Raw genomic sequence first — 57,671 nt, forward strand, 5'->3', positions numbered from 1 at the left:
GCCATCTGGCTTTGCTTCTTGGCCTTCAGAGGATTGATTCCATCGATACGCAGTTTCCGTGCCTCTAAAGCCTTCTGGCGTGCTTCCGCTAGGCTTACGGTATGTGTTGGTCCTAGTCCCATGCCGTATGACTTGCCGGCCTCCATGTAACGAAACAGCCAGGATTTCACGCCTGCCGGGGTGACTTGGAGGTAAAGTCCTCCACCATCGGCATAGAGTCCCCGCTTGGTGAGCTTGGTAACCTTCAGTGCGGTAAGTCGGTTCTGTTGGCGCGCCATATAACCTCATCAACTATCAAAATGACTATCAAATAGTAACAGGATTTGTCTGGATTGTATAGGACTGCTGCGGACGACGGTAGGCTGTAACCTATTGTTATTATTGACTTAATAAGACATTGCTGGACTGTATAGGACGTATGCTGGGCGGACTCGCTCTCCGCCATACATATCTGTAAGCAATTGAATAGTAAAAATATATCTACGTTTTCTCTTGTTGGCCCCCCGTTTAGTCCACCAAATATTCTGAATATTTTATCTCCCTGGCTAAGACTCCTGCGCCTGTAAGAATTGCGATATTGAAACATTGCATAGCTCATAGAACTCCAGAACCAATAGATCTCCTAACCGATGCTACGTCCTAATAACAGTCTACAAATTCTGCTACATTCGCACTCCTAAAGCTCTTTGATCTAATAAGTAGGGTTTTTCCTAAACTGCTTCGGTCATCGATTTAGCGAGGTCGGGGGATATGTCGTTAGGGTTCCAGTCGGCTTGTGGTTGTGGGCCTCCCGCACTGGTAACGCTCACAGATTCCCACAGCAGTACCCGTCCCCGTTTCGACCTAAACCCTGCCACCAGCTTGTCCATATCAGTCTGTGGACTTTCGGGGAACGGCAGAACCTGGGAACCCAGCGGCATATATTCGTAAGCCTCACTGCGTGCTCGGGAGAGTGGCACCAGGTGCGATAGGGTAGGGCGGCCTTGTTTCTTCTCTCGAAGATGAGCTAGGATGCTATCGATGACGTCCTGGTCCTCAATACAGGCGATGACCTTATCGATCCACCGCAATGACCGCAAACCTCGATATCGATATTGAATGCGCGCTTGAGTCGCTGGGCCCAGGACATTGCGACTTACCGTTCAGCGGGTGAGCGAACGTCAGTATTGGCGCTTCGTTTCGCGCCTTTGTCGCGTTTGGCCGGGGTGACCTCCCCACGTCATCGGTGGTTCGGTTTTGGCACGAGAGCCGCCAATCGCGCAATGAAATCTACTGGGTCGACTTTAATGTGAACTTTAAGACCCCCAGCGTTGACTAAGTATAGACAGCGACCGACCTCTAAGCATCGGAGAACGTATTTTGAACAGGAGACTCTTTTGCAACGCGCTTGCGCTCTTTGGCGCGGGCGCAACGCTCCCGCTGACGGCCTGCAGCGCCGGCGATAGTAAAAATAAATTTCCATTACAACTGTCTGAAGCGCAGTGGCGCGCGCTACTACCGAATGATCGCTTTCAGGTGTTGCGCAACGATGCAACCGAGCCTTCTGGCTCCAGTCCTCTTAACAAAGAAGAGAGTGCTGGCACGTATACGTGCGCTGGTTGTAACCTCCCGTTGTTTTCGTCTGCAACGAAGTATGACAGCCGTACTGGCTGGCCAAGCTTTTGGAGGCCCTTATACGCCGATAACATTGGCACCAAAAAAGACTTCAAGCTGATATTGCCACGTACAGAGTATCACTGTGCACGTTGCGGAGGCCATCAGGGGCACATTTTCGATGATGGTCCAGCGCCCACTGGGAAGCGCTATTGCAACAACGGCCTCGCACTGAAATTTGTACCAGAGGATCAGCCCCTGCCCGAACTCGTGTGAGCGAAAGCAGCGAGCGGAGTAGGCTGCCCTCGGCTTGCTGTTAGTGTTGGGGTGCCCCGTAGGCACCGTCAGACAGCACACGGTAGGCTGTTGCTTAACTATCTACGTTGATGATCGCTATCGGCTCTATCGGATCGGCCGGATTAAACCTAAAGATCCTGCTATAGAAATAAAGCTCTAGATCCATGCATCGCTTGATGTTCTTGGCGATTCTAAAACCATGTTGCTCGTTTTCAAAGGGCACGTAAGCCACCGGAACGCCTTTTTTGGTTAAGGCTTCGACCATCGTTTCTGCCTGATTTGGCGGGACGACTTTGTCTTCGAGTCCTTGAAAGAAAATACATGGACTAGCCATTTGATCGACATGATGAATGGGTGATCGTGCTTTATAGATTTCAATTTCGTCTGGATAAACTCCGATCATGCTATCAAGGTAGCGCGACTCGAATTTATGGGTGTCTTTTGCTAAAGCTTCTAGATCGCTAACGCCAAAATGGCTTGCGCCCGCCTTAAATGTGTCGGTAAAAGTGAGTGCAGAAAGTGTTGTATAGCCGCCAGCGCTGCCACCCCGAATGGCTAACCTGTCTTTATCTGCTTTACCCCGCTGGACGAGATAATCAGCGCCGTGGACAGCATCTTCAACATCAACGATACCCCATTGTCTGATGAGTTTGTCCCTATATTTTCGACCGTATCCAGTTGAACCGCGGTAGTTGAGATCCAGTACCGCGAAGCCACGACTGGTCCAGAACTGAGTCCGAAGATTTAATGCGCTGTGTGTCGCCCCTGTGGGGCCTCCGTGCATCATTACAACCAATGGCGGAGCGTCGTCCTGGCTGTCTTTGTCTGAAATTACTCCCCTATAATCCTTGCTTGTAGGTGGGTAATAAAAACCGTGTGCTATCTGCTCATTTGCGGTTGGAAATGTAATGGTTTCAGGCACAGAGTAGTAAGCTTCATCAATAGTCAGAGTCGTGGACTGCTTAAATATCTCATGTTTTCCGCTCACAATGTCAACGGTGATTAACTCAGGAAATGTAGTCGGTGACGCAGCACCGGTCGTTAGTAACTGTCCATTCAGTGATATGCCGCCAAGATCTGAATAGGGCAGGTCGATCTTGTTTAAGCGACCGGTTTCGATATCGAGCACAGCTAATTGGCTAACATTAGAGATGCCATAGTTGCAAAGGAGTTGAGTATTGCTCAAGAAGTCATAAGAGTGTAATCCAAAACCCCACTGCGGGCTTCCGAATTCGGCTTCCATTGGGCAGATACTCTGATCACGACTCTGGCGATAAAGGTTCCACCAGCCGGAGATATCTGAGATAAAAAAGAGTTCTCCCACCGGCGAAAATACGGGTTGTTGCACTGAGATTTTTTGCTTGCCATCTTTCCCTCCGGCAACTTTAACTAACGCATCCGGCATGCCAGCTTCGTTTAGATCCGCTAGCCAAATGCTGGTTTCATCCCAGGGCATATTCGGGTGATCCCACGTCATGAACGCAAGCTTTTTACCGTCGGGGCTTATGACCGGTGCAGCATAAAAGTCATGGCCCTTACTCATTTCTGTAATGTCACCAGATTCGATGTCAATAGCGCCAATGAAATTGATAGCTTCGCCGTCGCCTCGATGATCTTCAATGATACTGATGATTCGATTTCTTCTTTCATCGACGCAGCCATTCGCGAACCGCAGCCCTTCATCGTGCGTAATTTGCGTCGGCTCTCCGTCGTGAAGCCCCTGTCGGTAAAGGTGCTGATCAGAGAAGTTAGAGAAAAATACTGCGCCATTGTGTAAGAACCATGCGCCACCGCCATATTCATGTACGCGAGTACGGATATTAAACGGCGCAGGATTAATATCCCGGTCGCTGCCATCTTGCTCACGGATGACCAATACATTGCGCCCGGCCTCCTGTGGTCGCGACTCGATCCATAATAGCTGGCCTCTGTGCCAAGTTGGGGATGCTATGCCTATTGTGCCAGCGACGATTAAGTCGCTGGTAATGGGCGATTTCCAAGAGCCGAAGGGTGCGTTCATAAGGTTGTATCCGTAGAGCTGATAAAATATCGAACAGGCGCAATTCTCGAGCAAAATAGAACAGGATAGAATGCTTTCAAGTCATTCATTCCTATTGATTATCCGTAGCCATGGCACGCGGGTGCGTTAAGCTGTCTTACCGCAGCGGGGCACCTTGCAGTGTACCAAAAATGCCGACTGAACCTAAGACCAAGTGACTTAAAATAGAAGCCAAGGGACGTCGGCCAAAACGATATCTTGGGCGCGGCGCTTTATCTACAGTAGGCTTAATTAACAAGCTCTTCTGATCAAGTTCGATAATGACCTTGTAATACTATACCAACAAGGCTTGGGTGAAACCCCTGAAATACAACGCTCGAATTCGCAAAATAAACCGCGTTATGGCGGCGTTTAGATACACAGAAGAGGGCCGTTCACTGCTGATCACCGGCGATACGGCGAAGTCGGCCAACGTCCAAAAATTTGCCGGAGACGTTGATTTACTGGTGCACGAAGCACTCGCGACCAACCTGGTCGAAATGGCGGAGAAAGTGGCCGAGAAAACCGGTAACAGCAGCGACGCCAAGATGATGCATGACATCCGTGATTACCCTGCAAGCCCGCTAGAGGCAGCCGAGACTGCGCGCGATGCCGGCATAGAACATTTACTTTACTACCACACCGTACCACCCCTTGGTATTCCTCGGACAAAAAATGTTATTCCTGAACGGTGCTGAGTCGTTTTTCCAGATTACACGGTTGGCCAGGATGGTGTGACCTTTTCACTGCGGGCGTATTCGGATGAAATCATTCGCAACAGTGAAGGCTTGTAGTCAGGCATAAATAATGGCGGACACCGCAGGCGCCGCTAACGATTGTAATAACTTACGGTAGAGAGTGTAACGATGAAAAAATGATGATTGGCCTTGTCGCCGTGTTTCTAGTAATTTGTGCGGGTCAAGTCGTCGCTAGTATGACAGCACTTTGATGTCGCCGCACATTCGAAATCCTAGCCGCTAAATACTGTGAAGTATAGGACAAATAAACGGCCTGTTGAGAGTAGGTTTCATCACTGATACGGCCGACTGAACGGGAGAAATTCACGAAATAACCACCGATTGCCCTGAAAAGTTGTTCGCTGAGGTGGTCGCACAATTCATATCCGTCCATTCCTGAACGATAGCATGCAACCGTCCGTGCCACACGTTTTTCAGTAGCATCCTACCTCCATGCGCAGACTTCCTACACATGACACTGGATTCTACACCGATATTATAGTCGGTAATATTATTGCATTAAGCCAAAATATACCGGAGTGTGCGTTAACAATTTAACCGTGTAACCTATTGTCATTCGATCAATCATTGGCATTTGATGGCAGAAATACGTCGCACGAGGCAAATAAAACGCCAGCTTTTTTTCATCAGTTCACTAGTCCGCCTTGCTCTTGCTGCGCCCACTTCCTCAGCAGATCGCCCTTGTCTTTGCCTAGTTTTCTATGCCATATTAACCCCAATCTTAGCCGATCAAGTTATAAAATAGGGCTGCGTTTACTAGGCTCATCTTGGCGCTGGGCCCAGACGCAAGACTGTGTGTCACTGCTGCAGTCAATGCGTCAACATGTTAGCTCAAACGTTAGGCTGCCGCCCATGGTCTCGCGTTTCATTCGATGGGTAAAATTGGAGAACCACATGAAAAGAGCGTCCATTACAACTGCAGCAGTCCTAATGACTGCTATTACCCCTGCTTTGGCTGAGGAGCCTATCAGCGAAGCTGAAGTATTAGCAGCCCAAAAAGGCTGGTGCGAGGCACTGGTTGAAATTAGTGCCACCAATGCCAAAAGTGGCCCGGCAGCTGCCAAAGCTCTTGCCGAGTCAGTAATAGATTCCGCATACGCCTACCAAATGGGCCCTGTTTTGTTCAAACCCACACTCGCCGTTAATCCGCAGACTTTTCGCACCACACGTGCTGGTGCGCTTTCCTACTTTGTTGGCGGTGACCCGGCCTACCCGAATGACAGTGGTTTTGCGCTGAATGACTGGACAAAATGCGAAATCGATAACGCTGCAGTTTTTATCGCAGGCGATAGCGCCAGTACGATGGGTAAGGTGCACTTTACCGACAAAGACGGAAACGTCACAACGGTAGATAAAACTTGGCAGTACGTAAAAGATGACGCTGGGCAACTTCGCATTGTTGTGCATCATTCATCTCTAGAGTACGCGGGGTAGTAACCTTTCCCTGAATTGCCCCGAGTCAGTAGTCCTTACCGTAGTAAACCTAGGGCCACTGACACGGGTTCACATTGGAGGAGGCAGAGTGCCTGAGCCTCCTATATCTTTTCCACGTGATCCCTGTGAAAACGTGTGAGATACGTGTTCCACATTGGCCAGTACTGCGTATGAGGCTTCTGTCACTATTCGGCTATCAGGTGAGAAAAAATGTTCTACCGTAGTGACTGCTTCAGCGCTTGCCGATTCACTGCCCACGACTATCGGTGGCAGAGGGGAAAGCATTGTTAATACCGTGATTGTTTTTTAATGCCTTATCCATGCCCTGGCTCAATATTGCGATGGACCAGCTCCGCACCAGCAAACCGGCGATGGCAATCATCAGGCGATCGTGCAGAAGCCGGTCCTAAGTATAGGACAAATAAACGGCCTGTTGAGAGTAGGTTTCATCACTGATACGGCCGACTGAACGGGAGAAATTCACGAAATAACCACCGATTGCCCTGAAAAGTTGTTCGCTGAGGTGGTCGCACAATGCATATTTGTTCATTCATGAACGGTGGCATGCTATCGTTCATGAATGAACAAATATGCATTGTCCGATCACTCACATCGGCAGACAGTCAGTGAGGCAGACCGACTAGCCTTGATTTTTTTAGGCGCGGCAAGTGGTTTTGATGGGGCTATTTTTTCACAATAGTGCTTTTATTTGTCCTATACTTTATTTGCTGGCTACTATGATGACGAACATTGCCCCGTTTGTACGCCATATGATCCATGAATAATTAGGAAGAAAGAGTAATGTTTGGATGGATGATGTAACGGCCCTTATCGGAATTAACGAGTCAACATTACATGCAAATAAACCCTGAATTGGTCAAAAGCGTGGGCAATTCAGACGAAAACACAGGGGGTTTTTATTGTCATTTAGTTTAGGCTGGCATGTGGGACACAAAAAACTTTGCTTCAGACTTCCCCTGGCGTATTAACAAGTTGAAATAAAATGCAGAGAAAAAGAACCCTACACATACATGCTGGTTATCACAAAACCGGGACTTCAGTCATACAAAACTACCTATTCCATGCCGATTTGGGAGACTCGTACAGATACTTGCATGCGGGCAGCCCCAATTCTTCATTGCTTATGCTCCAAGCCTTTAAGCGCGATTACGGAAATACACCTCAGTACAGCGGGCCAAAACTGTCTATCCAAGAAGCTAGAGAAATTCAAGAGAATGCAAGAGGCCGGATCAACACCATTATTGAAAAGATAAGCTGCCCAAATATGATTCTGTCAGCGGAGTCTATTAGTACATTTCGACAAGAAGAACACGAAGACCTACGTGATTTTTTCGCCCAATATTTTTCTGAACTTAAGATTTATATCTACCTGCGTCCACATAAATCACGTATAGAAAGTGCATTTCAAGAAATATTAAAAACACGATATCGAGGCCTTGAACAGCAATTTATACTCATTTTCGAGAAGGCAATTGCAAAGATAGACGCAGTTTACGGTCGCGATCAGTTGAATATCAGCAAATATTGCCGCAGCAATTTTACAGATAGTGATGTCGTGAGCGATTTCCTGGGGCAATTGGGCTTGACACGAACGGAGCATGTTTCAGAGGGCGAAAACGTGTCGCTTTCATTACCAGCTATTCAGCTTTTATACATTTATCGCAAGCATTTTCCTGGTACGGACAAAAATGACAGTAACCGCGTTAAGAAGCTTTCCAAACTCACAGGTCGGCCGTTTCATCTACATAGCGATCTGTTCCAACGCTTATTGCTAACCAAGGAAGGTGATCTCGAGTGGTTGAAGCGTCGTGCCGGAATTTCACTGCATGAGGACATTGAAGAGCATGATAGCTATAGCATTAGAAATGAAGCCGATTTGATTAATATCTCCAATGAAACACTCGGCTGGCTGAAAAGGCAGCAAAGAGGCTGGTTTAGACCAACTAAGTCTCTAGGCAACTCGACTAGTAGTATTGCCAAGGGCGTAAGAAGCCTTCGCGCCTAGCATTAGATTATAATAGTATGAAATTCCCAGGGTTTGCTAGACACTTTCTAGTCTCGAATAATAGTCTTCTTCAAACTTAACGGGAGACATGGATCCGGCGTGACTATGCCGTTTTACAAGACTGTAAAACAGCTCAATGAAATTAAATATCTCTGTCTTTGCATCTTCTCGGATTGTGTAGATCTTTCGTTGAGTAACGCGCTTCTTGAACGTAGCAAAGAAGCTTTCTGCAACAGCATTATCATGACAGTTTCCACGGCGTCTCATCGAGGGCTCAAGGTTGTTCCCTTTCAGAAACGATAGATAGCCAGCACTACCATATTGGCTGCCTTGGTCGCTATGAACATGAATCCTTTCTTTGTTCTGGCGCTTCCAGACGGCCATCATCAACGCTCTGATAACCAAATGCCGATCCATGTTTTTATCCGTCGACCAGCCTACAATACCCCTTGAAAAAAGATTAAGTACTGTTGCCACATAAAGGAAACCTTCATAGGTGTGAATATAAATAATATCACTCACCCAAGACTTATTTGGTGCATCAGAATCGAATTTTCTATTCAATAAATTGTCAGCAACGCTAGCCAGTTTTCCTCTCTTCATATAACGGCGTTTATAGCCTATTTGTGCCTTTATTCTAATCTGTCGCATTATTTTAGCCACACGATGAACACTGCAAGTTTCGGCTTCTTCACAAAGATCTCGGTGAATCCAGGGACTACCATAAGTGGCTCCGCTGGCAATAGAAAATTTCCTGATCGCCTTCAATAATCGCTGGTATTCATTTGCTCTATTCGACAATGGTTTGGTCAACCATGCGTAAAAGTTACTGCGATTCAATGTGAAAATTCGACACATCGCTTTGACGGAGAACTCACGGCGATTATCACGAATAAATTCGTACTTCACCCGGGGTTGCTGGCAAAGTACACGGCGGCCTTTTTTAGAATGTCGCGCTCCTCTGTCATGCGGCGCAAGTCGGCCTTGAGCTTGGCATTCTCTGCTGAGAGATCAAAACTGTCGGCTTGTCGAGGGCTTGGCTCCTTATACTTCTTTAACCAGGCATACAGGCTGTGTGTTGTGGTGCCGAGTCGCACTGCAACTTCCGCGACTGAATACCCACGATCGGTTACTTGCTTTATCGCTTCAATCTTAAATTCTTCTGTGTATCGTTTGTCTTTCATAGACACCTCTCATAGATTTACACTTTAACGCTATTAGGTGTCTAGCAAGCCCTGGGAATTCCATAGTGCTTTTAAGTATAGAACAAATAAAAGGGCTATCGTGAAAAGATAGCCTCATCAATACGCGTTACCGCGGCTAAAAATATTAAGGCTAGTCGGTCTGCCTCAATGAATGTCTGCCGATGTGAGAGATCGCACAATTCATATTTGTTCATTCCTGAGCGATAGCATGCAACCGTCCGTGCCACGCGTTTTTCAGTAGGGTCCTCGCTGATTTAGTGTTGTGGATTCGCGTCCTGCGAAAAGAAGTAATGGCCCCGGGGAGCTCGGGAGGGGCGCGCCAGGTGCGATAGGGTAGGGCGGCCTTGTTCCTTGCTTTGTTCTTTCTCGCGAAGATGAGCTAGGATGCTATCGATAACGTCCTGGTCCTCAATACAGGCGATGACTTTGACGGACCCACCACAGCGATCGCAAACTTCAATGTCGATATCGATATTGAAGACGCGCTTGAGTCGCTGGGCCCAGGACATCGCGATGTGCCGTTCAGCGGGTGAGCGAACGTCAGTATTGGCGATACGCAATAGCGCCTTTGCCGCGTTTGGCAGGTGTAACGAGTTGATCTTCGCAAGAGCGAACAGGATATCCCTATACATGCGCTACTCGCACCTCCGTCCATAGCCCCGCTTGAGACACCCTCAGCAAAGCGGGGCACGCTCTTGAGTCTATTTGCATAAGGCTAACGCTAAATCAGTAAGGAGACGCTATTGAAAACTTCAAGTCTCTAAACTTAGTTTTCTTAGTTTTCTTGGTTTCCTTGTTTTTCTTTGTCGTTCTTGAGAAAGTGTGGGGCTTTGGTTGCGCAGGCACTGAGGGCGCACTGATCCTCGGCATGGTTATACAAGATTCATCACTATTGGAGTAAATTTTATGAGCTTTCGCGTTGTGCAGTGGGGCACCGGCAATGTGGGTTACCACAGTCTAAGACACCTCATCGAACATCCTGACTACGAGCTTGTTGGTCTTCATGCGCATAGCCCGGCCAAAGTCGGCAAAGATGCAGGCGAGATCGCTGGCCTTTCGATAACAACGGGCATTACGGCGACCAACGACGCAAAAGCATTGCTAAATCTCAAGCCTGACTGCGTTCTTTACAATGCGAATGGGGAAAACCGTCCCGACGAAGCGATTGCGGACATGTCTGCTATCCTCAGTGCAGGGATAAATCTGTTGTCTACCTCGATGATTTTCTTGGTCTACCCCTCATTTGCAGAAGCTGGCTTGCGTGAGCCTCTCGAAAAGGCTGCGCTTGAGGGACAATCAACGATGTTCATTAGTGGTGTTGACCCTGGATTTAGCGGCGACATATTGCCCTTGGCGGGATTACAGATGGCCGACAACGTCGACCAGTTACTGGTGCAAGAGCTTGTCGATTACTCAACCTATGAGGACCCCGAATTCACGGGTGTCGCGTTCGGCTTTGGTCAGCCTGAATCTGCCACACCAATCATGGCGCTAGAGGGTGTGCTGCGTTCAGGGTGGGGTGGCATGGTACAAATGATGGCTGATCGCGTGGGTATACCGTTAGACGAGATCAGAGAGAGCTACGAGCGTTGCTTCACAGACGAGGCCTTCGACACCCCTATGATGCATGTGCCTAAGGATACTTGTGCGGCAGTTCGCTTCCGCCTAGAGGGTATGGCTTACGGTCGCCCCGTGATCGTTACCGAGCACGTTAACCGACTTCGTGACGACATTGCGCCCCATTGGCCGATGCCACCAGCGGGCAAGCAAGGTGTTCACAGATGCGTGATCAAAGGTAGCCCCAGTGTTACGGTAGAGTGTTTCCTCGAAGGAAGTGATGGGGACTACAACACCGGCGGAGTACAATGCACTGCACTAAGAATGATCAACGCCATTGACGCCGTGTGTCAGCATGCACCAGGATTGATCAGCACGCTTGATCTCCCCTGTACGCCCACGACCAATTTTATACGCGCTTAGCAATCATGTTCTAATAAATCGTCAAACTTTTCATTGCACGACTATCGGTAGGTTGGAGTTTATGAAAACCCAAAAAACGTTTTGCAGAATATGCGAAGCGCAATGCGGCCTCATTGTTAATACTGATAACGAGAAAATCATTAGTATTGAGCCCAACCCCGACCATGTCGCAAGCAAGGGCTATGCCTGCATGAAAGGTTTAAAAATGGGTGACTTCGCTCATAACCCTGATCGACTCACCTCACCTCTAAAAAAGATAGACGGCGAGTTTCAAGCTATTAGCTGGTCACAGGCCCTAAGCGAAATTGGAGAAAAGTTAAAAGCCATACACAGCGAACACGGCGGTGAAGCAATCGCCGCGTATATGGGCAACCCCATCAGCTTCAGCTTTTGGCCAACAACGGCAATGACCCTGTTCCTGAAAGCCTTTGGTGCTAATAAGCTGTTTACACCCGGCACCCAGGATTGTGCCAATAAATTTGCCGGCGGCGAACGCCTGTTTGGCTCAGCCAACGACCAAGTGTTTCCCGATATCGAGCACACCCAGTTATTGATAGCCATTGGCAGCAATCCTGTCATTTCAAAAATGAGTTTCATTTCGATGCCCCACCCTATGGAAAAATTGCAGGCCATAGAGCAACGGGGCGGCAAGGTGTATTGGGTCAACCCAAGAAAGACCGAATCAGCCAAACGCCTAGGTGAACACATTGCCATCAGGCCTGATACCGATATCTTTTTCGCACTCGGCTTTCTCAATGAACTGATTCGCTGTGGCGGAGTTGATCAACAACGTGTTGCGACCTATATGAACGGCTATGACACACTGGCCGACGTTGCGCAGGCCTGGACAGCGGATCGAGTCGCACAGGTGACACGAATACCCGCTGACACGCTACGACGCATGGTGCAGGACTATATGGCCGCCGACGGGGCAGCCATGTACTTTTCCACCGGCGTCAATCAGGGTCGCTTTGGCTTGCTGGTCTACTGGATACAGGAAGCGATTAACGCCATCAGTGGGAATTTGGATAAACGTGGCGGTGTGTTAGCCGGCAAAGGTGTTGTACCTCGCATTGATCTGCCGACAGAAACCTTAACGTCACGAATCAACGATATACCCTATGTCAATTCCACTATTCCAGCAGGCATTATGGCTGAAGAAATACTGACACCCGGCAAAGGTAAGGTTCGTGCCATGTTTAATATGTCAGGCAACCCCTTGCTGACCTGCAGCGGCAGTGACCGGCTGTCACAAGCATTCGATGATCTAGAGTTGTTTGTGTGCCTGGATATCGTGCGTAACGAAACCGCAGCGCATGCCGATTATATCTTGCCCGGGCTGCATTCACTCGAACGCGCTGACATTCCATTTTACTTTTTTACTATGATGGGGTTAATGCCAACGCGCAGCTTTTCCTATACCGATGCTGTCATCGCACCACCAGGCAGTTGTCGTGATGAAGGTCTGATACTGCGACAGATTTGTAATGCCGCAGGGGTCCACCTTGCGGGTTCACGATGGCTGCAGTGGGCAAGTAACGCCGGCGTGTGGCTCAAAAAAACTCCGTTTATTGGCCAATTGGCAACAATGGAAAAACTGTTTTTGGGCTTACTGCTGCGATCAGCCAAATTGGGCGGCATTAGCAATATGCGCAAACACCCTGACGGGCTGCTGCTGGAGCCCAATCAACCCGGCGACTATCTGGGGCAGCGGGTGATGACCCCATCGGGTAAAATAGAGCTGGCACCTGCAGATCTGGTGGCTCGCGCGGAGCAGACACTGGAGTCCACTTTTGCACAGGAGTTGGCCAATAGTGATACGTTAAAGTTGATTCAAAAGCGAGAACGGTTTAGCCATAACAGCTGGGCACACAATGTAGACGCCTTTGTTAAAGGTGAACGCAATACCAACTATCTCTACATCAACGAAACGGATGCCAAAGCATGTGGCCTTGTCGATGGCGGCAGGGCGTTAGCCCGCGTCGGGGAACACAGCATTGAAGTCCCGGTAAAAGTCGACGACGACATGATGCCAGGAACCATCGCCATCCCCCATGGCTGGGGCCATCAACAGGCCAGTGGTCTCAGCATCGCCAGTAAAACTCACGGTGCTAATATCAATCGATTGATGCCCAGTGGGCCGGACTCCATAGAGCCCGCATCAGGCATGTCGCACATGAACGGTGTCATTGCGCATATCAGTGCTGTTAGTAACTGATTTATCAGCATTAAAGGGAACGCTACCGAACTGAAACATTTGACGGACGACGTTGGCGGACGCAAAATACTCGCTGTCACTTCGATACTGTAGCGTTTTGGGGGATCCAGCTGGCTGTTTGCCAAAGGCTGTGGATGCCACAAAAGGAATGTAGACTATTCACCACTGTGAGACATAAACATGAATCGTATTTTGATTGCCTTCGCCCTTGTTTTGAGTTCCTTGCTCGTAGCCTGCAGCGACAGTAATAACAATGACCCACAGCTGGATCAGGGCCCACCCAACCCCTTTGCTGGAGTCGTTAGCGCTGTTTACAGTGGTGGTGACAATTGGCTATGCCACCCTGCGCTGACTGATGAGAACAATGTCTGTGCGAGCAATCTCGATGCGACCCTCGTATTTGCCGATGGCTCTACCGAAGTGGAGCTGCATAACCGAGAAGCCGACCCTAAAGTGGACTGCTTTTATGTCTACCCGACTGTCAGCGGCGATCCGGGCACTAACGCCGATCTGGAAGAGGGCGCCGAAGAAATTTTTACGACACTGAATCAGGCGGCGCGTTACTCACGCTTTTGCCGTATGTTTGCCCCGGTGTACCGCCAGATTACGCTTGCCGCCATTGCTAGCGGCGCCTTTGGCGAAGGTGGGTCAATAGCCTACGCCGATGTTCTCGACAGTTTTCAGCATTATATGGCTAACGACAATAATGGCCGGGGTTTCATACTGCTTGGACACTCCCAGGGCGCTGGTCACCTCAAGAAGCTGATAGCGGACACGATTGAGAATGATGAGTACCTGCTACAGCACCTAGTCTCGGCACATTTGATAGGTTCCGCAGTGCGCACGCCCGAGGGAGCCGATGTCGGTGGTGATTTCCAGCAAGTGTCTGTCTGCCGCACCTCCGACCAAACGGGTTGCGTTGTAAACTATTCTATCTATCGTCAATCTGACCCCGAACTCGCAGCGGGCCTTGCCGTATTTGGCACTCCCAGTAATGGATTAACCGCTGTGTGCACCAACCCAGCGGCCCTGGCCGGTGGTGACGCCAGTCTTCATAGCTATTTCCCGGTCGCCGCTGTACCCGGTGTTATCGACCGACTCATCGTCAAGCGTGCCGACGGACCCTATGCAGACTCAACATCGGCTCCACCGATTACCACACCCTTTTATGCAATGCCGGATTTCATCAGCGGGCAGTGCGCGCTGGATGATAATGGCATCAGCTATCTGGAAGCCACAGCGCACGCTGATCCGCTCGATCCCCGAGCAGACGACTTTAATGGCGAATTCGTCATTTTCCCGGGGTGGGGCCTGCATCTGGTCGATATGACGCTGCCGATGGGCGACCTAGTAGACCTGGGCTCCGCTCAGGCCGAAGCTTGGCTGCAGGATCAATAGCGGATTCAGCAGAAATGGGTTATTTCCTTACGCCCCTATGAGGTGAAAGCGGTCTCTTCGTTGGTCACTCAAACGATTGCAGCATGTGCTTTACGGCATTATCATACGCAACGTTAATGTCCACTGGTGTCCGCTGAGTTTAGGTTCTTGAGGACAAGGAAGAACGATTACGCAAGTACCCCACATTCACTCGGTTCGCGTGTTTGCAGACGCTGGGCTATCAATGTCTATGCCCGTGGCCCAGGGTAACCCTTGCCGCGTGATGATGATGAAAGCAGAGCCGGAGACAGCGCCGCAGCCCAGTCATGTCACTCAGTGCTGCACGTGGCTAGGGGAAAACGGCGTGCCGCAGGTGCGCTGTTGGACGCCGATGGGGCAGCCCATCAGCCTGTGTGGTCACGGGTTATTGAGTTGTGGAACAATATGGACACAGCGAGGAGAAGTAGTCTCGCGTATGATTATGAACGATGCCAATGTGCGATTTTCACGGCACCGAGACATCAGTTGGGTCGGTTTTGACCCGATAGCTAGCGAGCCCAGTGTGGTGCCAGAGTGGGTTAAGAACGTCTTTGGCAGCGCACCCCAATCGGCCGCGGTGGCTGGGGGTGAAGCGGGCTACCTGATACTGTGCTGGCCAGATAGTGCGGACCTGAGAGATCTCACCGTGCCCGGCGCTGAACTGGCAGAGCATACCGGCCGAGCGATCATCGCCACCTGTGCTGATACCCAAAGCCCAGCGCTGGATATAAGACAACGGTATTTTGCCCCGCAACATGGCATCGCCGAAGATATTGCCACCGGCTCTGCCATGCGGGTGCTGGCGGATTTCTGGCAGGCGCAGGGCGGTTATAATGAACTGCGCGCATGGCAATGTTCTGTTGAGGGTGGTCATTTGTTCAGTCGCATAGAAGGCGGCATCACTTGGGTAGGCGGTCGAGTAGAGGCAGAGGGTGTTTGAGTGTACTGGTTTCGAAACGCTGCAGTGCTGGAGATAAAGAGTGTCGGCGATGGACGATGAAGCAATAGTCGCAGCGTTTGTGGAAACCCGGCAGCAGTCTGTGACTATCTGCGCGCCGCTGTTGCCAGAAGATTACAGCTTGCAGGCGGCCGCATTTGCCAGTCCGCCCAAGTGGCATCTGGCGCATACCAGCTGGTTTTTTGAAACCTTCATTCTTAAGCCCTTCGCCAGCGGCTATGAGTCGCCGCAGCCGCTGTATGAGGTGTTGTTTAATTCTTATTATAATGGCATTGGCGCGCAGCACCCCCGCGATCAGCGTGGTTTGTTGTCTCGTCCCCCACTGGAGGACGTGCTGGCCTACCGTGAATTCGTTGATGCCGCAGTGCTAGCGCTGGCTGCTGCTGCGAGTGATACAGCGCGCAAAACGATTCATGAGCGCATGCTGTTGGGCATTGAACACGAGCGCCAACATCAGGAGTTGTTTTTCACCGACTTCAAGTATTCTCTGAGTGCAAACCCACTGTACCCCGAGTACCTGTCACAAGCGCTATCCACGAGTGTCACTGCGCCGCCATTGCGGTGGCTGCGTGATGAAGGGGGCCTCATTACCATTGGCCATTCGGGACAAGGTTTTTGCTTTGATAATGAACTGCCACGGCATCGCTATTTTGTCGAACCCTTCGAGTTTGCCAGTCGGCTGGTAAGCAACGGTGAGTTTCAGGCCTTTGTTGATGATGGCGGATATCAGCGCCCAGAATTGTGGCTGGCTGACGGCTGGGCCATCGCAGTGGCGGAAGGCTGGACCGCACCACTGCACTGGTTGAACAGAGACGGCGAGCAGAGGGAGTTCACGCTGTACGGTTCACAGCCGCGTGATGCCGCTCGCCCGCTGTGTCATGTCAGCGGCTATGAGGCTGAGGCCTATGCTCAATGGGCGGGCGCACGGTTGCCCACGGAACAGGAGTGGGAGAAGGTCGCTGTTGACCAGCCTGATTCCCTTGGCGGCATGGACGATGGGCACTATCATCCACGAGTGGCTGCCGATGATAAAGGCGTAAGCCAACTCTATGGTGAATGCTGGCAATGGACTCGCAGCGCCTATACCCCCTATCCGGGCTACAAGCCCTCCCCGGGAGCCATCGGTGAGTACAACGGAAAATTTATGAGCAACCAGTGGGTATTGCGCGGCGGCTCCTGTGTAACAAAAAGCAGTCAGGCTCGACCCAGTTACCGAAACTTTTTTTACCCGCAAGACCGTTGGCAGTTCAGCGGTATTCGACTGGCCCGCACCCTAGACAAAGAGACAGATCAATGATGAAACAAGCGTCGCGCAAGAGCGACAAGGTGATGTTCAGAAATGAGCATCCCGACCTGAGTCACAGCCGTGAGGAAATCCTCGCCGGCTTGCAAACTACTCAAAAAACCGTGAACCCGAAGTGGTTCTACGACGAGTATGGCTCACAGTTATTTGACCAAATCACACGTCTACCCGAGTATTATCCCACGCGCACGGAAGTCGCTATTCTTACCGAGAACTGTGAACAAATCAGTGCGCGGTGTGGCCATGGCTGCTTATTTATTGAGCCTGGTAGCGGCTCCAGCGAGAAGGTGCGGATATTGCTCGACACCCTTCAGCCCTCAGCCTATGTACCAATGGATATCTCTGCAGATTTTCTGCAGTCGGCGGCCCTTGAGCTCGGTAGCGAGTACCCTTGGCTCGATATCTATGCGGTGTGTGCTGATTTCAACCAGGGCTGGTCTTTTCTCGATGATTTGCCGGCAGGAAAGCGCGTGGTGTTTTATCCCGGCTCAACGATAGGCAACTTGGAGCCGAACCTGGCGGCAGAATTCCTGATCCGGGTACGCGATATGATGGGTGAGAATGGTGGCGCCCTTGTTGGCGTTGATACGCATAAATCCAGTGATCGTCTGAACGCAGCGTATAACGACAGTCAGGGCGTTACAGCAGAATTTAACCTCAATGTGCTGCGCCGGTTAAATGAGGTGATGGATGCGGAATTTGAAGAAGACAGCTTTCACCACCATGCATTTTATAACACCGAGGCCCGGCGCATCGAAATGCACTTGGTCAGCGAGCGGGAGCAGTCGGTGCGCTGTAACGGCGGCACCGTGGAGTTTGCGCTCGGCGAAACCCTGCACACGGAAAGCTCTTACAAGTACACGCCACAATCATTTGCGGCACTGGTGGAGGCAGCCGGATTGAAGCTGGCGCAGAGTTGGATGGACGCCGACGAGTTATTCAGCGTGCACTACCTAGAACGCGCCTGAGCATCTACCAGTGCCCCGTGCCAGGTTCGCCCTTAAAGGGGCCCCTAACGCGATCGGTAATCCAGCCACCGTAGAACTTGCCTGGTTGTGGTCTCACTACCTCACTGTTTACTCGACACTCCACCCGCCCTGGATAGAACGATGCGTGTCGGTGAATAGCGGCGAAGCTGTTGCTGGGGTTGGCGTATAGCCACGCAATTGGCACCTGCTGTGGATCGCTGGCCAGCGCGTAATAACTAGCCTCGCCTTTCCACTCGCAGAAGCTACTCTGGCTGATCTTCACCAGTTGCCGCCAATCGATATCATTCTCGGGAAGGTAGTACGTGGGAGGGCTTGCCGTTTCCAGTACCCGCAGAGCCGATAGGCTGGTAGCGATGGGGACACTGGCATGACGCACCTCCACCCTTGCATCGCTGATCACCAGTATGGGAGGTCGTGGATAGTCCCACACTGATTCCTGGCCGGCGCTCGGTTCCTCAGCAAACGCTGGCCGTTTTTCCCCAGTATGTTCCCACATGCTCAATTTATACTCCTTGCTCGGCACGCATTTTCTGAGCGCCGCGAATAATGAAGTGGATGAATGCGATCCACAGGCAGACGTAAGCCAAGGTGTAGCCCCAAGGGGCAACCAGATAACCCACGAGTACTCCGATGACGGGCAGCATGGCCAGCCAATGGCCGGGCACCCAAGCATCCTGTGCCCACGATATCCATACGGCACTGATGGCGGAGAGGATCATCAGTCCCGCGAACAAAGGCAGTGCCCATGAGTAGAAATACATTAAACCGCCGAGCACGAGCGCGATGATGCCAGCACCCGAATGGATTACGGCACCGAGGTCGAGTGTGCTTTCATTTTCGGTTAGATTTTCAGGTTCAGACATAGGCAGCGATCATCGGGAAGACACCTCACGTTTTATATTACCACGCAACGAAGACGCTTATACCAAGTGTCTGCCAAAATTGGATAAGCTGCTAATCGTCGCATGAGTAGGCAACATTAGTCGTCCTACGACTACCACAGAATCGACCACACATCGGCTGCAAATCACAATGTAGGCCTTGAATGCACAGCTCTCTGTGCAGAACGCTATAAATATTCTTGCATGATGCTGGCCATTTGGAGGGGAAGTTCCTTTAGTTGAGGGATAGTTTTAGTCAAAAAATGGTTCGATCGCTACAGGCACAGATTTAAAGTTGGGTGTAAAGCTTCTAGGGTCGATACGCTTTTCACAGAGTACGTTGGCTTCGGGGTAATAAGCGAGAACGTTTCCAGGTGGTATGTCAAAAGCCTGCGCTTTCATGTTTTCAAGCTTCCCAGTTGAAGACCGCACCGTAATTTTGTCACCGTCATTGAGACAAAGGTGCTCCATATCTTCTTTTGATATCAGTACGGCGTCTCGGCCAGCGTTATAGCGATAACTGTCATTCTCTTCATAGATGATAGAATTGAACTGTCCTTCACTGCGAATACTGGCTAACAGAAAAGGATAGTCATTTGAGCCATTTCTAGGTTGAGGGATGGCATGTGTTTGAAAACTGGCGCGTTTATTCTCCGTGTTGAATTGAGGCGTATGCATTAAGCGATTACGCACATAAAACTCTTCCTTAGCGATGCCTATATCTTTCAGTTCTTCCATTCCTGGTACGGTTTTTGCGATTGCGTCGCGAATTTTTTCATGGGACCCAAACGCTTCAAAACTAAACGTTTTTTCGGCGGGTAAATCTCCATCAATTAGCCCCTTTCCTAAGGCAGAAAGAATGCTTACCTCCGATCGCACGTTATCGAGGCGACTAATGCCGCCGTCACTTAGGCGCACAAAGTTAAACATTGATTCCTGTGTTGTGGATTGGCTTTCTTCATCTCTTGCACACACAGGCAGCACGAGTACGTCGTTTTCAATGCCGTATAGGTGCCCCTGGTTCAAAGTGGTGGTGAGGTAAAGTTTAAAAGACACCTTGTTGAGTGCCGCTTCCGCCCATTTTGAATCAGGTGTCGCGCTGTATAAGTTTCCACCAACAATGCATGCATTATCCATTTCTCCTGCGTGAGCTGCTTCTAAAGACGCGAGTGTATTTAGGCCTTCTCGGATTGGCAATTTGATATCGAGTGTCTGTTCAATTTTTTGAAATACGTCAGACGATAAAATGGGCTTAACGCCGATGGTTCCGATGCCTTGTACATTACTGTGCCCTCTCAGAGGCAGTAAGCCAGCATGTGGTTTTCCGAGCATACCGCGAAGAAGGGCAAGATTGGCAATGTACTCAACGTTTTCTGATCCAAACTGATGATGAGTAATCCCCATTCCCCATGCAAATACGGCATTATTCGATTGACTGTAAAGCTCAGCCAGCTCATAAACCTTTGTTTTGCTGATACCAGTACTTTTTTCTATGTCGTTCCACGTTGTGCCATCGATATCATTTTTAAACGTGGAAAAATGATCCGTATAATTTTCAATGAAATTGTTATCTTCAGTCCCCAGTTCAAGAACTGCTTTTGAGATTCCCTTTAATAGCGCTATGTCGCCACCAATGTTGGGTTGTAAATACAATGACGCAATATCGGTGCCGCCTACAATCATTGAGGCGGGACTTTTCGGCACTGAAAATTTTACAAGTCCAGGTTCTTTTGCAGGGTTAATGATAATGATCTTTCCCCCGCGATCTCTGCAGTTTTTCAGTTGGTGTATTAGGCGCGGATGATTCGAAGCAGGGTTAGCGCCAATAATAAAAATGGTATCGCAATGCGCTAGATCTTTCAGTTCGATTGTCGCGGTGCCAGTGCCGATGGTGCTACCTAAACCAACACTCGTTGCCTGGTGGCAATAGTACGAGCAGTTGGTGACATTGTTTGTGCCGTACAGGCGTGCGAGTAGTTGTAATAGAAACCCTGCTTCGTTAGAGGAGCGGCCCGAGGCGTAAAAGAAACTTCTGTTAGGTTGGCTTTGTTGAAACCGCTCTATTGCGTACTGGAGAGCCCAATCCCATTCGACTTCTCGATAGTGTTGACTGCCTTTCGCCTTGTAAATGGGGTTACCTAATCGGCCTGTATGCTCTAGCTCTTTCGGTGAGAGTTCCCTTAGTTCGCTAATGCTATGTGAAAATACTTCGGACGGAATAGGTGATTGAATGTCGGTTGATTGCGCTTGAACACTTTTATTGCAAACCGAAGGGAATTCCCCAAGCTCATTAGTCATGCCGCCAAGCTGGCCACCCATGCCAAGACCGCATGCTTTGCAGGTGTTTTTTGCAGTGAGTGCTTTTGCTGAATTTTTTAAGCCAATGCGTCTTACTGCATTAAGTGTGTAGAGAACCTTTTTGGGTCCGCCACCTACAATTTTTCTCATAGACTTGTCTCATGTGACCTAAGTAGTAGTCATACGAACAAGTTAAAGCTATTGCTTCAGAGAAGGCAAGGTATGGTGCGGAAAAATGCTTTTACCGAAGCCGTCAGAATCACCCCATGAATACGCAAAAACTCACCGGTTTCTCGGAGACAGTATTTGTTTAGTCGTGTGTCCTGCTTCGGCTGAACCGTGATGATGCATTGTGCATTGACGAAGCGTCCGTGAACATCAACGCCGAACAATATCACCCCTGATGGGCTGTCGATCAGGGTGGTTACGCGGTTGATGCGTGTCTTCAGACGAAGCGGGATGGTGCTGTGGATAAGCTACTCTTTCTATAAGCCACCGTCTCGACCCCGCAAGGTTTCGGCCAGCTTCTGAGATTTGGATAGTCGTGTTACGCTGAAAGGCTCAGTCTAAAGGGGCACGACGATGAGACGTCTAATTACGTATGTTATCCGAGCACTGCTGCTAGTTTTAGTACTCGCAGCAGTGGCGTTCGCTGTAGCGCGCGGAGGACTGAAGGAGGTAGATCAGGCAACTCGAGACGAGTGGGGCGGCAGTTACCTGCAAACGGAACACGGCATCCTGTCTTATACCCGTGAGGGCCCTGTCGACGCACCTGCAGTAATACTTGTTCATGGATTTAGTACGCCTAAGTTTGTGTGGGAGCAGGTAATGCCTGCCGTCCTGGCAGCGGGCTATCAGGTCATCAGTTTTGATCATCTAGGCAGGGGGTTTTCTGATAGACCCGAAGGCCCCTATGATTCCGCTTTGTATAACAGCGAACTCGCAGGATTGATTCAAGGCCTGAAGCTCAACACGCCTTTGACGCTGGTCGGCTACTCAATGGGCGGTGCCAATGTCGTTGACTACGCGGCCTTACATCCTGAACAAGTAAAGCAGCTAGTGCTTATCGCTCCCGCGGGCTATAGGCGTAATGCACCTAATGCGTCGCCGCTGGCGATGCCAGTGGTGGGTGAGTGGCTGGCAACAGTTTTTGGTAGGGGTTACGCCCGCCAGGGTATTGAGTCTGAAATCAATGCAGGTAGAGCACCCGCGAATATGTTGGAAAAATTTGACCAGCAGGCAGCCTTTGCAGGCTACACCGATGCTCTGCTCTCCACACTTCGACATTTCCCGATGGCTGATTTTTCGGACCGTTATCGCATAGTGGGTGGCACTGACATTGCCGTGTGGGCTATCTGGGGCACTTCTGACACAGTCGTTCCCTTTGATGGTGCTAGCTTTATGATGGAAGACGTCCCTCAGATGAAACTCACTGAACTTAAAGGCGCCAATCACAATATGACCTATGGACAGGCCGATGATGTGGCTGCGGCGCTGGTGCATGCGCTTAAAGAGGGCTAATTAGCATACTTTCACTGCTGTCGAGAAATCGGGTATGCTGCTGACGTCATTTCAACAGGATAGCGCGTAATGAAGATAATGTTGACCACACTCCTTGCTGTAGCCGCACTGGTGATATTGGCTGTCGTTGCAGGATACGCGTGGCTCGCTCCGGAGGAGTTAGTAACATACAGCCCTGCCCCCGAGACAGTAAAAACAATTGAAGGCGGTGAAATTATTGGCTACCAGAATGACTTGGACGTGTCTGTGTGGCAGGGAATTCCCTATGCGGCCGCGCCGGTAGGCGAGCTGCGCTGGAAGGCACCGCGCCCAGTCACGCCTTGGGAGGGTCAGTTGCAGGCGCTTCGCCCCGGCAATGAGTGTGCCACCCAGCCCCGTTCCACTTCCAGTGAAAACCAGTCGGTGGACGGAAATGAGGATTGCCTTTTCCTCAACGTGTTTGCGCCTGCGAATGCCGAAAATTTACCTGTCATGGTTTGGATTCATGGCGGCGCCAATACCCGTGGCAGCGGCAGTATTATTCTCTACGAGGGTTCGCTATTAGCCGCTCGCCATCAGGTGGTGCTGGTAAGTATCAATTATCGGCTGGGTAACTTTGGCTGGTTGTCACACCCAGCGCTGCGTTCAGCGACTGCATCGCTTGAAGATAATTCAGGCAACTACGGCACACTCGATCAGGTTCAGGGGCTTAAATGGGTCAGGGACAATATTGCTCTCTTTGGCGGCAATCCCGACAAGGTCACTATTTTTGGCGAATCCGCCGGGGGCTGGAATGTACTCGCGCTGATGGCGTCACCCTTGGCTAAGGGCTTATTCCACGGCGCCATCGTCCAGAGCGGCGGGCTGGATATCGAGCCTCTGTGGGTAGCTGAGAACTACGTTGACGACGAACAAGCTGGTAGCCGCCTCAGTTCACGCGAGATTATCAATCAACTGTTCATTCTTGATGGCTCCGCCGAAGATGCCGCGGCCGCTCGTGCCAGGCAGGAATCAATGTCCTCGACAGAGCTAGCCCGGTATCTACGAGCAAAATCTACGGCTGAAATTTTTGCCGCTTATCGCAGTGAAGACGGCGGTCTTGTCACCACATTGCCAGACTTGATCGGCGATGGTCATGTGTTACCCGCCGGTGTTAGCTCCGAGCAGCTATTCTCTGATCCCGCCAATTACAACGCGGTCCCAGTGATGCTGGGTACCAATCTCGATGAAATGAAATTGTTCCTTAGCTTTAATCCCGACATGGTCAACACATTGATGGGTATTCCGACTGGGATTAAGGATCTGCAGCGTTACGACAAGTTCAATCGCTACAGCACCGACCGATGGAAAGTCATTGGCGTAGATCGTCTAGCCACAGTGATGCGTGCCGGCCAGGGAGACAACGTTTTCGCCTACCGCTTTGACGCCAAGGACTTGCGTGATTTCGGCCTGATCGATTTGCGCGACTTACTGGGTGCCGCACACGCACTGGAGATACCCTATGTGTTCGGCAACTTCCCCAAACCTTTCAGCGTGATGTACCCCTCAGACACACATGAAGCTCGCGATGCGCTGTCGGCGAGCATGATGTCTTATTGGGCGGAGTTCGCCTACAACGGAAAGCCCGGCCGCGGCCGTGATGGAGAGGAGCGAGAGTGGACTAGCTGGGTGAACGAGGGCGAAGACAGCGACCGTTTAATGATACTCGACAGTACGCTGGGCGACGGTATTCGCATGTCGCCAGAGCGCATTAGCATTGACGACCTGAAGCAGCGCCTGTTCTTGGACACCAGTTTTGCGGATCAAGAGGAGTACTGCATGGCCTACAGGACACTGTTTCTCGAGGATGATTTTGATCCCCAGGAATACGAAAGTCTAGGCGCGGAGGGTTGCGCTTTATAGGGAAATTATCGAGACACGGGAACAGTTTACCGAAGCAAATTGTTACTTCCTGAGTTTGGCAAAAAATAGCGCACCCTAAAAACGGCTAATGCATATTACCTGAGTTGAGTTGAGCAGAGCTGGCTTAACCCAGTTCGTGAATTCCTGAAAGAAGGTTGACAGGCGTCCCCGCATCATGTGATCGTTCCCTTTAGCGTAAAGCCTATCCCTGTAAATAATAATATAAATATAGGAAGGAATATGACGGTGCACACTAGAGTTGTCGAAAAAACATGCAGGTCCATGAGCTTTGCCCTAATGGTCGCGTTCTTATCATTTGGCGCTATTAGCGGCTGCAGTAACAGTAACGATGATAATGATTGGTTTGGGGCTGGCGATTCTGACGGCTCTGACGGGGGTTTGGGCGTTGTCGATCCCGATGCGGGCATTTACCCTAACATTCAAGTCATTCAACCCTTTTTGAGTGGGGCCATCGACCCCATTAAGGTCCAATATTGGGACCAGACCTACTATTGGGGGCCAGACAGTGATGGCAACGACGCCTGTTTTAAAGGGACCGTCGGAATCGAGGACTCTTCTAATCTTGCGCAAGAAACAGCTCCAGGCCCAGAATGCCCCACGTCTCTTGGCCAGGTGACCCCTTGCAACCCCGCGGCAGCCGCCGATACGGTCGCAAGCGGTGCGGTGCAACCCGCAATCTCCGGCTGTGAACATGACGGCGCCGCCTGCACCGATATCCTAGTCCCTGACATCACGGATGAAGTGACGTGTGAGTCAACGGTTCGTCAGGCCGACCCGATTGCCGCGGGCGCTGCCTGGTTTCAGAATATCGATGCCCCCGGCACCAAAGGCGGCACCGCCTCTCACTGGTGGTATGGCACCCGCGCCGACAAAACCTTTGACGCTGAGGATGGATACGGCGGTACGCAGATTGATTACATCAGCGATGCGACGAACATTAATATCGCCGCCAGCGGAGGTGGCAGGGGGCCCACCACTCGCGTAAACAACATCTATTTGTGCAGCAATAAAGACGTGGTGAACCCTGCCGAATCGCCCGATGTTTGCACACTCTCGAGTTTGTTCGGTAGCTGCGGTTATGCAGCAAACGGCGACCCTGGTGCATGTAAGATTAACAATATCGGTCTTGTGGACGGTGCCTACAATGTCTTCATAAGGTCAGCACTCGCGGGTGGCGGTTTTGGCGACGAGGCCATGGCGAAGGTGTCCGTCGGAATACTCACTGACGTCCCCTCGGCCAGTGTGGTCAGTTCACTCAAGCTCTTCGATGAATTGCTTTCCTCGAAGAACAGCGACCTGCTTCCAACGAGCATCGCTCTGCCCGTTGTTTCGGGTGCGCTTCCCCACCAGTGTCAGGCCAAAGCCTGCTCGCTTCAGGTAACGCAGCTCCAGGCAAAGGGTGTTAAGTTCGCCTTTGCGGACGTGCAACTTATGGGCACAACCCCACCGACGGTCGCGACTTTGACAGCGACAGCAAAAGGCTACGGTCTGACGATCGCAGACGTGCAGGCGTATATTCTCCAGGGTAATAAAGCAAACTTCGAGTCCTACAAGGGCCTGACGTCTACCATCAAGCTTGGCTTTATGAACGAATCGACAAAGTTCAATGTCAGCTGCAAGGAACCTAAAAGTGCCAACTGTACGGACCCTATGTGGAAAAATTCTGACCCCTCATGGGTGATCGCTGCTCTTTACACCGACGGCTACATAAAAGGACAGTCAGCGCTAATAACCCAGACGGCCGACTGCTACTGCAACAGCGATCCAGCTAAGGTGGCTGCTTCGCTCGACTACAACTATAAGGCGCAGTGCGCAGATGATCAGTCGTGCGGAATGCCCTTGGCCCTCTCATTCGAGGAGTGCAAAGACCAGCCGGGCCAGATCGAGCCGCTGCTAGGCTACAGCGGAACGGGGCGTTCGCCGCTCTCCGACTCCCCAGAGAATCTCAGGGCATTTCTCGCGGCGGTTGAGAAGGCATCGAGCACCTCCATCGTTTATTACCGTCTGGAATTCGCGCTTCTTCGCATTGCCGGTAACGCGACGCCGGTAGAGACGGGATGCAAAGTGGGAAAACCCATCAAAGAACACTTCCGATCATGTCGCGAGGTCGACGCCACCTGTCCCAATCTTTTCGAGCCGAATATTGCTTCACCGAACCCTCTGAGCCCGCCAAATCAGGCAATATAAATAAAGGCATGAATATGACTGCACGCACTAGACGTTTCGCAAAAACATGCAGGTCCATGAGCTTTGCCTTAATGGTCGCGTTCTTATCATTTGGCGCTATTAGCGGCTGCGGTAGCAGTAACGATGATAATGATTGGTTTGGGGCTGGCGATTCTGACGGCTCTGACGGGGGTTTGGGCGCTGTCGATCCCAATGCGGGCATTTACCCTAACCCACAGAACATTGCGCCTTTCGTGGGCGACGACCCCCGCAAACTTCAGTTTTGGGATTTGACCTATTCGTGGACAGACGATCCCGATGGCGGCACTGGCACGTGTACCAAAGGTAACGTGCAGATCATGAATGACGAGCTTCAAGTGACACAGACGGCGGCTGTATGCCCGGACAATATTGGTCAGGTTACGCCCTGCAACCCGCAAGCGGGCGAGGATGATCAGGGCAACAATGTCGTCGCAAGCGGAGCGGTCCGGCAGTCGGCTAAGGGGTGCATCAGGGATGGGCAGGGCGTTGCTAATTGTTCGGCGACCCCGGTATCCGGTCCCGCTGACGCATTGACCTGCCAACAGGCCGTTGAGCGGGAAGACCCGCTCGCCGCAGGCGCTGTCTGGTACCAGAGATTGGCAGGTATCCCGCCAGGCACTTCGGCAAATTATTGGTGGGGCAAAGCGTTCGGAGCGCAAGGGGGCGAGGCCAACACCTACGGCGGGACGCAGATGGTCTATTGGGGGGATTCAGAAAGCGCAATATCGGTTGCGGCAAGCGGAGGCGGCGAATATAGCAAAGAGGTTCAACCCATCTATATGTGCAACTCGGCAACGGCGGACGTTACAAACACAGACGATTGCGGACTGTCATCACTGTTTGGCACCTGTTTGAAGGACGGCCAAAATTGCAGGATCAATAATCTCACTGAAGATGCCGACGGTTTCTTTAATGTGTATTTCAAATCAGCACCCGTGGGTGGCGGCTTTGGCGGAGAACTCGTGGCGACGATGATTCCATCCAAGATTGCTTTCTTGGGCGACTTGTCGGTTAAAATCCCCCTCAATGACCCTCTTGAAAAGCTATGGCCAATCTTCAAAAATGAGGGCTTCAAAGGCCTTGCGTTTGACCCCACGGGCGTAAGCGACAAGACGCTTCAGTTGCTAAAAGACGACGGCCTGCAGTTTTATGCGGCTACCCAAGGGTGCGACGTATTTATCACCCGCCCGGATCCTAAGAAACCTCCTGTAAAACCACAAGAGCTGGTAGAGAACATTTTCAAAGCATGGCAAGGTTTTCTCAACCACCCCATTCTTCCCGCGAAAGCGATTATCTTTGACTGCGAGAGTGCCGGTCAAATGACTAAAGTAAAGCCGCCTCAATTGCCTCAATTCATCTACCCGCCTTGCACAGGTGATATTTCAATCGATGCGTGGTTTAAATTGCCGAGCCACGCGGCCGCTCTTAAAGCAATGCCAATCATCTTCGTCCGCGATTCTGGCACATGTGATGGACTATTCGAAGGTTACATGAAGGACGGCTATAATATGGCGCAACTGGCAGATGTCTACGACACCGCGAGCAGGAAGAATCTTGGCAACTGCACAAATGATAATGGCACACCGACCATTCTCAATACTATGATGTACTGTCCGTCCGACCAGGCAGGTAAATATCCAATCGCAATTCCTGCTAAGGACATTAACCCGCAAAGCGTTTCAAGCTATTGTCCGGAAAGTCCGGTGTGGACGTGGTTTGGCTGCAAAGAAAATGTGTGCACCGTGTCAAGCGTCACTGGTTGGCTAACTGGACAAGATGTGAACAAGTGTTTGCCTTGCAATGGCGCTCCTGGGCAATGCAAGTATATGAACGAGCTACCCGGTTCAGCAAGTAAGTTTCTTAGCGACATCGGTAACAGGCGCGGTTTCGCTTTGCCTGGATCCTCACCTCCACCCGGCCCAACCCCACCCGGCCCAACCCCACCCACTCCCGGCGGTGATGAATGCTCCGAGTCTTTTTGTAACGCGAACAGCGGTGCCAACTGCACCGCATCACCAGCCAATAATTGCGAATACTGTAACAAAAAAGCATGCCACCACTACTCCTCAGCGGCAGACGAAATGGGGGCTGGGTTTTAATGTGAGCCTGAGGATTTTAGCAAGTCAGGAGTGGTAGGACCTAGCATCTCGATCGGATAGAGCGTGACTTCGCAACAACCTCTATTCGGTAAAGCTGTGGCTGAGCAGAGCTGGTGTTCAGTCGCATAAGCGATGTTGCCATCTGAAAAGCCTAGCGCGCGTGTGTTGAAGGCGCGAGGTAATTGCACGGTAGTTTCTGCTGGAGGTAGGGCGTGACGATGAGTGCGATGTTTTTCTTCAAGCGCATAATGGTTGTGTTTTGGGCGCTGTGGTGGATGTTGGCGTTTTTGACCGACTTTCTGGGCGGCCTCTATTTATTGAATGTCTTCACAGAGCCTTGGGTGCCTCATTCAAACTATCCGGCGCTGGTGACTTCGCTGGTGCAGTATGATGCACCCAATTGGTTGCCGGCCGTATTTTTTGTCGGCATTATCGCCTGGTCTTTGCTGTCCGCACTCGCATTTATTTTTGCAGCACTTACACCAGCTCAGCCTTCACAGCGTTGGCGTGAAAGAGTCAATGCTGCGTTCATTATTTCCTTGGGTCTGTGGTTCGCATTTTTTATTTCAGACCAAGTCGTTATGATGTTTGACCTCGAACAAAATCATATGGTGCAAGGCGGCTTTCAGTTACTCACCTTCATGGCGATTCACTTTCTGCCAGACGATTAATTGTACGAGGTCTATTTTCGCTCACCTCCATATACTCACTAGCGACACTGAGCCACTGGCGTTGGATGCGCCAGATTTTCGCGGTATCTAGCAGGCAATCCGTTGCCGTTTGTAAGATCTGTGGAGTATCACTCAACAGCGACTTTTTGCGTACCGTCCGGCTCAGGTTCGGTTTTGCCCAGCAGCTTGCTGATATCTCTTCCCACAAAATACAGAACCGGCACCAGAAACAGCGTGATGAAAGTGGCAAATAACACGCCAAAGGCGATGGATATGGCCATTGGTTTCACAAATTGCGCCTGTAAAGAGGCTTCCAACTGGATAGGCAACAAGCCCATGAAGGTTGTCACTGAAGTCAGCACGACGGGACGGAATCGACGTACTCCACCGTCAATGACGGCATCTCGCCAGTGCTGCCCGCCTTTAGTGATGCGCGAACTGATATGGTCCACCATGACCAGACTGTCATTGACAACAATGCCACTCAACCCAATCATCCCGATGGCAGACAGCATGCTCACGCTATTGCCGAGAATGAGATGCCCCAGTATGGCGCCCACCAAACCGAAGGGTATAACCGACATGATGATAAGAGGCAAAGCGTAACTGCGCAGTGGTACCGCCAGCGCGGCGTAAATCATCAGCAACACCGCGACAAGGCCGAGGCCGAGAGTATCGGTGGTCTTGGCCTGCTCTTCTGCTTCACCGCTCAAGCGTGTTGAAACACCGGGATAGCGAAGTAAAATATCCGGCAATAGGTCGTTAGTAATCGCCTGATTAACCTGGCTCGGCTCCACCGTAGATTTATCGACATCCGCTTCTACGTTGACCACACGCTGGCGATTGAAGCGATTGATAACACTGACCCCGACCCTCTCTGTGGCTTCGCCCACCACCTCAAATGGCACCTTGCCGCGCCCGGGGACATCGATCCACATGGATCGCAACGACTCCAGAGTGGCTCGCTCCTCGGCAGGAAAGCGCACATACACCCTGACTTCATCGCGACCGCGTTGCAGACGCTGAATTTCAGCGCCGAAAAAAGCCTGACGCACCTGCGTTGCGAGTTCGACCTGCCCCAGTCCAAGGGCATCGCCTTCGGCGGTAACGCTTATATCAAGCTCCGGCCCACCTGCATCAAAACTATCCCTGATGTCATAGACACCTGCATACGCCACCAATGCGGCTTTCAGCTCGCCGGCGGCCTCACGCAACATGTCGAGGTCCTGTCCTGACAGTTCGACATTGATGGCAGAGCCGGAAGGCCCCGCATTGGCATCAAAGGTTAGTGACTGTATGCCACTGAGTTCACCCAGACTTTCCCGCAGCCAGCCTGCGAGCTCAACAGATGTGATAGTGCGCTCGGTGCTGGGTAATAATTCCACCGTGAGTTTTGACTCAGTGTCCTCTGTTGACAGTGACATCAACTCCAGAATGACACTCTCTTCGGAGTTGGTCTGCTGTTGATAGCGCGTATTCATATCCATCGCGGCCTGTTCGATACGCAATGTGTAATCGTGGGTTTTCTGCCAGGCTGTGCCCTGTGGCATTTTCAGGCTTATAGTGATGGAGTCGGAGGGGATGTTGGGGAAGAACACAAACCTGACAATGCCCGCCGGTACCAGCGCTAGACAAATTATCAGGCCACCCACAAACAGTGCCAGCGTGGTGTAGCGGTAATGCACGGCGAGGTCTAATGCAGATCGATAACGGGTATCTGCAAAATGTTGAAGGGACTTGGCACAGCCCTGCTGCACAGCGGAAAATTTCGCGCGCAGAGTGGGGGAGTCGGTCGGTTTTGAAGATATACGGATATGGCGCAAGTGTGACGGCAGAATCAATTTTGTTTCCAACAGTGAAAATAACAGGCTCAACACCACCACGGGTACGATATGTGACAGGATCATGGCAAAACCTTCCGTCACGAACCAGGACGGTGCAAATGCCAGCATCGTGGTCATGGCGCCAAAAATGGTTGCCACTGTCACCTTTCTTACGCCTCTTACAATACTGTCCAGCCCCTGATCTTCCTCCTCCAGCTGAGCATAGGCACTTTCGGCGGTGACGATGCCATCATCCACCAGCATGCCCAGCACCAGAATAAACCCAAACACCGAGATGACATTGATAGAAACGGGTAAACCCAATAAGTTAATGACTAAAAGCGCGCCGAGAAATGAAAAAGGCACACCCAGAATGACCCAAAATGCCAGCGACAGGTTTAAGAATAATGCGAGGGTGAGCATGACTAATACGGCACCCTGTAAGGCACTTTTCAGCATTAACTGAATCCGCCCATTAAGGATCACGCTTTGGTCAGACCAGGCTGTCAACTCAACACCCTGAGGCAACTGTGCCTGTTTGCGTTCGACAAACGCGCGTAAATCCTTGGTCATTGCGAGTATGTCCTGATCACCCACTCGGTCCACCTCTAGAGTAAGCGCAGGTTTGCCGTTGAGGCGACTGAGCACCGGTTGTTCTTCAAAGGTGTCACGGACGGTCGCAACATCTCCCAGCGTCACCCGAGTACCATCATCTCGGCTAATCAGAGTTAATGCTGCAAAATCAGCACCGCTATAGGCTTGCCCAACAGAGCGGAGGGTGATTGAGCCGGTTTCTGTGCGTAGCTTTCCGCCGGGGAGATCGCGTGACCGCGCTTGCACGGCTCGCGCTACATCGCCGAAGGACAGGCCATAGCGACGTAGTTCAGGGTCAGATACTTCTATGGATATTTCATAGTCGCGCGCACCGCTAATCGTAACCTGGGTAATGCCGGGCAGTAGCAGCACTTCATCGCGCAGCTGTTCAGCAAGATCTTTTAACTGGCGTTCTTCAAGGGCCCCGTAAAGCGTCAGTCGCATCGCTCTAGTCCGGCGGATCACCTCATCTACTATAGGCTCTTCGGCATCCAGTGGAAAAGCGGCGATGCTATCCACTCTGGTCTTAATTTGCGCTAGTGCTTTGCCCATAGACGTTCCGGGGACAAGCATCACTGTCACTAAGCCGGAGCCTTCCCTGGAAACAGAGCGGATCTCATCCACTCCAACGATATCCTGCACCGCCTCTTCAATCTTGCGCACAATACCTTCTTCCACCTCTTCCGGGGAACTCCCCGGGTAGGGCACTGTGATCGTCACAGTATCAGAGGGAAACGTTGGGAACACCTCCTTAGTAATGCCACCTATGGAGGCTAAACCGCCGACCATAACAACCAACATCAGGAGATTCGCAGCCACCGAGTTGTTGGCCATCCAGGCGATAAGGCCTCTCTCTTTTGGGCTTTCCATACTACTGCGCCACACTCACGGGCATGCCTTCCACCATAATATCGAGGCGCGAAAGAACGACCTGATCGCCGGCAGAAAGCCCGTCACCGACGATGATGCTGTCCTGAGTTCTGCGCAACACGGTAACCTTCTGCTTTGCCAAACTCCCCTGCTCAACCACAAAGACAGAGTTATCAGCGTACAGCGCCGATCTGGGTACAGCGACGGCATTCGGAATAGGCTTTCCGTCTATGGCAGCTTCAACAAATAATCCAACAGACAATGGCCGTGGATGCCGACGGGTGTCATAGGGGCTATCGACCTCAGCGACCAAATAGAACACTCTGGTCTGTTCATCAACACGCTGCTCTAGGCGCACCAGCCGCGCCATCCACTGAGTGTCAATATTGCCGAATTTGGCGGTCAGTAAAGCCTCTGGCCAGCTGCCATCAGCAGACTGTCCATAGCTTACAAAGCTCACATCGGATGCGAGTAACGGCAACCTGATCTCAACACTGCCGGTGCTTAGCAAGCGCACGAGAGCGGTGCCGGCCTGCACATACTGGCCGAGATCAACCCGCTTACTGTCAATAACGGCATCGAAGGGTGCCGCTATGACGGTGTTTTGGAGGTCTACCTCTGCCTGTCGCAACCTGTCCTTGGATGCCTGCACTTGGGCCTTGGCTTCATCAATCGCTGCACGCATTACCACCACCTGGACTTCTGCTAGAGACAGCTCAGCACTGGCCACTCCTGCTTTCGCGCCCGACAAGGCAACTTCATAATCTATAGGGTCAATACTTAACAGGGCCACACCCTGCAACACTGCGCCTCCCTCGACAAATTCTGGCGATACCTCAATAACACGACCCGATACCTCGCTGACCAGCTCGATATCGTGTTTAGAGCGCACGGTTCCTCTAGAACTGATGGTGACGGCAACCGGCCCCGGCGCAACTGTCAGAACTTCAACGAGTGGCGCTACCACCACACTTTCACGCTGCGGCAATTCTGATCGGCCGGTAACCATAACAAAAGCAACCGCGATACAAGCTGCCAACACCAGCAGCGGAACACCGCGCCTTAAACCTGTTTTCTGCATTGCTATCTATCCGATTTAGTATGTCGAGCATAGGGGTGTAAGACACCTATTGGCGCGCATTCTACTACAGGTAAAGTCCTTTCTGTACTCTCTGCATGACGGCCGAATGAAGCGATGATGCTTGTCCTCTCATAGGTGGAATGCTTGAAAAAGGCATGTCCATCGGTGCTCTTGACTGTTTTTTCGGCGTTTGAGATGCTTGTAGTGATAAGGGTTAACATCTGGTTAGCAGTGATCCTTGATCTCTTTGGGAATATTTTTGGGTTGCTGTGATGGCTGACGATCAAAGGCCTCAGTATTTAGCCGAACTCTTTGGATGGCCTCTGATGAAACTATTTTCTAGTCTACGGGTACTTTTCCTGGTCTTAGTCTGCAGTTCGTGTGGTCGCGATGAGATGACTATGGAGGTTATGGGAACTGCCTATAACGCTTTGCCAGGTCAGACCCAAGGCGATCCAGAGATCGGTGCGTGGGGAGATAAACTCGACGTGAATATTCCTTCCATTGCCGTGTCGCGCGACTTAATCAACCTTGGGTTGGTGCATAATGCGAAAGTCAGGATTGAGGGTTTTCCTGGAAACTATCTGGTGCGCGACAAACTGAATAAACGATTCACTCAACAAATTGATATCTTTATGGGTTCGGAGCGCGACGCTGCGATAGCGTTTGGGAAGAAAACCGTCCGCATCTACTGGACGCCTGCTCCTATAGAAAAATAAAATAATGTTATCAGCGGTAAAATAAAAATTCATAATCCTTATCAGTACGAAATGCGTGCTACGATGTTAGAGGATTTCTATATTCTCCAAACAGTGCTCAGCCCGCGCTAAAATGTTGGTCTTAACGTCTGGATCCATCTTTTCCCACGTGCGATAGGCCATCGCCGTTCTAGGGTTACGAGAAAAGGTGTCGCCGTGGCGCTGCATAAAATGCCAATAGAGGCTGTTAAAAGGGCAGGCCTGTTCAGTGAAACGCTCTTTGACACTGTAATGACAGCCGCTGCAGTAATCACTCATCTTATTGATATAACTACCACTCGCGGCATAGGGCTTGGTGGCAATAAGGCCTCCGTCAGAAAACTGACTCATACCTCTGGTATTGGGCATTTCTACCCACTCAACAGCATCGATATAAACGCTTAGATACCAGTCATCAACCTGATCGGGATTAACGCCTGCGAGCATCGCGAAGTTTCCCGTCACCATAAGCCGCTGAATGTGATGTGCGTAGGCATAATTCAGCGATTGATCTATGGCTTGCTGCATGCATGCCATCTTTGTCTTTCCTGTCCAATAATACTCAGGTAGATCACGTTGAGCATCGAGCTCGTTGCGTTGGGCATAACCCGGCATATTCGCCCAGTAGACGGCACGAATATATTCTCGCCAGCCAAGAATTTGGCGTACAAAGCCTTCAATCTGAGCCAAATCAACACTAGAGTCTGTACGATCAAAATATTCGATAGCGGTTTCAATGACTTGCATGGGATGCAGTAGCTTGCTGTTTAGCGCAAAGGATAGCCGCGAATGATAAAGGCTCCAGCGATTTTCGCCATGCCGAGTCATCGCGTCTTGGAAACGACCGAAATTCGGTAGGCAGTGTTGACAAAAAAAATGCAGCAGTTGCATGGCCTGGAGATGGTTGATAGGCCAAGGTAAATTATCGGTTGCTTCCCCTACAGACTTTATCTGATGTTTTTCAATGCGCAGCAAAATCTCGCCGACATCATTGCTAAATAGCAATGGTTCCGGCACAGCCGCAAGGTCTGCGGGCTTCAGTTTTTTCCGATTCTCTCCATCAAAATTCCAACGATCGCCACGAGGTTGATCCGCATCCATCAAGATATTAAAGCGTTTGCGCATTTTGCGGTAGAAGGATTCCATGCGGTTGTGTTTACCCGCATTGATAGTTTGGCTGATTTCGTCCTGAGGCAGCAAAAAATGCTCGCTGTCGTAACAGGTTATGTGAAGCTGAGGACCTAAATCTAAGTTCCTCATCTGCTCCATTAAGCGAAATTCATCGGGAGCTTGATAGTCAAAATTTTCGACTCCGTAATGTTCACACAAAGAGCGGATCATATGACCGAGACTTTCATACTGAACCGTCTCATCTAGGCTGTAATGTTGAACTGTGTGGCCATCTGCTTTTAGGGATTGTGCAAAATCAGCCATGGCGGCAAAGAAGCTACAAAGCTTCTGGATGTGGTGGGTAACGTAAGTCGCCTCTTGATGGATTTCAGCAATAACATAGAGTACCCCGTCGTCTATATTTTTATACCAAGAGTGTTCTCGATTCAGCTGGTCGCCGAGCACGAGCCTAATAGTGTGAAAGTTATTCATATTTGATCTGCTGTAACGGAGTCTGATATCGGCCAGTCGGCAGCGTCTACCGAGTCGAGCACGGCAGAACACTCCTTTCCCGCCCATTTCTGGATGAAAAGATTACCTGGGTCATATATTTTAGTCTGCTTGGCGAGATCAAATTGACGGTGCCCTCTGGGGTCTGAGCCTACTCCGGCCAAATACTGCCAGTTACCCCAGTTAGACGCCACGTCATAGTCAATCAGTTGCTCCTCAAAATAGGCAGCCCCATAGCGCCAATCCAGATTGAGTTCATGAACAAAGCAACTAGCCGCCAACTGGCGCCCACGATTCGACAAGTAACCGCTGCTATTGAGCTGGTTCATGCAGGCGTTCACGATAGGGTAGGGGGTATTCCCCTGACACCATTTTTGGTAGCGCTCGGCATAAAAACTCGTGCTTGGTTTGTGCTGTTTAATGCCACTAAAAGAAAATAATTGAACGCCGTACTTACGGGCATAGTATTGAAAGTAGTCACGCCATAAAAGCTCAAAATAGATCCAGTAAGTCGAATCGTTCTTCTCCACTGACTGTTCATATTTTTTGAGCGCTTTCGTTACTGTTCTTGGAGACAGGTTGCCGTTGGCTAACCAAGGGCTGAACTTGGTTGAATAGTCCATGCCGTCTAAGCCATTTCGCGTTGTTTTGTAGCTGCTGGCTAAACTTCGGGCGAAGTACGCCTGCAAATGCTTGGCTCCATTACTCTCGCCACCTCTGAACAGAGGACTCGGGTTCTGGTTGAATGCCGGGAACAGCCGCTGCCACTGGCTGACTGTCGCGTTTGCTGGGGGTCGTGGTAGTGACTTCGGCGCGTCTAGAGGGTTACTGATGTCAATGGGCTCTACTTGGCGACGAAATTTGGAAAAACTATCGGGTAGCGCATCGAGGGGAAAAGGCAATTGCGCAGGGCTAATCAAACTGCTGCTACTTGTGTGACTAAAAGCAATCATAGGATAACGTTTTTGTAGTAATTGCCAGACCTCATTGTCATAGTAATCTGCGGAGGAACTACCGTAGATTGCACCAATATCATGGCGCGTGATGAGCTGTGCAATGGCTTCTAGGGCCGGTGCATAGATGACTTCGAGCTGCTGCCCAAGCTGGCTTAGGCTGCCATTCAACTCTGTGAGGCTTTCTTTAAGGAACTGTAGGCGATGATCTGATAACCGATTTGGAGATTTATTGCCTGGAGAAGCGGGCGGCAGGCAGTAAATGCAAATCAGACGGTCCACCTCCTGGGAAGCTCGCACAAGCGCAGGATTATCGGCGATGCGCAAATCGGTATGAAACCAAAATAAGCCAACCTTATGCATAAGTGCTAATTCTCTGAGGATGTGGCCAGTTGAGGCTTTATTGCAGTGCTTACTGATAGTACCGTACGCTATAAAAATGTCTTTGGATCAATTTGTTGAGAAGGTATTCGTAAGCTAACCGTTGTGAGCCAAACAACCTGATCTTTGAGCCTACGGTCATCGGCCTATTCCAATTTTCTAGTGCAGAGAGACTGATGTACAGCAGGTGAACTGATTTTCAATTAGCGACAAGGTGTTTCGCGTAATGTACCGATCAGGACTCATCTGTCATTGTACCGTGACACATTCTCTTTGTCGGGTCTGCCACTGTTCGTCTATATAGACCGCTGCTGATGTTGAAGGCGCTGTGGTGCCTTTGATTAAATCCGCACCGCGCTCCGCGAGCATCATGGTTGGCGCATTCAGATTGCCGTTGGGGACTGTGGGAAATACTGACGAGTCAATTACCCGCAGGTTTTTCAGGCCTCGTACTCTGAGATCTGAATCTACAACCGCCATGGCATCAACGCCTATTTTACAGGTGCCCGCAGGATGATAGGCACTATCAACGGACTCTCGTATAAACGCGTCAATTTGTTCGTCAGTTTGAGCATCAGCCAAAGGCTGAATGACGTCGCCGCGATAAGCATCCATTGCAGGCTGGGCCATAATTTCTCGGGTTAAATGCACGCAGTCACGAAATCCTTGTCTATCATGTTCTGTCGCCAAATAGTTGAACAGTATCTCTGGGTGCTGCTTTATATCTGCTGAAATCGCTCGCACGTGCCCACGGCTGGTGGGCTTATTATGTCCAACATGGACCTGAAAGCCGTGCCCTTTAAACGCGACCCCACCATCATAGGTGATTGCCCCAGGTAGGAAGTGATATTGGATATCAGGCCACTTGACCCCCGCTTTGGATCGGATAAAGGCACAAGATTCAAAGTGATTGGTTCTGCCTAAGCCTGTTTTAAATAACAGCCATTGCGCCCCGATCAAAGCTTTGTTGAACAACCCCAATTTGTTGTTAAGGCTTAAGGGCTGTTTACAGCGGTACTGAAAGTTGAACTCTAGATGGTCTTGCAGGTTTTCACCAACCCCCGGTAATTCATGCACGACCTTTATTCCGGCTGCCTGTAACACTGCTCCGGACCCCACCCCAGATACCTGCAGCAAATGCGGTGATCCGATCGCGCCTGCGCAGAGAATCACTTCACGCCGCGCGGTAAATTCATGCGTTGTGCCTGCAATTTCACATTGAACCCCCGTCGCAATTTTTTCTGAAAAATGAATCTTTTTCACTAAAGCATGCTTTAACAGGGTCAGGTTGCTGCGCTTTTTGGCTCCTTTTAAATAAGCATGACTCGTGGACGCCCGAATCCCCTGATCCACATTCATGAATTTCTGACCGAACCCTTCTTGTCGGTAACCATTATAATCTTCTGTTTCGCGATAGCCTGCATCGACCCCAGCCTCAATAAACGCTCTGTATAGCGGGTTGCTCATATTATTGCCGCCACTAATAGCCACAGGGCCATCACGGCCAGTATATTCACTGTTAACACATTGGTGGTTTTCTAGCTTTTTAAAGTACGGTAGGCAGCTCTGATAATTCCAGCCGACAGCGCCGCGGGACTCCCATTCATCATAATCGTGTGCGTGGCCTCTGACGTAAACCATGCCGTTTATTGACGATGTACCGCCGAGTACTTTCCCCCGCGGGCAATTCATTCGCCGGTTATTTAAGTAAGGCTCTGGTGCGGACTTAAATCCCCAGTTGTATTTAGTGCTGTTCATTGGAATGCCCAGTGCCGAAGGCATACGAATAAAAATGCTACGATCGCTGCCTCCATATTCAACCAATAACACAGTGCAATTTGGATCCTCGCTAAGGCGTGACGCTACAATTGCTCCAGCAGAGCCAGCGCCTATAACAATATAATCGTAATGCTTTATTTTTTTCATGATTCCCAGAATCTTAAATTTCAGGGCTATCTTTGGCGAGGATAAAGCTGTCACGAATTTTCGTTCTATTTTTGAATATCAGTATATAGATAGCCATGTACAATCCAATAACGATTAAACCTACCCACTCAATTTTAAGCGGCGTCAGCTGATAGAGTAGTACCAGAGAGCCGATCAATAAAAAATTTCCACTAACGTATTGTGTGAGCCCCAGCCTCTCTATATTGAAACCCAAATTGTCGGTATACAGACGAATAAGCGAGTCTAGTGAGTTAATCACAAAAATAACTCCGAGGACCACCATTGCCCAGCGCAGTAGTCCTGTCACCGGTATATCATTAGAAAAATAGTAATAGAGTGTCGAAAACCAGAGCGCTATAGCAACGGAGGGGATCACCAATAAGGCAATTAGCAACTGCCAGGTTTTCATTCCGCTGACAAACCTCGCTACAAACTGGCCGATCATTATACTCCACGCAAACCACCAGAATAGATACCAGCCGTGGTAGTCACTGATTGGGCCGACGAAGCGGTGAATATTGCTAAAATAGCCCGTTAGATTGGACATTGATTCTACATAGGCTGAAACTGATGCTCCAGATGCGCCCAACATCACTAGCGTGAGCAGTATGAATAATGCGCTGGACGCGAGACTCAGAATTTTTATATAACGGACATGAGTGCTTGAGAAAACCGCCGTGAAAATAATCAAACCCACTAAGAGATATTGTTGCAGAGGGGAAATCCCATCGATATAGGTGGGCGCATAACTGAGGAATAAATACGCTGTAAATGCACAGGTGGTAATAATAATCAGGTTGTTAATCCAACGGATAGGCCGGTATTGAAAAAGTCCGATTTTGGGCTCCACAACACAAAAATAGAAGGTGGTTAAAAAGTAGAAGGCCCAAACCAGAAATCCCCAGAAGCCGAACTCAATCGCCAACGGATTGGTGAAGCTATAGGCCTCTTCAGTGGCGTAGATTGGAAATTCTACGAGAGGAAACATGATCAAGCCAACATCGAGCCCAGAGGTAAAGAGAATCGCTGAAAAAGCGAGCAGCGACACCGGCGTTTTTCCAACACATCTAATGTTGCCCCACTTCACACAGATAAAGACAGATGTCGACAAGGTAATCGCAATCGCTATAGGGAGTATTTCGTACATCTGAGTTCCGCTTATTAGACCGCTGCGGCTATGCTATAGGCCGGCTGTTACATTTATAGAGTAAATTCTTCTTTATCTTAACATTGTTGTTAATCAAAGTGAGGAATGTGAAATTGAGAGGCGAGCGGCACAACTGTCGCAAGCGCGTTAGTTAAGCGCCTCTTGGGTCTGAATTATGACATCGACCCGACGATTTTTAGTTCGTCCGTCAGTGTCGTCGCTACCGTCGGCTTTAACGTTGGGAGCGATGGGTTGAGTTTCGCCCAACCCTTCGGTAGTGATCACCTCAGCATTAATCTGGGCATATTTGACGAGCCAGTTTTTGACTGAATCGGCGCGGCGATCAGACAGGCCCATATTATAATTATCGCTGCCCTTAGCGTCCGTGTGGCCGATGATGGTGACATCGCCTGTGCGTTTTTCTCGTATGATCAGTCCCAGTTTTGTGAGTTCGGTCTCTGCTGTTGGTTTAATATCGGCTTTATCAAAATCGAACAATATATCGGCGGATAAGGCCACACTGATCTCCATCTCGCCGACCTTGGCCCCCAAGTCATTGATAGCCTGGTTCAGTCCCCCGACCGTAGCCAACAGGGCCAGGCCCTGGCCGTCCACCGCAGTATCCAGTCCCTCGATCTCTCGGATGTCCTCAAGAAGCGATTGCCCGCCTTGATCCGGTCCCGGCGTCAACAGTGATAGCTTAGCGGCATCGTGCGCCGTGGGGTCATCGGGCTGGTCGGCCTCCCAGGCGATAGCGCTTATAGCGAAAAACACCGATGCGGCCGCAGCGGTGGTAGCGTTGCGCTTGAGCAACGCCCTCATCGGGAAATGGCCAATTCCTCAAACGGCAACACACCCGGTATCACTAGATTGACGGACTTGGCAGTCGCCGGAGGGGCAGGAAATTTAAACCATACCAACTGCTTACCGCCGGCAGCGATCTTCTTGCTGATGTCCCCTGCACTGTTCATAGGAGCACCGATCCACTTATTCTTACTGTCCTTTAACACATGATATTTTTTCTTTTCAGTATCGTCTATGAAGTAGACTCCAGCAAAGTTGTAGTAGATTCTCTCCTTGGCTTCTCCGTTATTGCGATAGACCAGCACAACTGTGAATATATTATCGAGAATGCTGGCCTTAATTACGTCCACGTCCATATCACCGGACATACTCATTTGAGTCTGGAGCGGGTCTGCTGCCCAGGCTCGGCTGTAGCTAAAAACAGCCAACAACACGATAAGTATGAGTGCGCGAGGTAGGTGTTGGTTTTTCATATGATGCCTCCCTGATCTAGTTGTTTACTCTATCTGAGTGTAGCTAATAGGTTGTCGTTGGCAAGTGCCTATATTTAGAACGGCGACGGCTGATCTTGCTAGAGTGCGTCAAAAAGGACATACGTCTATCATCTGCCTCCATTCGCTTTATTCAGAGAGAGTGCCGGCGGCGTGAGTAGCGCCTTTTCGGTGCCAATTTCGTGGGTCCAGTTGATAATAATGGCAAAGCTCGTCATATAGCTCAGGACGTCTATCGTACAATTGGTGTGGCTCTTCAAAAAAAGTTTCGGTGGCGACCGCAAAGAATTCTGCTGGATTCGTTGCGCCATAGGTATCCATGACCGTCGTCTGGTGCCTCCGACTACGCTCTCTCAAATCCTCGAAATTTTCCGTAAACACCTTCGACCACGATTTATAAGTATTGTGACGCAGTGGTGGCGCTCCATTAGTAGTCCCAGATTCGGCATCCAGTTGGTGAGCAAACTCATGCAACACGACGTTATGACCATCGGTAAAATCTGTCGCACCGTTTTTAACGTCGTCCCAGGAAAGAATGACCCGGCCGTTGCCCCATGACTCTCCTAGTACATGGTGTTCTGACGATTTAACAACCCCATCCGCCTGCAGCTCCTCGCGTTTTACACGAAATGCAGAAGGGTAAATAAGGATGGAGGATAGCTTCGGATAGACTGCCCAGCCGTGATTCAACAGCAGAAGGCATGCCTCTGCAGCAATGATGACTCGCATTTGGTCGGTCACGACCAATCCGGCGCATCCGTAAAATCGTTTGCGGGCGAGAAACACCAGAATAAGCTGACGCAGCCGACGCTGTTCTTGCAAGGATAGGCAAGAATAGACATCTAGTGCTGCCGTTAGGCATGCTAGCCATTCCTCAGGGAAAGGGCGGCTGCGAACCCACTGGTCTCGCCATTTTACGTAATAGAAGTATACGAAAATTGCAACGATGGCGGCTACCAGCGGTAATAAAGCAATCATTTTTTTCCTTTTTAGTGATGTAAGACGCCCGAAAGTGGGGAAGCCCCGCACCTAACCATTAGCAGCCTTAACGCGACAACTTTACCTGCATGAGCTGTGATATTAGCACCGATAAGGGTGTTTGTAGGCTTTAGCTTATCGTGCAGGGCGGGTTGTTGGTAGTGGAGCGGGTACAGGTAAAATCAGATCTGAGGGCTTGTGCTGGCCCACCTTTAAATACTAATGAGAATCATTTGCAATTAAAAGCTGATTGGGATACTGTCCACTAAACCGTGGATACGTCTGGAGATGAACTATGAAACTGAATTTTTTATGTGCCAATCATCGGGAGTGGTTGCAGGGACGACCTGATCAGGCTCTGCACTGGTGTGTCAACTCCTATGATACGGGTCGGTCGCTGTCTGAACGGGACCACTGGGACGAGGCACTCGTCCATATGGGGTGTGCGTTCGAAACAGCAGAGATTGTCCTCACAACCCGGGCGATTGCGCTTATGACGGGGTTGGAATGGTTTCTGCAGACCCTAGAAGGGCTGACACAAGCGCTTGAGAAAAGCGGGCGTGCCGATGCGGCCACGGAAATCCGTCAGGCCGCGATCTGTCGGCTGCGGAATGAAGCGATGTTAAAAATTCCACCCGAAGTTGAAGCGCGTATTTACATGCATATTACGCGTCTTCATTCGCAGGACAGGCAGCGTACTGTTACGCCACGAACGTCTCGCCCAGCGCCTATTCGGGTCGAGGTGAATCTGGAAGAAATTGTTTATCACTAGTCGCGGGGGCGCAATCAATGAGAGTAGTCGACGCTGAAACTGCAGGCACACTAGTAGTCGCTGATAGCAGACAGGTCTGTGATGGTGGCGGCGCCATCGGTAATTTGAGTCGTTCGTCCGGCAAGTCCAAAGAGCATCAGTTCATTCGTCTTGAAATACGGTCGGAGACCTTGAGTTCCTTAATCCAGAACAGAGCTATTATGATCGAAGACTTGTGCGGGCTGGATAGAAAAGCGAAGTATCATCTGCAAAAAATTCTTTTGGAAACGCTGCTGCGATCAACACTGAAAGAGGCATGTGACGGGAGAACTAAAAGCTAATCGGAGTGTATGCAACATAGAAATACAAGACGCAGACAATTATGGCCTGTCGCGCATCGATGACAAGACATATCGCGCGCATGCATGACGTGTAAGTTTACGCCGACATGGAAGGGGGTATGTGAACAATTCTCTGGACCGAAAATATGGCGGCCAGCTGCGAGCTTTGCAAGAGGCCAAGCGCTACTGCGACCACATTGTCTGTCAGAATCCGGCTATAACACGCTAAGAATTTTGCCACATCAAGCGCTCCAATAATGCATCGCGCATCAGCGAATTTTACACCAATGAAATCGCTTTATAGCGTGGCTTAAAAGTGCACTAATAAGGTTGCTGTACCCCTATTCGCTAGGCTGGATAGGAGGTTAATGCACAGAATCGTCGCTGGCCACTTCTCCCCGGGTGAATAGGCTACCTTAGGGTAGTTGGGTGTTGCCCATCAAGTCGCGATCGATTTCACGTGCGGCTTCTCGTCCTTCATTGATTGCGCGGACCACAAGGTCTTGGCCGCGTCGGCAGTCAGAAGCGGCGTAAACCTTTGACACGCTGGTGCGGTAGTCCTGCTTGGTCGCTTTGAAATTGCCCCGTCCATCAATATCCATGCTGAGTGCTTCATTGATGTAGTGCTCTGGCTGTAAAAATCCCATCGATAACATGATGAGGTCTGCTTCCCAAGTTTTCTCGCTCCCCGGAATTTCTTTTAGCTGGTCATCGACGTTGACTGTGATGATGCCGGTCAGATTGCCTCCGTCGTCTTGAACGAATTCCTTGCTCATGATGGAGTAGACCCTAGGGTCATCGCCAAACTTCTCTTCTGCCTCGGCATGGCCATAATCGACGCGATAGATACGCGGCCAAAGTGGCCAGGGATTATTGTCGGCGCGTTCAGCGGGCGGCTTCGGTAAGAGCTCAAAGTTCACCAGTGATTTGCACCCGTGGCGCAAGGACGTGCCTATACAGTCAGTACCGGTGTCACCACCACCAATGACGATAACATTTTTGCCTTTCGCTGAGATGTAATTGTCGTCTTCTAGTCCTGAATCGAGGAGGCTTTTGGTGTTGGCAGTCAGGAATTCCATCGCCAGATGTACGCCCTTTGCATCGCGCCCTGGGATGGGCAGATCGCGCGCCAGTGTCGCTCCAGTGGCGAGCAGCACTGCATCATTTTCTGCAACAAGTGCGGCGGGATCTATATCTTTTCCAACATTGGCATTGACGATGAACTCGACACCTGCATCACGCATAAGCTGTACACGACGCTCAACCACATCCTTGTCGAGTTTCATGTTAGGGATGCCGTACATCAAAAGGCCGCCGAGTCGGTCGGCCCGCTCATAGACTGTGATTTTGTGCCCGGCTGTATTTAGCTGCTCTGCTGCAGCAAGTCCACACGGGCCAGAGCCAATGATGGCGATACTTTTTCCCGTACTGTCACCTGCTATTTTTGGTGTTACCCAGCCCTCGTCAAAGCCTCGATCAATGATGGCACATTCAATATTTTTGATGGTAACGGCCGGGCTTGTGATGCCAAGCACACAAGCACCCTCGCAGGGAGCGGGGCAAACACGACCGGTAAATTCCGGGAAATTATTGGTTGTGTGCAGGCGATCAAGAGCGTCCTGCCACCGTCCGTTGTACACCAGATCATTCCACTCCGGGATGAGGTTATACACGGGACAGCCATTGTTTGATTGACAAAAAGGCACGCCGCAGTCCATGCAGCGCGCGCCTTGTGTCTGAAGATGCGAGTCGTTGTGCTCAGTATAGAGCTCTTTGAAATCGATAATACGAAGAGCGGGATCACGATAAGGCTCAGTCTCTCGAGTGTATTCTTTAAATCCGGTTACTTTTCCCATAATAAATAGTCTTCCTAGGAACCGACTGCTGCGGTTGCTATATTTTCTCGTGACATCTCTTCAAGAACCCGTTTGTAGTCAGTTGGCATGACCTTAACGAATCGAGTGAGCTCAGTTTTCCAGTTGTTTAGAATATTCTCCGCAACTGCAGATCCCGTGTACTTTTTGTGGTTTTCTATAAGGGTGCGCAGCTCATTGATATCCTCATTAGCCTCGACACCTTCAAGTTCGAAAGTCTCCGAGTTACACATGCGCTGGAAATTCCCATCCTCGTTCCAGACGTAAGCAATGCCGCCACTCATGCCGGCCCCAAAGTTTCTACCTGTTTTTCCCAGCACTACTACGCGTCCACCGGTCATGTATTCACAGCCGTGGTCGCCAATGCCTTCGACGACAGCAGTGGCACCGCTGTTGCGAACACAAAACCGTTCCGCCGCAATGCCGTTGAAGTAAGACTCGCCAGAAGTTGCGCCGTACATTATAACGTTACCAACAAGGATATTGTCCTCGGGCTTAAATGTACTGGATTTTGGCGGGTAGACAATAATTCTGCCCCCCGACTGACCTTTTCCGACGTAATCGTTGCAGTCGCCCTCAACTTCTAAAGTGATGCCTTTGGCTAACCATGCGCCAAGACTTTGTCCTGCGGACCCATTGAGCTTAATATGGATAGTGTCATCAGGCAGGAGCGCTCCGTTCGTCGCTTTGGCAACTTCGTGGGACAGCATAGTGCCGACAACGCGGTTAATATTGATAATCTCGTGTTCAATATGCACTCTCTCGCCGCCCTTTAGCGCCGGCTGCGCCAGTTCGATCAGGAGGTTATCAAGCGCCTTGTCGAGCCCGTGATCCTGCTCGATTGTCTGATAGACCTCCGTTCCCTCGTAAACGATTTCTGCGGGGGTAAGAATGCTACTGAAATCAAGGCCGTTGGTCTTCCAGTGGTCAACCGCATGGCGCATTTCCAGCAGGTCCGCGCGTCCGACCATTTCGTTGACAGTTCGAATCCCAAGACTAGCCATTATTAGGCGCAGCTCCTGAGCTACCATAAAGAAATAGTTCACTACAGAATCCGGGCTGCCAGAAAATTTCTTGCGTAATTCTGGATCCTGCGTTGCGATGCCAACAGGGCAGGTATTAAGGTGACATTTGCGCATCATAATACAACCCAGTGTCACCAGCGGTGCGGTGGCAAAACCTATTTCTTCCGCCCCCAATAGCACCGCTATAGCAATATCGCGTCCCGTCTTTATTTGCCCGTCTGTTTGCAGTACGACACGCGACCGCAAATTGTTCTTCACAAGCGTCTGATGGGTCTCCGCAATACCGAGCTCCCATGGTAGGCCTGCGTGTTTAATCGAGGTGATGGCAGATGCGCCAGTTCCACCGTCATGTCCGGCGATTACCAGGTGATCTGCTTTTGCCTTGGTAACGCCGGCAGCAATGGTTCCTACTCCGATCTCGGAACCGAGTTTGACACTGATTCTGGCGCTAGGATTAGCATTCTTTAAATCATGAATCAGCTGCGCGATATCCTCGATAGAGTAAATATCATGGTGCGGCGGCGGGCTGATAAGGCCCACGCCAGGTGTTGAGTGCCTGATATCGGCAATCGTCTGGTCTACCTTTTTACCGGGAAGTTCTCCGCCCTCTCCTGGCTTCGCACCTTGGACAATCTTTATCTGCAGTTCGTCTGCATTGGTGAGGTACCAGATGGTGACACCAAAGCGGCCGGAAGCGACCTGTTTGATCGCCGAACGCTTTGAATCACCGTTGGTCATCGGTGTAAAACGTGCGACGTCTTCACCGCCTTCACCCGTGTTCGATTTTCCGCCGATGCGATTCATCGCAATCGCCAGCGTCTCATGACTCTCGGCCGAAATAGAGCCGAAGCTCATTGCTCCTGTGCAGAATCGTTTGACGATTTCTGATGCCGGCTCAACCTCACTGATATCGCACGGATCGCTGGTTTTTTTGAAATCCATCAGTCCGCGGAGAGTGGATCGCTGTGTGGAATCCGTATTTGCGTGATCGGCAAATTTCCAGTACGCCTCTTCATCATTGGTCCGACTGGCGATCTGCAGATTAGAAATGGTTTCAGGATCCCACATGTGAGTATCACCGCCACGACGCCAGTGAATCTCGCCAGGGTTCGGCAGGACGGGGATCAGGTTCTGATCACGTACTGGGAAGCCGACTTCATGACGTAGTTTCATTTCTTCAAACAGGACCGTGAAATTGACGCCCTGCACACGACTGGCGGTACCCATAAAGCATCGATCGATGATTTCATCAGCAAGACCAACGGCTTCAAAAATTTGCGCACCTTTATAGGATTGCAAAGTGGAGATGCCCATTTTGGCCATTACCTTCAACATGCTCTTGCCGACGCCTTTCTTGTATCCCTTCACAATTGAAGAGCTGTTGGGAAAGATATTTTTGTCTAACAGACCGTCTTGCAAAGACTGCCAAATGGCTTCAAAAGCAAGATAAGGATTAATCGCATCAGCGCCATAGCCTACTAATAGGCAGTGGTGGTGAACTTCCCGCGCTTCACCTGTCTCCACAATAATGCCGATACGGGTGCGCTCATGGCTTGCCACCAGGTGATGGTGAACGGCGCCACAGGCGATTAGGGCGCTTAATGCCATGCGGTCTGCACTAATATTGCGGTCTGAAAGGACTATGAAAGAGTAGCCGTCTTTAATGGCCTGTGAGGATTCCTCGCAAATCCGGTCAATCTGCGCCAACATGCCGTCACAACCGCTAGCCTTCTCAAACGTGATGTCGATGGTCTTGGTTGCCCAGCCATCCCGCTCTATATCTCTAATGTTAGTAAGTTCATCGTTAGAAATGATGGGATGATGTAGCTCTAACCGATGGACGTGCTCCGGTGTCGTTTCCAGCAAGTTCCTCTCAGGCCCGATAAAGCACGTGAGAGACATAACGACTTCTTCACGGATAGAGTCTATCGGGGGATTTGTGATCTGGGCAAACAACTGCTTGAAGTAGTCGTAAATCATACGCGACTTATCAGATAGGCAAGCCAGCGCGCTGTCATTCCCCATCGACCCGAGAGGGTCTCGAGCCTCAGAGACCATGGGTAGCAACATAAACTGCATGGTTTCAATGGTGTAGCCGAAAGACTGCATACGTGCCACCAGTGTTTCAGGCTCATAATGCAGCTCTGCGTGGTCCGGTGGCAGGTCGGACAATTCGAGTTTCTGCTGTTCCAGCCACTCACCGTAAGGACGCTGCTTAGCAAACTCCATTTTTAATTCTTCGTCGGGGATAAGACGCCCGGCAAAAAAATCGACCAGGAACATTTTCCCTGGCTGCAATCTACCTTTTTCTTTAATGTTCGCCGGGTCTATCGGGAGTACACCAACCTCAGACGCCATGACGACCTTGTCGTCATGTGTCAGATAATATCTAGATGGCCTCAGACCGTTGCGATCAAGTACCGCGCCGATGTAATGACCATCAGTGAACACAATTGAGGCTGGCCCATCCCATGGCTCCATCAGGGCGGAATGGTATTCGTAAAAATCCCGCTTTTCCTTGGGCATGTTCTTATCAGATTGCCAGGCTTCAGGAATCATCATCATGATAGATTCTTGAAGCGTTCGGCCTGACATGAGGAGAAACTCCAGCACGTTATCAAACGAACCCGAATCGGAAAATTCTGGCTCAACGATGGGGAATAGATCGCTGATCTCGTCACCAAAACGCTCACTGGCAGCAACGCCCTGACGCGCTGTCATCCAGTTCTTATTGCCGCGCAGAGTATTAATTTCACCGTTGTGGCTCATGAAGCGGTTAGGTTGTGCTCTATCCCAAGATGGGAAGGTATTGGTTGAGAACCTGGAGTGCACCATGGCAAAGTGGCTTTCATAGTCCTCATCTTCAAGGTCCGGGTAGAATGGGAAAAGCTGTGCAGGCGTTAGCATGCCTTTATAGACAAGAATCCTTGAGTTGAGGCTGCACACATAGACCAGTTCACCCGGATGGCTGATGCTGGCGGCGCGAATGAATCGCTTGCGTGCAAAATACAGTGCGTGGTCGAGTGTGTGGTCGCCGCTGACAATGACCTGCTCGATGCAGGGCATGGCGTCACGTGCAGCGGGTCCTATGTTTGCTTCATCGGCCCGCACTGGCACTAAACGGTAACCCAATGGCACAAGGCCCACCTTAATAAGCTCAGCATTGAAAGCTACCTTCAAAGCGGTGCGTTTAGCTTCATCATGCGGTAAAAAGACGTTGCCGACCGCATAACCCCCGATTTCAGGCAGTGTAATGCCCCAATCAGCGGTAACCTTTTGCATAAATGTGTGGGGAATGGCAGTCATGATGCCAGCCCCATCGCCCGTATTTTCTTCGAATCCGCAGCCACCGCGGTGATCCATCCGGGAGTTGATATGGTAGGCGTCGGTCAGGATTTCGTGGCTGGGAGTGCCCTTAACGTGAGCCACGAAGCCAACACCACAGGAGTCCTTCTCGAGAGCAGGGTCGTAGAGACCATGCTTAGCGGGAAACCCGATTTTGCCATCGATTCTTTTGTTCATCATGCATTTAACTCATTCGGTAGTGCGATATCAAACCGCAAGATAATTTTGTCCAGCAAAAGGAAACGCTCATAGCTGCCTCGACGAGCAGCTTTCGCTCCTCAGTCTCTCACCAGCTATAAGCGGTATTTGTTTACAATTAAGCAGGGCGCAGACAATACCATCCGACGGATTAATGTCAATAGTTTGCCTGCTTAAGCGACGGTATAAAATTTCTTAACACATTGTATTTAAACACTATTTGTCGGGAAGGGTCTAAACGGAAAATCACAGTTAAGGGATTTTCTTCGGTGCATCGGCTGACCGCGGCAAAAGGCGCCGCTAAAAGCCCTGATCTCGGGACTAAATCTCATTCACTGGGCTCTTACGCCCTCACAGCGTCTGCCAACCAATAACGGGATCACTGATCAATTCAGACAACCCTCTAAGTGTAAGGATTGAGTGGCCGTGCGGGCACAGGTTGCACTGCATCGAATGCTCTCAGTCTCGATGATGTGCCAGGTTCTGACCCCTTAAGAATTAAAGGCGTAATGCACTGGCATCGACTTGAGGCCACCGACAAAAATTGCCTGAACCCACTCCGGATCTGCAGCGAATTCAATATGGCTGAGTCGCGGCAGCAATTCTTTAAAAAATAATTCTACCTCCAGTATTGCCAGATGCTGGCCAAGGCACATGTGCCCGCCAAAGCCAAAGGCCAGTTGATTTTGGTTGTCACGTTCTATGTCAAATGTATCGGGGTCTTCAATAGCATCGCTGTCTCGATTAGCGGATGGGTACCACAGGCATAAGCTGTCTCCAGCCTTGATCGTTTTTCCACGCAGTACAATGTCTTCAGTGGAGGTGCGCATCATGTGACGCACAGGCGATACCCAGCGAATCATTTCTTTGGCAGCCTGTTTCGCAAGTTCCGGGTGTTTGCGCAATTTTGCCAGCTGGTCGGGGTGCTCTAGCAGGGCCTTCATTCCACCGCTGATCGTGGCCGATGTTGTATCGTGCCCCGCCGTTGCAGTGATGATGAAGTAGCTGATTTGGTCCAGTTGCTCCATGGGCTCACCGTCAACGAGAGCATTGGCGAGTATGGATGCCAGGTCCCCGCAGGGATTTTCTTTGCGATCCTCCACAACGGCAGTGAAGTAGCTGAAAAAATCCATTAGTACTGCAAGACCGTCACCCACCTCGCCTCCTCTTGATTGTGTGGGGTCCTGGCCGCCAAATAATTCCTGAGTCAGTTTTAGCATCATGGCCTCCTCTTCGGGAGCGACACCGATGATCGACATAATCACCCGTAGCGGGTACAACAGTGCAATATCCTTGACAAAATCGCACTTGCCATCCATAGCTTCCATTTTATCTACGTATTGCTTCGCAATCGTCTCGATGTCCACGCTCAGTTTGTCGATCGCGCGTGGTTTGAACCAATCCCGCGTGACATTGCGCAGTTTCTTGTGCTTGGGGTTGTCCATATGAATCAGCGTTTCCACGCCATTCCGTGTCCCAAACTTTTCGATCAGAGCCTTTTCGAATTCCTGTTGCAGTAGCACCGTTCGCGGGCTGCTAATAAAGGCCGCGTTATTCTGGCTGATGGCTTTTATATCTTCGTGCTTGGTGATCGCCCAGAATGGCTCGAAGTCTGGATGCTCCACTCGGCTCACGGGATCATTTGTACGCAATTGCTGCATGAGTTCATGCATGGATGTCTCATCGCCCATTACCGCAGGGTCTAGTAAATCCCAAGAAAGCTTCATTCTGTAACGCTCAGTTTAGAAAAAACTCAGTGTATACAGCACCCGCTGAATTATCTACCAATGGCTATAGCGGGGCGCCCAGTTGATGTTTCTTTGACGCGCATACTACCTAATGGGCTTGTTTTTACCCCCAATACTGCATTATCGTTGGCGCATGAAAAGTCTCGCTATTGTGTTCTCATTCTCACTCTCATTCTCCACGTCTGTCCTGGCGGAGACCTTCGACCTCCCGTCCCAGCATTTTGGCGTCATTGGTTCAATGCGCACAGTGCAGTCCACCTATGAAGATACTCTCTTGGATATAGCTCGGCGGGCCAATATTGGCCAGAATCAGATGGAGCGGGTCAATCCTGACGTAGATCGATGGATGCCGGGAGAGGGGACTCTGATCACGATTCCATCGCACTACGTGCTGCCGCGCGCGCCTCGAAAGGGCGTCGTGTTGAACCTCCCTGAAATGCGCATGTACTATTTCCCCCCAAAGAAGCCTGGCCAACCGGCGCAAGTGCAGACCTACCCAATCAGTATCGGGCGCATGGATTGGGCGACCCCATTAGGTATGACGACGATTACCAACAAGAAGAAAGACCCGTCCTGGCGCCCTCCGGAGTCTATTCGCAAAGAGCATGCGGAAAAAGGTGACCCGTTGCCAAGGGTAGTCCCCGCCGGCCCGAACAATCCTCTGGGCGCCTATGCCATGCGCTTGGGTATGCCTAGCTATCTCATACATGGCACCAACAAGCCACTAGGGGTAGGAATGAGGGTATCTCACGGGTGTATTCGTATGCTGCCCGAGGATATCGAGCACCTTTTTGCACAGCTGCCAGTCGGCACGCAGGTGAATATTGTCAATCAGCCGGTCAAGGCTGGCTGGTACGGCGGCAAACTCTATCTTGAAGTACACCCGCCATTGGAGGAATACCCGAATGACAGGGGCGCCGTGGTAGAAGAGGTTATGGTGGCGTTGGATGATGCCATGAACAGGCGGTCAGCCGAGTTGGATAATACGATAATAGACGAGGCAATCGACCAACGGAATGGCTTGCCACAGGTAATAACAAGAGGCGGTTGAGCGTTAAAGAAATGACCGAGACACCCTCACCCTACTAATACTAGAGTGTGAGACTGTCCCGGCAAGGACGTGCTGTTATTACTACTTGTTCATAGACTGTTTAAACATACGGTCCATTTTTTCGGTGTTGGCTTTACAGCATGCAGTTGCTGCATCAGCACCAGACTGTGCATTTGCAGCAGCGGCGTTGGCGGCATCGGCAGTGCTTTGTGCTTTTTCTACTGCCAGCTTCAATACGTCAAGATCCCTAGTTGTAGCACAACCAGTCAGTCCAGTCAGTGCTACCAGCATGAATGCTGCTGCAGTGGTTTTCAGCGAATTACGCATAATATCGTCCTCTAGATGTTCAGCCATTGTCGGCGTATTAGATGTTTCCATTTGAACAGCGTGTCCCCTTTGAATGCAGGGCTGAGCTGTTCGTTTCAAGGCAATGTCGCCAAATTAAGTCGACGAGCACCTCCAGCCCCCATTTTCAAAGATACTGAGCGTAATCGCAAGGGATTGTTTACCCGACTTTTTGCCAGTTAGTGGACATTTACTCGGGTGCCGATTTTCACCCAGTCGGCTAATTCCATCAATTGCTCGTTGTTTATGGCTATGCAGCCGTCGGTCCAGTTGATGGATTCGTGTATTTCCTTATCGCCATCACCGATGCCGTGAATACCCAGATACCCTCCAAGACTGGTCTCTTGAGGCGGCGGATTGCCGCGATCGAGGTCGTATCTCAACGCTCTGTATTCTTGCGCGTCGATGCGCTTGTCCTGAAAGGCCCTCTCGGTGTGGTCAAGATTGGGGTAATCGAAGGCCATAAACAGCTCAAAGCGCTCGCTGTGCCTGATTTCGGTGATAATAAAGTCGCCCAGTGGTGTCGTTTGGTCGCCCATTTGCCTTCTTAGAGTCGAACCACCGCTGCCGATGGCAATGTTTTCGAACAGTTGCAACTCAGTGTCACCGCGCATGACGGTAAGGCTGAGCTGGTCAGTGTCGACGGATAGCCATACAACGGAGGTGGGGGCGGACGCTGCCCTCACTTCATGAAAGGGTGACATCGTCGAGATTGCTAGGCACCAGGAAAGTGCCGCTACATGAACGAGATGTAAGAAAGATTTTTGGTCTTTCCTTGCTGGTGTGTCAAAAAATGCCACTTTTTATATCCGCAATGTGAACAATGGTGGCGATCATAGCCTTGGGAACGGTGCGACTCAACTGCCAGCTTCTGGTAATCTGCCATAGGTAAGTGGGCCTCGCGTTGTGTGCTGGGTGTTGCAGGCTCACATAAAACCTCGAGGACATATGCGAAAAAGTCTAAAGATTACTGCTGCGTTTGTCGGGCTTCTGGTCTTATGTCTATGTTGGCTGGCGTGGCAACTCTACGCAGAGGTACAGAAAACCCAGAGCGAGGATCCGGTGGTCTGGGAGGAGGCGGTTAGCGCCCTTGAGTCAAAAACTCGAGGTTTATACGGCCCAGGAGAGGGTGTGGTGTTCATCGGTAGCTCCAGTATTCGACTGTGGGACACCTTGGCAGATGATATGGCGCCCCTGCCTGTCATCCAGCATGGCTTTGGCGGATCGAAGCTTAACGATATTGTTGTCTACGCTGAGCGACTGGTGAATGTTTACCAGCCACGTGCGGTGGTGGTGTTTGCCGGGACCAACGATATTGTTCCTGCTGCCAGTAAAACACCTGAGGTTCTGCTGGCCAGCTATCAAGAATTTGTTAGGAAGATTCGTAGCGATCAACCAGCCCTACCGATTTTTTATATTGGCATCACGCCGTCGCCCCTGCGCTGGGCCGTCTGGCCGATCGCTCAATCCACTAATGCGTTGATAAAAGCCTGGTCTGAGACTGACCCAAATCTATATTTTATTGACACCTCAGAGGCTTTGATGGGCAATGATGGTGAGCCAAATCCGGAAAACTATATTATTGACGGTCTGCATTTGAACAAGCGAGGCTATGAAATCTGGCGCGAAATCATCCGAACGCAGCTAGCAAGCGAGCTTGGAGACTTCTCTGGCGTTATTGGGTCGTCTCCTTCAGCCTAAGAGGGCGAGAATTTAGCCGAAGATGAGGCAATGCGGAGCAGTAGAAAATAACAATGTCAGGGTGCATGTATGCAGCATGAATCTATTACCGGAGAACATCATCAATAAAGTCATCGCGCAATCTCCCTCGATCAATTACCAATTGCTTGATCCGAACGTGATTGAAGACCCTTATCCCTTCTACCGTGCGCTGGTCAGTGAAGTGCCGGTTTATCAGGTGCCGGGGACGGAGGTCTACCTGGTTTCGTCCTGGGAATTGATTCATCAGGTGTTAAAGAATCAGGAGGACTACTCCGCCAATTTGACAGGCATTCTGGTGACGGGCGCCAATGGTCAGCCAGAATTGTTCGACTTCACCCAGTTTGGCGGCACTGTGGACGCCATTGCCAATGCGGATGAACCGTTTCATTCGGTGCACCGCAAGTTAGTGCTGCCCCAACTTAACGCCCGCAAGGTTGCCGCAATAGAGGCCGAGGTGCGCGACTGGGCGCGTAAGGGAGTGCAACAACTGGTCGACGCAGGACAGGGCGATTGTGTCGGCGAGTTAGCCAATGCGATTCCGGTGAAGGTGATGGCGCGTCTGGTGGGGTTGCCCGTCGATGATGTCGATCAGCTGCTGGACTGGGCTTTCAGCGGCGGTGATATTCTTGCAGGGACTGCCACCCTGGACCGGATGCTAGAGTTGAGTGCCTCCACTGGGGAGATGAGTGAGTATCTCAAGCAACACTTCGACACTAGGCTACAAAAATCGGCTCCGGAAAGTCCAGATGATGTGATGGATGAGCTGGTGAGGGGTGTCAGGGAGGGACTGATTTCTCAGCAGGACGCAGTCTCCATCATCATTGTTCTGGTGGGTGCCGCCGGTGAGTCCACCTCAAGCCTAGTGGGGAGTGCCGTTCGTATTTTGGCGCAGGATGGCTCACTGCAGTGCCGCCTGCGGGAGCAGCCGCAACTCATCGAACGTTATGTCGAAGAAGTCGTTCGGTTGGAGTCCCCTTTTCGGGGGCACTATCGCGCGGTTTTGAAGGAGACAAAACTGAACGGCGTCGTTATTCCGGCGACTGCGAGGATTTTTCTGTTGTGGGCAGCCGCGAACCGTGACCCTGCAGTTTTTTGTGAGCCAGATACACTGGATATCGAGCGCCACAATACCAATGAGCATCTAGGCTTTGGTCACGGTATTCATTTTTGCATTGGTGCGCGGCTGGCGCGGCTGGAGGCCCGATTGATTCTAGAGGAACTGTTACAAAAAACGAGCAGCTTCAGCCTGGACAGCGCATTCCCCGTCAGACATGTATCCAGCATATTCGTGCGGCGACTGGACCAATTACACTTGAAGCTGAACGCTTAGCGGTGTCTCGAGACGCTTACCTCGCTTGTAGGGCGACGTTAACCGCCTGCGTTCGAGTTTCATTCATGGCATCAAAAAAAAAAATGCCGATTGAATTTGATGTGGTGTGACGCCTAATTTCTGGTGAGCAGAAAGGTTATTGCTTCACTCAGCGCGTCGCATTCCAGTTTAATTGAATTTTTTGTCTTAATACTGCGGGGGTTAATTTCATCGACCATGCCGCGCAGCGTGGCAAACAACAGGTGACGGGCAGTGTCACTCTGCTGTGGTGCTTGAGGATTGTCCTCAAAAAGGTCGTCCCACAATTTGGAGGTTTTTTTCGCCCATCGTGACAGCTGTTTCTGGCCGTTGATGGTGGAGCCATTATCTTTTCCAGCATTACGCAGTATGGCAATGCTGACCCGATACTCTTTCTTGCTGACCAATGTCCAGACGACATCTATCAGTTGCCTCACCCGCTGTTGCAGATCGTCGCCCTGCAGTGAGGTTGATTCCAATGTGGTGGCGAACTCATCAAAGATATGATCAATCACTGCCTGCAGCAAGCCGTCCTTATCGCTAAAGTGGTACTGCAGTACGCCCCAGCTGACTCCGGCTTCCTCAGCTATGCGGTTGGTATGAGCTGCATTGAAGCCATCGCGATAGATACAGTCTATAGCGGCATTGATGACCTTTTCTCGCGTGACTTCCCGTTTGGTCGGCTTCGTCTCTTTTATCATT

The 57,671-nt window shown here is 50.7% G+C and carries 43 protein-coding genes and 2 pseudogenes (1 of these 45 running past the window's edge); 21 read left to right on the forward strand and 24 right to left on the reverse strand.

What is annotated here, in order from left to right:
* Both ABXT62_RS04590 and ABXT62_RS04595 read right to left on the reverse strand, forming a co-directional pair.
* Positions 1–278, reverse strand: the start of a protein-coding gene (locus tag ABXT62_RS04590) for a tyrosine-type recombinase/integrase (protein WP_415357424.1). 979 nt of this gene lie to the left of the window's left edge; 278 of the gene's 1,257 nt are visible here — the first part of the coding sequence; the start codon lies at positions 276–278; its stop codon lies off the left edge, out of view.
* Between the two features lie 711 nt (positions 279–989).
* A pseudogene (locus ABXT62_RS04595) lies at positions 990–1,291 on the reverse strand (IS91 family transposase); the annotation flags it as partial.
* 68 nt (positions 1,292–1,359) lie between these two features.
* On the opposite strand from ABXT62_RS04595, the gene msrB reads away from it, so the two are divergent.
* Complete coding sequence (msrB, locus tag ABXT62_RS04600; protein WP_415357425.1) at positions 1,360–1,869, forward strand: peptide-methionine (R)-S-oxide reductase MsrB; 510 nt, start codon at positions 1,360–1,362, stop codon at positions 1,867–1,869.
* Between the two features lie 94 nt (positions 1,870–1,963).
* Here msrB and ABXT62_RS04605 read toward each other — a convergent pair whose 3' ends face one another.
* A complete protein-coding gene (locus ABXT62_RS04605; protein ID WP_415357426.1) occupies positions 1,964–3,910 on the reverse strand; it encodes a S9 family peptidase in 1,947 nt (648 codons plus the stop codon).
* A gap of 332 nt (positions 3,911–4,242) precedes the next feature.
* Here ABXT62_RS04605 and ABXT62_RS04610 point away from each other — a divergent pair, with 332 nt between their 5' ends.
* Together ABXT62_RS04610 and ABXT62_RS04615 are read left to right on the forward strand one after the other, a co-directional pair.
* A complete protein-coding gene (locus tag ABXT62_RS04610) occupies positions 4,243–4,626 on the forward strand; it encodes an MBL fold metallo-hydrolase (protein WP_415357427.1) in 384 nt (127 codons plus the stop codon).
* A 954-nt stretch (positions 4,627–5,580) separates the two neighbouring features.
* A complete protein-coding gene (locus ABXT62_RS04615) occupies positions 5,581–6,120 on the forward strand; it encodes a hypothetical protein (RefSeq protein ID WP_415357428.1) in 540 nt (179 codons plus the stop codon).
* A 247-nt stretch (positions 6,121–6,367) separates the two neighbouring features.
* Here ABXT62_RS04615 and ABXT62_RS04620 read toward each other — a convergent pair whose 3' ends face one another.
* The gene (locus ABXT62_RS04620; protein WP_415357429.1) at positions 6,368–6,502 is read right to left on the reverse strand and encodes a hypothetical protein; all 135 of its coding nucleotides are present in this window, start codon (positions 6,500–6,502) and stop codon (positions 6,368–6,370) included.
* A 729-nt stretch (positions 6,503–7,231) separates the two neighbouring features.
* Between ABXT62_RS04620 and ABXT62_RS04625 the strand changes: the two genes are divergently transcribed.
* A complete protein-coding gene (locus tag ABXT62_RS04625) occupies positions 7,232–8,146 on the forward strand; it encodes a hypothetical protein (protein ID WP_415357430.1) in 915 nt (304 codons plus the stop codon).
* A gap of 36 nt (positions 8,147–8,182) precedes the next feature.
* On the opposite strand, the gene ABXT62_RS04630 is transcribed toward ABXT62_RS04625, so the two are convergent.
* Positions 8,183–9,330, reverse strand: a protein-coding gene (locus ABXT62_RS04630; protein ID WP_415357431.1) for an IS3 family transposase whose coding sequence is annotated in 2 segments (ribosomal slippage) — positions 8,183–9,087 and positions 9,087–9,330 — 1,149 coding nt in all. Because the reading frame shifts where the segments join, the coding sequence is not laid out codon by codon here.
* 374 nt (positions 9,331–9,704) lie between these two features.
* Positions 9,705–9,945 (reverse strand): annotated as a pseudogene (locus ABXT62_RS04635) (IS91 family transposase); the annotation flags it as partial.
* Positions 9,946–10,257: 312 nt separating this feature from the next.
* Here ABXT62_RS04635 and ABXT62_RS04640 point away from each other — a divergent pair.
* From ABXT62_RS04640 to egtD, 6 genes are all read left to right on the forward strand, one after another.
* Positions 10,258–11,331 carry a hypothetical protein gene (locus ABXT62_RS04640; protein WP_415357432.1) on the forward strand — a complete coding sequence of 358 codons (1,074 nt, stop codon included), beginning with the start codon at positions 10,258–10,260 and terminating at the stop codon, positions 11,329–11,331.
* A 61-nt stretch (positions 11,332–11,392) separates the two neighbouring features.
* On the forward strand, positions 11,393–13,549 hold the full coding sequence (locus ABXT62_RS04645; protein WP_415357433.1) for a molybdopterin-containing oxidoreductase family protein: 2,157 nt from the start codon (positions 11,393–11,395) through the stop codon (positions 13,547–13,549).
* Positions 13,550–13,729: 180 nt separating this feature from the next.
* Positions 13,730–14,947, forward strand: a complete 1,218-nt coding sequence (locus ABXT62_RS04650) for a DUF3089 domain-containing protein (protein ID WP_415357434.1) — start codon at positions 13,730–13,732, stop codon at positions 14,945–14,947.
* Between the two features lie 223 nt (positions 14,948–15,170).
* A complete protein-coding gene (locus ABXT62_RS04655) occupies positions 15,171–15,905 on the forward strand; it encodes a PhzF family phenazine biosynthesis protein (RefSeq protein ID WP_415357435.1) in 735 nt (244 codons plus the stop codon).
* Between the two features lie 49 nt (positions 15,906–15,954).
* Positions 15,955–17,220, forward strand: coding sequence for an ergothioneine biosynthesis protein EgtB (egtB, locus tag ABXT62_RS04660; protein ID WP_415357436.1), 1,266 nt, complete (start codon positions 15,955–15,957; stop codon positions 17,218–17,220).
* Positions 17,217–18,194, forward strand: a complete 978-nt coding sequence (gene egtD / locus ABXT62_RS04665) for an L-histidine N(alpha)-methyltransferase (RefSeq protein WP_415357437.1) — start codon at positions 17,217–17,219, stop codon at positions 18,192–18,194. Before egtB ends, egtD begins: the two co-directional genes overlap by 4 nt.
* 4 nt (positions 18,195–18,198) lie before the next feature.
* Here the strand turns inward: egtD and ABXT62_RS04670 are convergent, their stop codons facing one another.
* The 3 genes from ABXT62_RS04670 to ABXT62_RS04680 form a co-directional block, all read right to left on the reverse strand.
* A complete protein-coding gene (locus tag ABXT62_RS04670) occupies positions 18,199–18,711 on the reverse strand; it encodes a DUF427 domain-containing protein (protein WP_415358165.1) in 513 nt (170 codons plus the stop codon).
* A 7-nt stretch (positions 18,712–18,718) separates the two neighbouring features.
* Positions 18,719–19,078, reverse strand: coding sequence for a hypothetical protein (locus ABXT62_RS04675; protein ID WP_415357438.1), 360 nt, complete (start codon positions 19,076–19,078; stop codon positions 18,719–18,721).
* A gap of 270 nt (positions 19,079–19,348) precedes the next feature.
* Complete coding sequence (locus ABXT62_RS04680) at positions 19,349–21,544, reverse strand: FdhF/YdeP family oxidoreductase (RefSeq protein ID WP_415357439.1); 2,196 nt, start codon at positions 21,542–21,544, stop codon at positions 19,349–19,351.
* 432 nt (positions 21,545–21,976) lie between these two features.
* On the opposite strand from ABXT62_RS04680, the gene ABXT62_RS04685 reads away from it, so the two are divergent.
* The 5 genes from ABXT62_RS04685 (at position 21,977) to ABXT62_RS04705 (ending at position 29,795) form a co-directional block, all read left to right on the forward strand.
* Complete coding sequence (locus ABXT62_RS04685; protein ID WP_415357440.1) at positions 21,977–22,915, forward strand: alpha/beta fold hydrolase; 939 nt, start codon at positions 21,977–21,979, stop codon at positions 22,913–22,915.
* 69 nt (positions 22,916–22,984) lie between these two features.
* A complete protein-coding gene (locus ABXT62_RS04690; protein WP_415357441.1) occupies positions 22,985–24,796 on the forward strand; it encodes a carboxylesterase/lipase family protein in 1,812 nt (603 codons plus the stop codon).
* A 282-nt stretch (positions 24,797–25,078) separates the two neighbouring features.
* Positions 25,079–27,004, forward strand: a complete 1,926-nt coding sequence (locus ABXT62_RS04695) for a hypothetical protein (RefSeq protein WP_415357442.1) — start codon at positions 25,079–25,081, stop codon at positions 27,002–27,004.
* Between the two features lie 56 nt (positions 27,005–27,060).
* Positions 27,061–29,124 (forward strand): hypothetical protein, encoded by a 2,064-nt coding sequence (locus ABXT62_RS04700; protein WP_415357443.1) that lies wholly within the window; start codon positions 27,061–27,063, stop codon positions 29,122–29,124.
* A gap of 212 nt (positions 29,125–29,336) precedes the next feature.
* Positions 29,337–29,795 carry a hypothetical protein gene (locus ABXT62_RS04705; protein WP_415357444.1) on the forward strand — a complete coding sequence of 153 codons (459 nt, stop codon included), beginning with the start codon at positions 29,337–29,339 and terminating at the stop codon, positions 29,793–29,795.
* Between the two features lie 128 nt (positions 29,796–29,923).
* Here ABXT62_RS04705 and ABXT62_RS04710 read toward each other — a convergent pair whose 3' ends face one another.
* Positions 29,924–33,082: an efflux RND transporter permease subunit gene (locus tag ABXT62_RS04710; protein ID WP_415357445.1), complete on the reverse strand. Its 3,159-nt coding sequence runs from the start codon at positions 33,080–33,082 to the stop codon at positions 29,924–29,926.
* A 1-nt stretch (position 33,083) separates the two neighbouring features.
* The gene (locus ABXT62_RS04715) at positions 33,084–34,163 is read right to left on the reverse strand and encodes an efflux RND transporter periplasmic adaptor subunit (RefSeq protein WP_415357446.1); all 1,080 of its coding nucleotides are present in this window, start codon (positions 34,161–34,163) and stop codon (positions 33,084–33,086) included.
* Between the two features lie 326 nt (positions 34,164–34,489).
* On the opposite strand from ABXT62_RS04715, the gene ABXT62_RS04720 reads away from it, so the two are divergent.
* Entirely contained in the window at positions 34,490–34,882 is a 393-nt protein-coding gene (locus tag ABXT62_RS04720) for a 3D domain-containing protein (RefSeq protein ID WP_415357447.1), read from the forward strand.
* Between the two features lie 66 nt (positions 34,883–34,948).
* Here ABXT62_RS04720 and ABXT62_RS04725 read toward each other — a convergent pair whose 3' ends face one another.
* The 7 genes from ABXT62_RS04725 to ABXT62_RS04755 form a co-directional block, all read right to left on the reverse strand.
* Positions 34,949–36,502: a cryptochrome/photolyase family protein gene (locus ABXT62_RS04725; protein WP_415357448.1), complete on the reverse strand. Its 1,554-nt coding sequence runs from the start codon at positions 36,500–36,502 to the stop codon at positions 34,949–34,951.
* Positions 36,499–37,836, reverse strand: a complete 1,338-nt coding sequence (locus ABXT62_RS04730) for a DASH family cryptochrome (protein ID WP_415357449.1) — start codon at positions 37,834–37,836, stop codon at positions 36,499–36,501. Before ABXT62_RS04730 ends, ABXT62_RS04725 begins: the two co-directional genes overlap by 4 nt.
* Positions 37,837–38,103: 267 nt before the next feature.
* Positions 38,104–39,780, reverse strand: a complete 1,677-nt coding sequence (gene betA, locus ABXT62_RS04735; protein WP_415357450.1) for a choline dehydrogenase — start codon at positions 39,778–39,780, stop codon at positions 38,104–38,106.
* A gap of 13 nt (positions 39,781–39,793) precedes the next feature.
* Positions 39,794–40,948, reverse strand: coding sequence for a BCCT family transporter (locus ABXT62_RS04740; RefSeq protein WP_415357451.1), 1,155 nt, complete (start codon positions 40,946–40,948; stop codon positions 39,794–39,796).
* A 147-nt stretch (positions 40,949–41,095) separates the two neighbouring features.
* A complete protein-coding gene (locus ABXT62_RS04745) occupies positions 41,096–41,770 on the reverse strand; it encodes an OmpA family protein (RefSeq protein WP_415357452.1) in 675 nt (224 codons plus the stop codon).
* Positions 41,767–42,225: a hypothetical protein gene (locus ABXT62_RS04750; protein WP_415357453.1), complete on the reverse strand. Its 459-nt coding sequence runs from the start codon at positions 42,223–42,225 to the stop codon at positions 41,767–41,769. The genes ABXT62_RS04745 and ABXT62_RS04750 overlap by 4 nt, the downstream gene beginning before the upstream one ends.
* A gap of 147 nt (positions 42,226–42,372) precedes the next feature.
* Positions 42,373–43,221, reverse strand: coding sequence for a zinc-dependent peptidase (locus tag ABXT62_RS04755; protein WP_415357454.1), 849 nt, complete (start codon positions 43,219–43,221; stop codon positions 42,373–42,375).
* 295 nt (positions 43,222–43,516) lie between these two features.
* Between ABXT62_RS04755 and ABXT62_RS04760 the strand changes: the two genes are divergently transcribed.
* Both ABXT62_RS04760 and ABXT62_RS04765 read left to right on the forward strand, forming a co-directional pair.
* A complete protein-coding gene (locus ABXT62_RS04760) occupies positions 43,517–43,993 on the forward strand; it encodes a hypothetical protein (protein WP_415357455.1) in 477 nt (158 codons plus the stop codon).
* Positions 43,994–44,010: 17 nt separating this feature from the next.
* On the forward strand, positions 44,011–44,313 hold the full coding sequence (locus ABXT62_RS04765) for a hypothetical protein (protein ID WP_415357456.1): 303 nt from the start codon (positions 44,011–44,013) through the stop codon (positions 44,311–44,313).
* Between the two features lie 416 nt (positions 44,314–44,729).
* On the opposite strand, the gene ABXT62_RS04770 is transcribed toward ABXT62_RS04765, so the two are convergent.
* From ABXT62_RS04770 to ABXT62_RS04780, 3 genes are all read right to left on the reverse strand, one after another.
* On the reverse strand, positions 44,730–46,169 hold the full coding sequence (locus tag ABXT62_RS04770) for a glutamate synthase subunit beta (RefSeq protein ID WP_415357457.1): 1,440 nt from the start codon (positions 46,167–46,169) through the stop codon (positions 44,730–44,732).
* A gap of 14 nt (positions 46,170–46,183) precedes the next feature.
* Complete coding sequence (gltB, locus tag ABXT62_RS04775; protein ID WP_415357458.1) at positions 46,184–50,737, reverse strand: glutamate synthase large subunit; 4,554 nt, start codon at positions 50,735–50,737, stop codon at positions 46,184–46,186.
* Positions 50,738–51,246: 509 nt separating this feature from the next.
* Complete coding sequence (locus ABXT62_RS04780) at positions 51,247–52,482, reverse strand: cytochrome P450 (RefSeq protein ID WP_415357459.1); 1,236 nt, start codon at positions 52,480–52,482, stop codon at positions 51,247–51,249.
* 154 nt (positions 52,483–52,636) lie between these two features.
* Between ABXT62_RS04780 and ABXT62_RS04785 the strand changes: the two genes are divergently transcribed.
* Positions 52,637–53,554 carry a L,D-transpeptidase family protein gene (locus tag ABXT62_RS04785; protein ID WP_415357460.1) on the forward strand — a complete coding sequence of 306 codons (918 nt, stop codon included), beginning with the start codon at positions 52,637–52,639 and terminating at the stop codon, positions 53,552–53,554.
* Positions 53,555–53,635: 81 nt separating this feature from the next.
* On the opposite strand, the gene ABXT62_RS04790 is transcribed toward ABXT62_RS04785, so the two are convergent.
* Together ABXT62_RS04790 and ABXT62_RS04795 are read right to left on the reverse strand one after the other, a co-directional pair.
* A complete protein-coding gene (locus ABXT62_RS04790; RefSeq protein WP_415357461.1) occupies positions 53,636–53,932 on the reverse strand; it encodes an alanine-zipper protein in 297 nt (98 codons plus the stop codon).
* Positions 53,933–54,078: 146 nt separating this feature from the next.
* Positions 54,079–54,603 (reverse strand): L,D-transpeptidase family protein, encoded by a 525-nt coding sequence (locus ABXT62_RS04795; protein WP_415357462.1) that lies wholly within the window; start codon positions 54,601–54,603, stop codon positions 54,079–54,081.
* Between the two features lie 244 nt (positions 54,604–54,847).
* Here ABXT62_RS04795 and ABXT62_RS04800 point away from each other — a divergent pair, with 244 nt between their 5' ends.
* Together ABXT62_RS04800 and ABXT62_RS04805 are read left to right on the forward strand one after the other, a co-directional pair.
* Positions 54,848–55,600, forward strand: coding sequence for an SGNH/GDSL hydrolase family protein (locus ABXT62_RS04800; RefSeq protein ID WP_415357463.1), 753 nt, complete (start codon positions 54,848–54,850; stop codon positions 55,598–55,600).
* Between the two features lie 76 nt (positions 55,601–55,676).
* The gene (locus ABXT62_RS04805; protein ID WP_415357464.1) at positions 55,677–56,951 is read left to right on the forward strand and encodes a cytochrome P450; all 1,275 of its coding nucleotides are present in this window, start codon (positions 55,677–55,679) and stop codon (positions 56,949–56,951) included.
* A 113-nt stretch (positions 56,952–57,064) separates the two neighbouring features.
* Here the strand turns inward: ABXT62_RS04805 and ABXT62_RS04810 are convergent, their stop codons facing one another.
* A complete protein-coding gene (locus ABXT62_RS04810; protein ID WP_415357465.1) occupies positions 57,065–57,670 on the reverse strand; it encodes a TetR/AcrR family transcriptional regulator in 606 nt (201 codons plus the stop codon).
* Position 57,671 lies beyond the last annotated feature (1 nt).

Origin of the sequence: Halioglobus sp. Uisw_031 (genome assembly GCF_047729875.1) — a bacterium.
Taxonomy (GTDB): domain Bacteria; phylum Pseudomonadota; class Gammaproteobacteria; order Pseudomonadales; family Halieaceae; genus Marimicrobium.

What these genes read in the sequence shown, in the direction of transcription:
- ABXT62_RS04605 (WP_415357426.1), bottom strand. Translation starts at nt 3,910, where the DNA reads ATGAACGCACCCTTCGGCTCTTGGAAATCGCCCATTACCAGCGACTTA.
- ABXT62_RS04615 (WP_415357428.1), top strand. Translation starts at nt 5,581, where the DNA reads ATGAAAAGAGCGTCCATTACAACTGCAGCAGTCCTAATGACTGCTATT.
- ABXT62_RS04620 (WP_415357429.1), bottom strand. Translation starts at nt 6,502, where the DNA reads ATGATTGCCATCGCCGGTTTGCTGGTGCGGAGCTGGTCCATCGCAATA.
- ABXT62_RS04640 (WP_415357432.1), top strand. Translation starts at nt 10,258, where the DNA reads ATGAGCTTTCGCGTTGTGCAGTGGGGCACCGGCAATGTGGGTTACCAC.
- ABXT62_RS04645 (WP_415357433.1), top strand. Translation starts at nt 11,393, where the DNA reads ATGAAAACCCAAAAAACGTTTTGCAGAATATGCGAAGCGCAATGCGGC.
- ABXT62_RS04650 (WP_415357434.1), top strand. Translation starts at nt 13,730, where the DNA reads ATGAATCGTATTTTGATTGCCTTCGCCCTTGTTTTGAGTTCCTTGCTC.
- ABXT62_RS04655 (WP_415357435.1), top strand. Translation starts at nt 15,171, where the DNA reads ATGTCTATGCCCGTGGCCCAGGGTAACCCTTGCCGCGTGATGATGATG.
- egtB (WP_415357436.1), top strand. Translation starts at nt 15,955, where the DNA reads ATGGACGATGAAGCAATAGTCGCAGCGTTTGTGGAAACCCGGCAGCAG.
- egtD (WP_415357437.1), top strand. Translation starts at nt 17,217, where the DNA reads ATGATGAAACAAGCGTCGCGCAAGAGCGACAAGGTGATGTTCAGAAAT.
- ABXT62_RS04670 (WP_415358165.1), bottom strand. Translation starts at nt 18,711, where the DNA reads ATGTGGGAACATACTGGGGAAAAACGGCCAGCGTTTGCTGAGGAACCG.
- ABXT62_RS04675 (WP_415357438.1), bottom strand. Translation starts at nt 19,078, where the DNA reads ATGTCTGAACCTGAAAATCTAACCGAAAATGAAAGCACACTCGACCTC.
- ABXT62_RS04680 (WP_415357439.1), bottom strand. Translation starts at nt 21,544, where the DNA reads ATGAGAAAAATTGTAGGTGGCGGACCCAAAAAGGTTCTCTACACACTT.
- ABXT62_RS04685 (WP_415357440.1), top strand. Translation starts at nt 21,977, where the DNA reads ATGAGACGTCTAATTACGTATGTTATCCGAGCACTGCTGCTAGTTTTA.
- ABXT62_RS04690 (WP_415357441.1), top strand. Translation starts at nt 22,985, where the DNA reads ATGAAGATAATGTTGACCACACTCCTTGCTGTAGCCGCACTGGTGATA.
- ABXT62_RS04695 (WP_415357442.1), top strand. Translation starts at nt 25,079, where the DNA reads ATGAGCTTTGCCCTAATGGTCGCGTTCTTATCATTTGGCGCTATTAGC.
- ABXT62_RS04700 (WP_415357443.1), top strand. Translation starts at nt 27,061, where the DNA reads ATGAGCTTTGCCTTAATGGTCGCGTTCTTATCATTTGGCGCTATTAGC.
- ABXT62_RS04710 (WP_415357445.1), bottom strand. Translation starts at nt 33,082, where the DNA reads ATGGAAAGCCCAAAAGAGAGAGGCCTTATCGCCTGGATGGCCAACAAC.
- ABXT62_RS04715 (WP_415357446.1), bottom strand. Translation starts at nt 34,163, where the DNA reads ATGCAGAAAACAGGTTTAAGGCGCGGTGTTCCGCTGCTGGTGTTGGCA.
- ABXT62_RS04720 (WP_415357447.1), top strand. Translation starts at nt 34,490, where the DNA reads ATGAAACTATTTTCTAGTCTACGGGTACTTTTCCTGGTCTTAGTCTGC.
- ABXT62_RS04725 (WP_415357448.1), bottom strand. Translation starts at nt 36,502, where the DNA reads ATGAATAACTTTCACACTATTAGGCTCGTGCTCGGCGACCAGCTGAAT.
- ABXT62_RS04730 (WP_415357449.1), bottom strand. Translation starts at nt 37,836, where the DNA reads ATGCATAAGGTTGGCTTATTTTGGTTTCATACCGATTTGCGCATCGCC.
- betA (WP_415357450.1), bottom strand. Translation starts at nt 39,780, where the DNA reads ATGAAAAAAATAAAGCATTACGATTATATTGTTATAGGCGCTGGCTCT.
- ABXT62_RS04740 (WP_415357451.1), bottom strand. Translation starts at nt 40,948, where the DNA reads ATGTACGAAATACTCCCTATAGCGATTGCGATTACCTTGTCGACATCT.
- ABXT62_RS04745 (WP_415357452.1), bottom strand. Translation starts at nt 41,770, where the DNA reads ATGAGGGCGTTGCTCAAGCGCAACGCTACCACCGCTGCGGCCGCATCG.
- ABXT62_RS04750 (WP_415357453.1), bottom strand. Translation starts at nt 42,225, where the DNA reads ATGAAAAACCAACACCTACCTCGCGCACTCATACTTATCGTGTTGTTG.
- ABXT62_RS04755 (WP_415357454.1), bottom strand. Translation starts at nt 43,221, where the DNA reads ATGATTGCTTTATTACCGCTGGTAGCCGCCATCGTTGCAATTTTCGTA.
- ABXT62_RS04760 (WP_415357455.1), top strand. Translation starts at nt 43,517, where the DNA reads ATGAAACTGAATTTTTTATGTGCCAATCATCGGGAGTGGTTGCAGGGA.
- ABXT62_RS04765 (WP_415357456.1), top strand. Translation starts at nt 44,011, where the DNA reads ATGAGAGTAGTCGACGCTGAAACTGCAGGCACACTAGTAGTCGCTGAT.
- ABXT62_RS04770 (WP_415357457.1), bottom strand. Translation starts at nt 46,169, where the DNA reads ATGGGAAAAGTAACCGGATTTAAAGAATACACTCGAGAGACTGAGCCT.
- gltB (WP_415357458.1), bottom strand. Translation starts at nt 50,737, where the DNA reads ATGATGAACAAAAGAATCGATGGCAAAATCGGGTTTCCCGCTAAGCAT.
- ABXT62_RS04780 (WP_415357459.1), bottom strand. Translation starts at nt 52,482, where the DNA reads ATGAAGCTTTCTTGGGATTTACTAGACCCTGCGGTAATGGGCGATGAG.
- ABXT62_RS04785 (WP_415357460.1), top strand. Translation starts at nt 52,637, where the DNA reads ATGAAAAGTCTCGCTATTGTGTTCTCATTCTCACTCTCATTCTCCACG.
- ABXT62_RS04790 (WP_415357461.1), bottom strand. Translation starts at nt 53,932, where the DNA reads ATGGAAACATCTAATACGCCGACAATGGCTGAACATCTAGAGGACGAT.
- ABXT62_RS04795 (WP_415357462.1), bottom strand. Translation starts at nt 54,603, where the DNA reads ATGTCACCCTTTCATGAAGTGAGGGCAGCGTCCGCCCCCACCTCCGTT.
- ABXT62_RS04800 (WP_415357463.1), top strand. Translation starts at nt 54,848, where the DNA reads ATGCGAAAAAGTCTAAAGATTACTGCTGCGTTTGTCGGGCTTCTGGTC.
- ABXT62_RS04805 (WP_415357464.1), top strand. Translation starts at nt 55,677, where the DNA reads ATGAATCTATTACCGGAGAACATCATCAATAAAGTCATCGCGCAATCT.
- ABXT62_RS04810 (WP_415357465.1), bottom strand. Translation starts at nt 57,670, where the DNA reads ATGATAAAAGAGACGAAGCCGACCAAACGGGAAGTCACGCGAGAAAAG.